Origin of the sequence: Pseudoalteromonas luteoviolacea S2607, assembly GCF_001625575.1 — a bacterium.
In the GTDB taxonomy this organism is placed as follows: domain Bacteria; phylum Pseudomonadota; class Gammaproteobacteria; order Enterobacterales; family Alteromonadaceae; genus Pseudoalteromonas; species Pseudoalteromonas luteoviolacea_E.
This window is the reverse complement of sequence record NZ_AUXV01000008.1, coordinates 115,343-173,013: the sequence shown is the minus strand read 5'-3', so window position 1 is coordinate 173,013 and position 57,671 is coordinate 115,343. Positions and strand designations below refer to the sequence as shown.

The 57,671-nt window shown below is 42.6% G+C and carries 43 protein-coding genes (1 of these 43 cut by a window edge); 4 read left to right on the top strand and 39 right to left on the bottom strand.

Features of this window, described 5'->3' with window-relative positions:
- Nucleotides 1–5: 5 nt before the first annotated feature.
- Complete coding sequence (fur, locus tag N480_RS07605) at nucleotides 6–449, top strand: ferric iron uptake transcriptional regulator (protein WP_063371919.1); 444 nt, start codon at nucleotides 6–8, stop codon at nucleotides 447–449.
- Nucleotides 450–518: 69 nt separating this feature from the next.
- Here fur and N480_RS07600 read toward each other — a convergent pair whose 3' ends face one another.
- From N480_RS07600 to glnS, 3 genes are all read right to left on the bottom strand, one after another.
- Nucleotides 519–824 carry a hypothetical protein gene (locus N480_RS07600; protein WP_063371918.1) on the bottom strand — a complete coding sequence of 102 codons (306 nt, stop codon included), beginning with the start codon at nucleotides 822–824 and terminating at the stop codon, nucleotides 519–521.
- A gap of 139 nt (nucleotides 825–963) precedes the next feature.
- A complete protein-coding gene (locus N480_RS07595; protein WP_063371917.1) occupies nucleotides 964–2,778 on the bottom strand; it encodes a protein kinase domain-containing protein in 1,815 nt (604 codons plus the stop codon).
- Nucleotides 2,779–2,877: 99 nt separating this feature from the next.
- Complete coding sequence (gene glnS, locus N480_RS07590; RefSeq protein WP_063371916.1) at nucleotides 2,878–4,539, bottom strand: glutamine--tRNA ligase; 1,662 nt, start codon at nucleotides 4,537–4,539, stop codon at nucleotides 2,878–2,880.
- Nucleotides 4,540–5,057: 518 nt separating this feature from the next.
- On the opposite strand from glnS, the gene N480_RS07585 reads away from it, so the two are divergent.
- Nucleotides 5,058–5,330: a hypothetical protein gene (locus N480_RS07585; RefSeq protein ID WP_063371915.1), complete on the top strand. Its 273-nt coding sequence runs from the start codon at nucleotides 5,058–5,060 to the stop codon at nucleotides 5,328–5,330.
- Between the two features lie 116 nt (nucleotides 5,331–5,446).
- Here the strand turns inward: N480_RS07585 and N480_RS07580 are convergent, their stop codons facing one another.
- The 20 genes from N480_RS07580 to N480_RS07485 all read right to left on the bottom strand — a co-directional run bounded on the left by N480_RS07580 (nucleotide 5,447) and on the right by N480_RS07485 (nucleotide 34,160).
- Nucleotides 5,447–6,052: a hypothetical protein gene (locus N480_RS07580; RefSeq protein ID WP_063371914.1), complete on the bottom strand. Its 606-nt coding sequence runs from the start codon at nucleotides 6,050–6,052 to the stop codon at nucleotides 5,447–5,449.
- Between the two features lie 53 nt (nucleotides 6,053–6,105).
- The gene (locus tag N480_RS07575) at nucleotides 6,106–6,597 is read right to left on the bottom strand and encodes a hypothetical protein (protein ID WP_063371913.1); all 492 of its coding nucleotides are present in this window, start codon (nucleotides 6,595–6,597) and stop codon (nucleotides 6,106–6,108) included.
- A gap of 78 nt (nucleotides 6,598–6,675) precedes the next feature.
- Nucleotides 6,676–7,251 (bottom strand): hypothetical protein, encoded by a 576-nt coding sequence (locus tag N480_RS07570; protein WP_063371912.1) that lies wholly within the window; start codon nucleotides 7,249–7,251, stop codon nucleotides 6,676–6,678.
- 225 nt (nucleotides 7,252–7,476) lie between these two features.
- The gene (locus N480_RS07565) at nucleotides 7,477–11,058 is read right to left on the bottom strand and encodes a contractile injection system tape measure protein (RefSeq protein ID WP_063371911.1); all 3,582 of its coding nucleotides are present in this window, start codon (nucleotides 11,056–11,058) and stop codon (nucleotides 7,477–7,479) included.
- Between the two features lie 2 nt (nucleotides 11,059–11,060).
- On the bottom strand, nucleotides 11,061–16,046 hold the full coding sequence (locus N480_RS07560; RefSeq protein ID WP_063371910.1) for a hypothetical protein: 4,986 nt from the start codon (nucleotides 16,044–16,046) through the stop codon (nucleotides 11,061–11,063).
- Nucleotides 16,043–18,715, bottom strand: coding sequence for a hypothetical protein (locus N480_RS07555; protein ID WP_063371909.1), 2,673 nt, complete (start codon nucleotides 18,713–18,715; stop codon nucleotides 16,043–16,045). The genes N480_RS07560 and N480_RS07555 overlap by 4 nt, the downstream gene beginning before the upstream one ends.
- Nucleotides 18,716–18,814: 99 nt before the next feature.
- Nucleotides 18,815–22,003, bottom strand: coding sequence for a hypothetical protein (locus tag N480_RS07550; RefSeq protein ID WP_063371908.1), 3,189 nt, complete (start codon nucleotides 22,001–22,003; stop codon nucleotides 18,815–18,817).
- A gap of 166 nt (nucleotides 22,004–22,169) precedes the next feature.
- Entirely contained in the window at nucleotides 22,170–22,571 is a 402-nt protein-coding gene (locus tag N480_RS07545) for a GPW/gp25 family protein (RefSeq protein ID WP_063371907.1), read from the bottom strand.
- Between the two features lie 13 nt (nucleotides 22,572–22,584).
- Nucleotides 22,585–24,174 (bottom strand): phage baseplate assembly protein V, encoded by a 1,590-nt coding sequence (locus N480_RS07540; protein WP_063371906.1) that lies wholly within the window; start codon nucleotides 24,172–24,174, stop codon nucleotides 22,585–22,587.
- Between the two features lies 1 nt (nucleotide 24,175).
- Nucleotides 24,176–24,913 carry a hypothetical protein gene (locus N480_RS07535; protein ID WP_063371905.1) on the bottom strand — a complete coding sequence of 246 codons (738 nt, stop codon included), beginning with the start codon at nucleotides 24,911–24,913 and terminating at the stop codon, nucleotides 24,176–24,178.
- 2 nt (nucleotides 24,914–24,915) lie between these two features.
- Nucleotides 24,916–25,149: a hypothetical protein gene (locus N480_RS07530; protein WP_063371904.1), complete on the bottom strand. Its 234-nt coding sequence runs from the start codon at nucleotides 25,147–25,149 to the stop codon at nucleotides 24,916–24,918.
- 17 nt (nucleotides 25,150–25,166) lie between these two features.
- Nucleotides 25,167–25,628 carry a phage tail protein gene (locus N480_RS07525; protein WP_063371903.1) on the bottom strand — a complete coding sequence of 154 codons (462 nt, stop codon included), beginning with the start codon at nucleotides 25,626–25,628 and terminating at the stop codon, nucleotides 25,167–25,169.
- 48 nt (nucleotides 25,629–25,676) lie between these two features.
- Nucleotides 25,677–26,123 (bottom strand): phage tail protein, encoded by a 447-nt coding sequence (locus tag N480_RS07520; RefSeq protein ID WP_039609825.1) that lies wholly within the window; start codon nucleotides 26,121–26,123, stop codon nucleotides 25,677–25,679.
- A gap of 120 nt (nucleotides 26,124–26,243) precedes the next feature.
- Nucleotides 26,244–27,944, bottom strand: coding sequence for a phage tail sheath family protein (locus N480_RS07515; RefSeq protein ID WP_063371902.1), 1,701 nt, complete (start codon nucleotides 27,942–27,944; stop codon nucleotides 26,244–26,246).
- Between the two features lie 347 nt (nucleotides 27,945–28,291).
- On the bottom strand, nucleotides 28,292–29,917 hold the full coding sequence (locus N480_RS07510) for a S1 family peptidase (RefSeq protein ID WP_063371901.1): 1,626 nt from the start codon (nucleotides 29,915–29,917) through the stop codon (nucleotides 28,292–28,294).
- A gap of 10 nt (nucleotides 29,918–29,927) precedes the next feature.
- A complete protein-coding gene (locus N480_RS07505) occupies nucleotides 29,928–30,797 on the bottom strand; it encodes a hypothetical protein (RefSeq protein ID WP_063371900.1) in 870 nt (289 codons plus the stop codon).
- Between the two features lie 6 nt (nucleotides 30,798–30,803).
- Nucleotides 30,804–31,745 (bottom strand): hypothetical protein, encoded by a 942-nt coding sequence (locus tag N480_RS07500; RefSeq protein ID WP_063371899.1) that lies wholly within the window; start codon nucleotides 31,743–31,745, stop codon nucleotides 30,804–30,806.
- Nucleotides 31,746–31,763: 18 nt separating this feature from the next.
- Complete coding sequence (locus N480_RS07495) at nucleotides 31,764–32,741, bottom strand: hypothetical protein (protein ID WP_063371898.1); 978 nt, start codon at nucleotides 32,739–32,741, stop codon at nucleotides 31,764–31,766.
- Between the two features lie 137 nt (nucleotides 32,742–32,878).
- Nucleotides 32,879–33,289: a hypothetical protein gene (locus N480_RS07490; RefSeq protein ID WP_155732782.1), complete on the bottom strand. Its 411-nt coding sequence runs from the start codon at nucleotides 33,287–33,289 to the stop codon at nucleotides 32,879–32,881.
- A 109-nt stretch (nucleotides 33,290–33,398) separates the two neighbouring features.
- Nucleotides 33,399–34,160, bottom strand: coding sequence for an enoyl-CoA hydratase-related protein (locus N480_RS07485; protein ID WP_155732781.1), 762 nt, complete (start codon nucleotides 34,158–34,160; stop codon nucleotides 33,399–33,401).
- Nucleotides 34,161–34,335: 175 nt separating this feature from the next.
- On the opposite strand from N480_RS07485, the gene N480_RS07480 reads away from it, so the two are divergent.
- Nucleotides 34,336–34,947 carry a FecR family protein gene (locus tag N480_RS07480; RefSeq protein WP_063371895.1) on the top strand — a complete coding sequence of 204 codons (612 nt, stop codon included), beginning with the start codon at nucleotides 34,336–34,338 and terminating at the stop codon, nucleotides 34,945–34,947.
- A gap of 440 nt (nucleotides 34,948–35,387) precedes the next feature.
- Nucleotides 35,388–36,176: a hypothetical protein gene (locus N480_RS07475; protein ID WP_063371894.1), complete on the top strand. Its 789-nt coding sequence runs from the start codon at nucleotides 35,388–35,390 to the stop codon at nucleotides 36,174–36,176.
- 50 nt (nucleotides 36,177–36,226) lie between these two features.
- Here N480_RS07475 and N480_RS07470 read toward each other — a convergent pair whose 3' ends face one another.
- The 16 genes from N480_RS07470 to N480_RS07395 all read right to left on the bottom strand — a co-directional run.
- Nucleotides 36,227–37,555 (bottom strand): hypothetical protein, encoded by a 1,329-nt coding sequence (locus tag N480_RS07470; RefSeq protein WP_155732780.1) that lies wholly within the window; start codon nucleotides 37,553–37,555, stop codon nucleotides 36,227–36,229.
- Nucleotides 37,556–37,998: 443 nt separating this feature from the next.
- Nucleotides 37,999–39,291, bottom strand: a complete 1,293-nt coding sequence (locus tag N480_RS07465) for a hypothetical protein (RefSeq protein ID WP_063371892.1) — start codon at nucleotides 39,289–39,291, stop codon at nucleotides 37,999–38,001.
- Between the two features lie 319 nt (nucleotides 39,292–39,610).
- The gene (locus N480_RS07460) at nucleotides 39,611–42,445 is read right to left on the bottom strand and encodes a hypothetical protein (RefSeq protein WP_063371891.1); all 2,835 of its coding nucleotides are present in this window, start codon (nucleotides 42,443–42,445) and stop codon (nucleotides 39,611–39,613) included.
- A gap of 373 nt (nucleotides 42,446–42,818) precedes the next feature.
- The gene (locus N480_RS07455; RefSeq protein WP_063371890.1) at nucleotides 42,819–44,858 is read right to left on the bottom strand and encodes a hypothetical protein; all 2,040 of its coding nucleotides are present in this window, start codon (nucleotides 44,856–44,858) and stop codon (nucleotides 42,819–42,821) included.
- Nucleotides 44,859–45,122: 264 nt separating this feature from the next.
- Nucleotides 45,123–45,680: a hypothetical protein gene (locus tag N480_RS07450; RefSeq protein WP_063371889.1), complete on the bottom strand. Its 558-nt coding sequence runs from the start codon at nucleotides 45,678–45,680 to the stop codon at nucleotides 45,123–45,125.
- Between the two features lie 19 nt (nucleotides 45,681–45,699).
- Nucleotides 45,700–47,922 (bottom strand): GNAT family N-acetyltransferase, encoded by a 2,223-nt coding sequence (locus N480_RS07445; RefSeq protein ID WP_063371888.1) that lies wholly within the window; start codon nucleotides 47,920–47,922, stop codon nucleotides 45,700–45,702.
- Nucleotides 47,923–47,963: 41 nt separating this feature from the next.
- Nucleotides 47,964–48,362 carry a hypothetical protein gene (locus N480_RS07440; protein WP_063371887.1) on the bottom strand — a complete coding sequence of 133 codons (399 nt, stop codon included), beginning with the start codon at nucleotides 48,360–48,362 and terminating at the stop codon, nucleotides 47,964–47,966.
- 51 nt (nucleotides 48,363–48,413) lie between these two features.
- On the bottom strand, nucleotides 48,414–48,770 hold the full coding sequence (locus tag N480_RS07435) for a hypothetical protein (protein WP_063371886.1): 357 nt from the start codon (nucleotides 48,768–48,770) through the stop codon (nucleotides 48,414–48,416).
- A gap of 54 nt (nucleotides 48,771–48,824) precedes the next feature.
- Nucleotides 48,825–49,244, bottom strand: a complete 420-nt coding sequence (locus N480_RS07430; protein ID WP_063371885.1) for a hypothetical protein — start codon at nucleotides 49,242–49,244, stop codon at nucleotides 48,825–48,827.
- A gap of 142 nt (nucleotides 49,245–49,386) precedes the next feature.
- The gene (locus N480_RS07425; RefSeq protein WP_063371884.1) at nucleotides 49,387–51,411 is read right to left on the bottom strand and encodes an Ig-like domain-containing protein; all 2,025 of its coding nucleotides are present in this window, start codon (nucleotides 51,409–51,411) and stop codon (nucleotides 49,387–49,389) included.
- A 15-nt stretch (nucleotides 51,412–51,426) separates the two neighbouring features.
- Nucleotides 51,427–53,490 (bottom strand): tail fiber domain-containing protein, encoded by a 2,064-nt coding sequence (locus N480_RS07420; protein WP_063371883.1) that lies wholly within the window; start codon nucleotides 53,488–53,490, stop codon nucleotides 51,427–51,429.
- A gap of 97 nt (nucleotides 53,491–53,587) precedes the next feature.
- Complete coding sequence (locus tag N480_RS07415) at nucleotides 53,588–54,223, bottom strand: DUF4255 domain-containing protein (protein ID WP_063371882.1); 636 nt, start codon at nucleotides 54,221–54,223, stop codon at nucleotides 53,588–53,590.
- A gap of 1 nt (nucleotide 54,224) precedes the next feature.
- Nucleotides 54,225–56,165: an ATP-binding protein gene (locus N480_RS07410; RefSeq protein ID WP_063371881.1), complete on the bottom strand. Its 1,941-nt coding sequence runs from the start codon at nucleotides 56,163–56,165 to the stop codon at nucleotides 54,225–54,227.
- A gap of 3 nt (nucleotides 56,166–56,168) precedes the next feature.
- Nucleotides 56,169–56,603, bottom strand: a complete 435-nt coding sequence (locus tag N480_RS07405; RefSeq protein ID WP_063371880.1) for a glycoside hydrolase family protein — start codon at nucleotides 56,601–56,603, stop codon at nucleotides 56,169–56,171.
- Nucleotides 56,600–57,115, bottom strand: a complete 516-nt coding sequence (gene nusG, locus N480_RS07400) for a transcription termination/antitermination protein NusG (protein ID WP_063371879.1) — start codon at nucleotides 57,113–57,115, stop codon at nucleotides 56,600–56,602. The genes N480_RS07405 and nusG overlap by 4 nt, the downstream gene beginning before the upstream one ends.
- A gap of 373 nt (nucleotides 57,116–57,488) precedes the next feature.
- Nucleotides 57,489–57,671 carry the 3' portion of an RNA polymerase sigma factor gene (locus N480_RS07395; protein ID WP_081231790.1) on the bottom strand. Its footprint extends 399 nt past the window's final position, so 183 of the gene's 582 nt are visible here — the last part of the coding sequence; the start codon falls outside the window, past its right edge; the stop codon is at nucleotides 57,489–57,491.

Genomic DNA, 57,671 nt, shown 5'->3' with positions numbered 1-57,671 from the left:
ATTAAATGACTGATCACAACTTAGAGCTTAAAAAGGCGGGCTTAAAAGTCACCTTACCGCGTATTAAAATTCTAGAGATTTTACAATCTCCAGAAAATCAACACATCAGCGCTGAAGACGTATACAAGATTTTATTAGACAAGGGCGAAGAAATTGGCCTTGCTACTGTATACCGTGTTTTAAACCAATTTGATGACGCTGGTATTGTGACTCGTCACCACTTCGAAGGCGGAAAATCTGTTTTTGAATTATCGGGCAGCACACACCATGATCACTTGGTATGCTTAAAGTGCGGTAAAGTTATTGAATTTGAAGATGACGTCATCGAAACTCGTCAGGTTGAAATTGCAACTAGCAATGGCATCAAGCTGACCAACCACTCTTTGTACTTGTACGGTGAGTGCGTTGATGAGGAAGCTTGCAGAAAGTTTACTGAGTCGGAAGAATAATAATAGCGTAAAAGCTATTACGATATTAAAGCCAGCACTAAGCTGGCTTTTTTTATGGGTAAATCATACCTAGGTTGTGGTTTTCTCTAGCCCGTACAAAGCGTCCGCAACGCGCTTTAAATCCACCTCAGTCACAAAATCGTCTGACAACGTTAGTATCGCATTTAGATTGTTTTTCAGCTTATCTTTACACATGGGCTCCGGCTTTAGCGCGGTTTGTAATAAGTGAAGGGACATGTCTGCTATTAGCAAACGCTGCTTTTCTGGCCATGAGTCGTCTCCTTGAACTGCTTTGTGACGTACTATTGCCTGCTCTACTTCGTCATGGATCCCCCAACTTAAGGTTAAGATCTCCTGCCTTTTCTCTTTGTCCATAATTCCTCCTTTAAACAAAGGGTGCTACAAGCAACTGAGAATTACAATTGACAATTCGTCATATACTATGAAGAAATTAACTACTCTAGTTTAGGCATATAGCGTTCGCCTCAACTCCCCTTATATGCACTGTGTCTATTCAGTTTCTTTTGGGGTTTTTGGGATAAAAGTGTTCAGGTTGCCGAGGGCACAGCGAAAACTCACGCGTATTTTTATAAGGTAGTTTCATAAACCCAGCTACACCATAATCTTGAATACTCACCGTGTACTGAATTATCTCACGTAACAAAGCTGAAAACTTCTCTTCTTGTGCTGCATCTAACAGTCGATAGTAATAGTGGATTTTCAATCGGTCACTCAGTGACTCAAATATAATACAACCCGTATGATGAATTTTATTTAATTCAAACACGCACTGGATGATTTGCTTGGGTAAGTTGAGTTGCTCATCGGGGTCTTTACCATCTTCAAAGTACGAGTGCGGGCGGGTCACTTCCGACGCGGCTACGTGGCTAACGCTGTATTGTAGCTCTGGTAAATTTTCAAATATATAGGCGCCAGTGTCATCTCGCTGTAATTGAATTGTTTGTCGAGCATCAAACAGACAACATTTAAATAGCCCCTTTTGCTCTATTCCCTGTGCCAGCATCACCGTAGCACTGACAGCATCAGAGAATGCCTCATTTAACGATTCGTCATTTAGCATCAAGCTCGACTCAACATATACAGACTCTTCTTGCCAATGAAAACTCAACCCCCCTACCACGGGGTATTTTGCCAATCGACTAATAGATGCTAAGAAAGCTTTTTCTGTATCTCCAGTATCAAACAAAAACTCTTTGTAATACCTATCTAATTGAGCATCATTAACATCTAACAATTGTTGATTGTGATCAGCCCTGCGTAAAAACTGTTTGCGTGAACTATATACTACGGTATCAGGTTGTTCCTGTAAGTGCGTTATCCAAAAGGGAATTGGCGCTTTGCTTTGCGGCATGTCTAGGTTGGGTAAATATACTTTTGCCATTGCCGGCATATTACGCATAAAGTAATCGCCTGCCTGATCTCTCACTTCTTTGTCTTTACTTAGCATTCCATCTATAACGCGAGCAAACTCCTTTGGCAACCCCAAGCTTGCAGCTGGGATCACACTAGCACCAAAGCGACATGACTGCGCACTTGCCAGCGCATAGATAGTCGAAGCAACGCCTTGTTCATCAAATCGAGGGGAAGAGCGCGCGCCGGACATTTGCTCATCTCCGATGAAGTAGACATCCCCCATTCGCGCATTGGTACTGGCAACGTCAGACGACATTAAATCCATAATATTGCTTGCAATTGGCTCTCCGTGTACATCCACTTGTGCATAAACGGAGCTTCCCCAGTCCACCAGCGAAAAAGCATCTGAGGCTTGATCCCAGACTATATTTGAAGGCTTGATATCACCATGAACAACAGGCTGAGGTGACATGCCATTTTTTCGCTCGCGCAGGTCCACTAACACGTTTCGAAGTTTTAGAGCCAGCTGTACAAGATCACGTGCGCTGAATCGACCTTGCTTAATTGAAATCTGTTCAAGGTCTTCGCCTTTAGCACGGGCCATCATTAAAATGCCCTGCTTTTTTACTCGCTCAAACGCAAAAAACTCTGGGACCATCGGGTTATCAATCTGAGATAACATGTAAGCTTCATCTTCAAGCCTGTCGCGAACGCTTTGTGCTAGGGTAATACGTGAGAACTTAAATACCCACTCTGCACCGCCTTCTTCAACGCCCGCAAATACAAAGCCAAAAGCCCCCGAGCCGATTAACTCAACGCCTTGGTAACCGAGCAAACTTAACTGCTTTTTGCATATATTCAGCCATTGGCGGTGCTTTTTAGCATCATGATGGGACAACAAATAAATAGATTGCTGCTCATTGATATAAAAATTATGAATTGACTGTTTACTCACGGTGAGTGCTTCTCAAACTAATATGATGAATATATTGAAAAAAAGGCCGACATTTGTCGACCTTTTTTATCAATTACTGCAAAGTATAATTGCTAAGCGTTATGCTTTTTCAATTTTTGCCCAAGAATCTCTTAACCCAACCGTCTGGTTAAAAGTTAACTTCTCTGCTTTATTATCGCGGCTATAATAACCAAGTCGCTCAAACTGGAAGCCTTGCTCAGCATCGGCTTTCGCTAAAGATGGCTCTAGCTTAGCATTGTTGATAATAAGCAATGAGTCAGGGTTTAACGTCGCTGTAAAGTCCTCTGCAGCCGCTGGGTTTGGAACACTGAATAAACGGTCGTATTGACGCACTTCCGCTTCAATACAGTGTGTCGCTGATACCCAGTGGATCACACCTTTTACTTTGCGACCATCAGTAGGGTTTTTACCTAAAGTTTCATCGTCGTAAGTACAGTAAATCGTTGTAATATTGCCAGCGTCATCTTCTTCAATACGCTCCGCTTTAATCACATAAGCGTTGCGTAGACGCACCTCTTTACCTAATACCAGTCGTTTAAACTTTTTGTTTGCTTCTACGCGGAAATCTTCACGTTCAATAAAGATTTCTTTGGTAAATGGCAGCTCACGTTCACCCATGTCTAGCGTTGGGTGGTTTGGTGCTGCAAGCATTTCAACTTTATCAGCATCATAGTTTTCGATAACGATCTTAACCGGGTCAAGTACAGCCATCGCACGTGGAGCATTTTCATTCAGGTCGTCACGGATACACGCTTCAAGCATTCCCATTTCGACCATATTATCTTGCTTAGTAATACCAATACGCTTACAAAACTCACGAATTGATGCAGGCGTGTAACCACGGCGGCGTAAACCAGCAATTGTTGGCATACGCGGGTCATCCCACCCTTCAACTTGACCGTTTTCAACCAGGTCATTCAGTTTACGCTTTGACATAACCGTATATTCAAGGTTTAAGCGTGAAAACTCAATTTGCTGAGGCTGACACTCAATACTGATATTCTCAAGCACCCAGTCATAAAGGCGACGATTATCTTGGAACTCTAGCGTACACAGTGAATGTGTAATGCCTTCAAGTGCGTCAGAGATACAGTGTGTGAAGTCGTACATAGGGTAAATGCACCACTTGTCACCCGTTTGATGGTGATGTGCAAAACGAATTCTGTAAATAATTGGATCGCGCAAAACCATGAATGAACTCGCCATATCAATTTTTGCACGTAATACACATTCGCCTTCTTTAAACTCACCGCTTCTCATTTTTTCGAACAGCGCTAAGTTTTCTTCAACAGATGTATCTCTATGTGGGCTATTTTTTCCAGGCTCAGTTAGCGTGCCGCGATACTCGCGAGCTTGCTCTGGAGATAGGAAACAAACATACGCTAAGCCTTTTTCAATAAGCTCAACCGCATAGCCGTATAAAGCGTCAAAATAGTTTGATGAGTAACAAACCTCACCATCCCAATCAAAGCCTAACCACTTCACATCTTCCTGAATAGAGTGCACATAATCGATGTCTTCTTTTTCTGGATTCGTATCATCGAAACGAAGATTACAAAGACCTTTATAATCTTGTGCTATCCCAAAGTTCAGGCAGATAGACTTAGCGTGGCCTATGTGCAAAAAACCATTAGGTTCTGGCGGGAAACGCGTATGGGTTGACGCGTGTTTACCGCTTGCCAGATCCCCGTCAATAATATTTCTAATGAAATTAGTTGGGCGATTCTCTGTATCCGCCATAGGAGGTCTTTCCTCTGAATATGTAGCTTGTTAACTGAGGCATTATTACAAAATAATTTGGTAACTTACAGCGCTTATCTACTGTTAAAGCCCATTTATTTAGTGTTTTTTAAACACTGAGCAAATTACAGACTATTTTGCAGCCAGTTTATTTGCTTAGGCTTTTGTTATGTGTCCTTGCAGCGAAGATTTCAAGTATTGCAACATAGCAAGAAGAGCATATAAGTTTGATGGAACTTAACCTACGTAGTGAGTTCATTTTGATGTGTGCGCAACTTTCAAAGTACCGGCAGGAAATACGTAAAAATAGAGCGATCTTCTTTATACAAAAGACAAAGCTCTTTAGAGCCATTTACGCAAATTAACCCATATAAGATAGCAACGCATTGTAACTTGAAAAGTTCCCATGTTGACGTTGTTCACTTTGTATTCAGTTTATGTTTTAGTTACAAGGTCTGACTAAGACGAAATGAAAAGATAGCCCTCCATATCTAGTAGATATTAATCAAGGAAATAAGATGAAAAAAAGTGTATTTATAAGCGCTGCGTTGGTTGCAGGTATCACCGCATTTAGCACAAGTGCAACAGCGACTGAAAACGTTAGTACAAGTGCAACGCAAAAAGTCTGTTATTATAAGCTAACCGCAGCACACAGCGACTCGACAGCACCACTTTGGGAAACAAAAACTGTGCGATCTTGGCAAAACTGTCCGCCAAGTTGGACAATTGCAGGCCCTGGTGGATGGGCGCCCGGCGGCGTGTATATTTATCAGTATCACATATTAAGATAATGGGTTATGGCGACTTGACGCTTTGATTCTTCGCTTGTGCCAAAAACCCAAAAGAGGTTTTGGGCACAAGCTGTCGATGCAGATCACCTCATCAATACCAGTCACAATGCGCAGTGTTAGCTTTCGAGTAAATAAGCGAGACGTTGTTTAAATCGCTCTCTTGGTACTTTATTCCAAAGCTCTTTATCCGACATTTCTTTACTAAAAGATGCTAAGTCATTTTGTGCGACATAACGTTGAATTCTTCGTCGTGTAGTTGGTGTGTAATCACCACGATATCTTAAGTCTATTAGGATATCTTTGATTTTTGGGTTTAAATTTTCCCAGTGCACCGCACCATAAGCTTCAACGCAATCTGCTTTATCGCAAATCCGCTTCACATCTCTTTCCATGTCCAAATAGGTCTTTTCAAATAAATTGATCTGTTCTTGATGGCTGACTTCAAACTCTTGAAGACCGTTTTTCTCAATGAACTTTCTAGCCGTGTCACCAAATAAACCAGCCGCAGTTGAAAGTAATTTAGCATCTTTTAAGCAAACACCGGCTTCAGAAAGTACAGAAAAAACTTCTTCGGGTTTACGATGTTTTAAATCAAAGCCGCGGCCAATAGTTAGGCCAGACCCATTGGTGGGTACATGCAGAATACGGCTATGGTAGCGCCCACCCTCTTGTCCTTCCTGTTCAAATGTGAATCGCCCTATATTTGGTAATTGTATAGCCATTTTAATCCCTAATTCACTGCTCTTTCAGCCCGCACGCAAGTCGAGCCAATGTTTTATACCGATAATATACCGATATTGGGAATTATTTCACCCTTCTCGGCATGCTCTATCCCTGTTTTTACTTTAATGAGCGCTTGTTTTTGCCTCACCAGTTCAAAGTATGCCACGCTAGCAAACAGCCATTGCTGTAACTTTGATGCTGACATTCTGTTGATATGTCCAATCGTTGTATCGCACATTTCACGACTTTGCTTGATACCTAAATAACATTGCATTTCAGCCAACAACTCACCTAACAGCCCTTTGGATGCAACGAGCAATAGCAATCCTGCGGTCTTTTGATCGTAAATTTTCGCCCCTTTTAACACTTGCCAAAGTTCAAACATGTAAAGGTCTTCGCACAGTGCTGATATCTCCTCGTGAGAAAATCCATGCATGCTAAGCGTTTGCCACAGGGCTAAGCTTTTTAACCCGAATAAGGTTTCATTTGGATCTGTTGATTCTAAGTTAAATGCATACTGAAATGCTTTTTGATAATTCGCCATGGAGCCACCTTTTGATTCAACTTAACTGCTGACGCATATCGGTGGCTTGTGTGAATGGTTTTTCACTCGGTTATATCACTAACTTAATTTGCCTCGAATTTGTAAAAATACCAGGCTCAAAAAATCTGATAGCATCGACTTAAACTCACTATGGTCTTCAAAGTTTGGCGGGCAAGGCCAATGAGGAAAATGAAGCTCTGGCGCAGGAACATTTTTGTAGTAAAACTCATCAGCAAAAAATAGTGGCTGAACCTGACTTGTGACCAGTTCCGTCAGGTACTTGGAGTAGATAAAAGAATGATTAGGTCGCGTAAAAATAAGTAACCGATTTAGTCCAATATCTGGCTCTGCTTGGTTACCTGAAAACAGCAAAGTGACCTGACTTATCACTTCGATGGCTGAATCCCCTTCGTGCAATGTTTGCTTTTCAATTTCAATTGAAGCTGTATACCCTTGCTCGACCAAGAGTGCTTTTGCTGTTTCTAAATGCGGCAGCACTCTGTTTTCAAATAGGCTATTCAAGTGCTGTAAAAGACTATGTCGATTATAGTCCAAGTAAGATTGTACTTTAGATTCAGCTACTTGATACTGCTGTTGACGCACCTGGTGCTCTTCAATCAGGGCGCGTAAGTTTGAATAATTATTTACAGGCATACACTTCTCCATTTTAAATTAAGGTTGGTTAAACTTGGGTGATACCAACCCGTTTGATACCTTGCCGTTGGTGGGTTGAAGGACCAAAATTTACTTCAGTCCGCTATTATTGTTTTTTTTAAAACGCGCGCAGGCGCAATTAGTGAATTTTTAAAAGACGAGAACATGCAAAAGATTCAGATTCTCTCTTGCATGCTCCAATTTTATAGAAGGGCCCGCCGCAAATTACACGCCGTACTGCCACTCGATGTTGACAAGATCATTTCCTAGCCAAGGCAATTGAGCGATACCTAAACCCCAAGGCAATTTCATCATTAAAATATCTTGAGGCTTAGTCTCTACAACAATGCTTACACCATTTGAAGTCAGGTTAACTTCACCGTTTCGATGCAAAAACATCTCCCTAAATACATTAACTGGCATTCCTTTGAGCGCTTCCCAACGAGTAATTGCAACGTATAACAATCTATCGAGTTCAGAAGACTCAGCTTCAGTTAATGGTTCGCTATACTCATAAAAGTGGTCTAGCGGTAAACCAAGCAACGCATTGATTGCATAGGTTTCATTGTCTTGCTGATCTGTACTCACCAAACTGCAGAGTAGTTGATGCGCCTTTTGCTGGCACTGTTCATTGCAAAATGTCACTTCGTCAGATTCATCTTCGTAAAGCAGTTCAAATTTGCGAAACAAGGTCTCTAAAAATGGCCACAATAATACAATGCCAGCATCTTCACTTATTAACCTTTGTGTGCTTGATTGATATGCATTTTTTGCACTTTCAAGTGCAAGTACAGTTTGTTTTTGTAGCTGAGAAAAACCTGCTGCATAAATACGAGCCTCATGTTTTTCTGCTTGTTTTTCCAGCCGCTTTATCAGCGCTTTGCTTTGCGCCACAATACGCTTTGCACTCGAATAGAATTGCTCCGTTTTGAAGAGCGAATGGTTACGAGACTCATAAGAGCTGTCTTCTCTTGTTAATTCAGCCCCTTGGGCAGCTGATTGAGCCTCGCCTAAATGCGTGGTTAAAGTGCTCAATTTAATCTTGCTTAGCCTCTCCTCAATACCATCAATAAACTGCGTCAGTGTTTGCTGCACCTCATGATATGAACTTGCGGACTGAATGCTAACCAAGTCTATCAACAAGTCTGCCGGAGCATAGTTTTGCGATGTGTCTGACTGAGCCTCAGATTCGATGTACTGTGATGAGCTCGACTCCATGATTACATCACGCTCGCTTGCAATGTTAACGTCCAAGTCCATAGCATACAGGTTTGTCAACGCGTCAACGCTGCGGTGTAAAAGCCCTCCCCACCAACTTGATGTTTTCTGGGTTAAGTTTTCGAGATAAGGATTTAAGACATGGATCCGTTTTTGCAAACGCTGCAGTTTGAGTAAGCCTTTGTCTATTGTTCGACTCACCTCCTCGGCTATTTCACTCACGTCATTCTCGTTCAATAGCGTTCGCCAGCTGATAAAGCAAAGTGATAACTCAACGGCTAGCTGGTGGATATCTCTGAGACTGACTGCCTGAGCGATGCTCTCCAGTTGCTGTTCAAGGGTGCTGAGATAGCGGCGTATTCGAGTCAAAACCTCAAATAGTTGCGCGTGTTTTAATTGCCCAATGGCCAAGTTGTTTTGAGCCATGGTTAACTGTACGTCGGTCAATGCGCTGTGATCTAACGACCTCAATGACTCCTCTTTGGCCCTTTGCGATGTAACACGCTTTTCCAATGCCATACATCCAGTATGGGTGGCAGTGCGTAGTGTTTTACAAAGTAAACTTAACTCTTTAACAGCCTCGCATTCAAATTGCTGATTAGCGTACGTATTGGTTTTAGCTACGTCGTCACTCTCTAAGTTTTGCGCTTTTAATTGCAAAGTGCCATATTTGCGTACCAAAAGAGCAAGTGCTTGTGTATTGGCTCCTAGAATTTGCGTCTCTAATAGTGCTTTGTCTGCTAAGTTTAGCCCTTGTTTAATAACACTAAGGGCCAAACGATACTGAGAAACCTGAGCTCGCTCAAAATATCTCGTTTGTTGCTTTGCAATCAGTTTAGAAAGCGGCCCTTGTAATTCTACAGCGCAAGCAAGCGTCGTTTGGGTCTGTGCCGCGGCTTCATCAGTTATAGATCCAAGCTCAACATAGGTTTCTGAGTCTAATTCATTATAAAGTTTAGGTACTTCTGATAACTCTACAAGCGCTTCACTTTGTAGCTGTGTGATACCACAGTCCTGAGTGACTTCATGTTTTTTCTCGACCAGCCAATAACTTAGTTCATTCAGTAACTCGGTATACCCCTTTAAATTGACATTTTGTTGTAGCGGAGCACCCAGTATTCGCACAGCACTGCAGTGATTTTGCAATTTCTGCAAAATGGCAGCTGGCGCACTGTCCAATGTACAAACTAAAGCTCTAATTCTATTTGCGTAAATATAATTAAGCAGCCGTTCTGGCGCTTTATCTATCGCTTGAAGTTCGCGTTTTACGAGCTTGAGTAAATAGTCGACCTTCCTTGACTGTTTTTCTGCTCTAGACTTCTGATAAATAACTGCTTTCTTAATGTGTTGAAGCAGCTTGCAAATAGGTTGCGGCAGCTCACTCAACGCATCCACTTCGGCAAAAAATGACAACCATTTTTTGCTATCAAATTGCAAAAGCTCCTGATGCTCACCGCGACCAATCAATAACTTATTGAGTTTTTGTAACGCAAAATAAGACGATCTAAACCCTTGCTTAAACTGTTGATAAAGCGGCATAAGCACCCGCTTTTCTTGAGACCCCAAAGACATCTCATCAACACCATTAAAGCCGGTATCACTGCTGAATGCTTGCAAGATATCTTTTAGTGATGTCTGGGTTAAGGCTCGTTGGATAATATAAGTTAAATCTTCCTCCACGCTCGAATTTGACAAAACGCCATTGGCAATCCGAGCCAAAGTGCGCCGGTCATTACTGGTCACTTGACTAGACGACTTTATCGCAAACCAGGTTTTCAACAACTTAAGTTCACTTTGTGGACGCTGTAGAACAGATACCACTCGATTTAATGTTGGGCGGTCAAATTCGTTATTATTAGCGAAGCAACTGTAAGCGCTCACCAATACTTTAAGGTGCGTTTGTTGTTGCGACTGGCTGTTTTTCATTGCGCAGTAAACTGACTCAATATCAAGCCAAAATAAATATCGCTCTTTTACAGATAGCTTTTTTACAATATCCATGATGTTTACAGTGGTAGATTCACCAATGAATACGTCGATAAAAGAAGCGATTTGCTGTGCCTCAACACTCATCGCTTTAATAAAACCACTTCGCACAGCGGGCCATTCAGCAGAGGCTATGAGGTTCAAAAACACCGATTTATTTTCAGCTATACATTTAAAAAAGGCAGCTTTTAAACAATCCATTACCTTTTCATCTAAATGGGTAAAGTCAATATCCACCACATTCGATATTAGTCCATTCGCTTCAAAGCTTGTTGCCGAGTTTTGTGCTTTTAGCTGTGCCTCAATAGAGTGTTTTAACACCCGTCTGATAATAGGGCTAAATACACGTTCAAAGTACCCTTTTGGATCTGCCTGTAAAGCTTTTAAATCAATATCTGGTAGTTCAATACTAATATCATCTAAACTGATTTCATCTCCTTTTAATAACGCAGCTTCAGATACATCCAGTTGCAACTGATTCATTGCATGATGCAGCCATTCTTTTAATAGGGACTCTAGGGCACTTACGCTGTATTGCCCTGAGTCAATGAGAGATGAAGGGGCTTCGATATCAGCCCCTATTTGCGCGATTGCTAGTTTCATAATTACACGTGGTCATTGCGCCAGAAGTAGCGAGAGTCATTCATTGGTCTGTCCAAGAACAATGCATGCCATAGGAAGTCGCCTTTATGCTCCTCTTGCTCTTCTTCTAGGTGATAACAACCAGCACTGTATATATGGTCGCCTTCACCTTTCTGAGCTGTATTACGGCGCCAGAAGCCTTTGCAAATTAAGTTCTGACACTTGTAAGCGCCACCACCATGTAATTGAGCGACATTGCTGATTGCCAATACTTCGCTTTCATCGCAGTGTGCTACCGCACCACCGCGCTCTGCTTGGCAATGCTGAGCTTCTATTTTGGCGTAACGTAGGCCATATGCAGCTCCACCTTGGCGCCCTGCTCGACAATTACGAATGTGCTTGGCCTCAATGTTGGTTGTATCTTCACCGTAAATTGCCCCACCATCACCACTAACACAGTGATTTTCAATAACACAGTTAAGTTCAATTTGGTCCGCGTAGCGAAGATTAAACGCGCCGCCATTGCCTTCATACATGCTCATCTCGCGAGATACTTCATGAATCGCGCCATCAAAAGTAAAACCATGCATGGATACATGTTTTACTGGCGCATCACGGTCACCGCGAACAATGAAACGACAGCCCACATGTGCTTTGACGATACGTGTTTCACGTTCATTAAACCCGATGATACTCAGGTTTGAACCTACCTGGACTGAGTTTTTAAGTTTATAGGCACGAGAGACTTGTCTGTGACCATTGTGAGGGAATAACAAAATAGTCATGTTATTTAAGTTTTCACGACTAAAGACCGCATCGAACTCGTCTTGGTTGTGGACAGCAACCACCTTTTTGCCGCGCCCAAATCGCCATGCATGTTCATCCACATACGCTTTAACAGCCGCTTGCGTTGCAATCACATGATCTGATGGCGCGTCGCCACCGAGTTCAATATCCGCAGATGTTGCTTCAATACACGGACCGGCAGGCATTTTCAATGTTGTCGGTGCCAATTCACCTTGTACAGAGCAATCGCCAACAATCTGCGCGCCTTGGTCTAAGTGCAGCTGGCTTTCAAGGATCAGTTCACCTTCGACCTTCAACTGCTCTGTTACACGCACATCGCCTTGTACGTCGAGCTTATGTTGCGGTTGAGCACACCCTAAACCTAGGTTTGCGTTACCATCTAAAATCAGTTCAGAATTACCTCTCACGCCAATATCAAGGGCATTCTCTCCTTCGCTAGTGTTGACAGCCAACATTGCGATTTCGGTATGCACATCACCCACAGAGACTTTATGCTGTACATCTAGCTTCTGCGCTCTGACCATATCGCTAAACTTAGCAGTGCCTTGAACAGAAAGCGTATTAAGCATATTTACGGCAGGCTTCAATGCAACCTGAGATTGGGGCTCTAAACCTTCAACGATTAGACTTCCACGAATTGTCGCATCTTTATCTAAATGAACAGCATCTTTGAAGTACGCATTGCCCAAGGCGGTCAATTCGCCTCCCAGATGCAGGCTTTTAGCAAACACAGCGTCACTCTCAAGTGTTAACTTGCGCTCAATAGTTGTTTGCCCTTCGATGGTGACCGTATCTTTGAACAAAGCATCGTCATACACAGTAAGGTCAGAGCGTAGTTCTACATCACCCAGAATTTTCGCACCGTCTAAGCATTCAAGTTGACCTGTTCCTCGCAGTACACCGTTAAGTTCTATATCACCCTCAACTTTTACGTCGCCTACGATATCCAGTTCGGCTTCAGGTTTATCGTTGCGGATCCCCACTCTACCATCTTGGAATACAATCGGATTTGCGCCTTTATGGTAAATTGCAAACGCGTGCTCAAAATGATTTTGTTCAAGGCTGAGCTGTGCGCTGCGAAGAATTTTCACTTCATCTTCGTCAGATGCATGCATCGCAACACCAATGCGCGTTTCACCGAGTAATTCTGATGTACCGTAGACATTAACGTTGCTTCTAAAGCTCGCGTATTCGTTTACATGCAGGCTGTCATCTATTTCGAGGCGACCTTGGATTGCCAAATCTTTTCTGAATCGTGCATCTTCGGCAACATCTAGCATAAACTCAGGTCTTTCCATACCAAGCCCTAAGTAACCGCGACTAACAACCATTTGTACATTGCCTGCAGGATCGTCGACACGTATCGCTTGTAAATCTTTTTCACTAATATGCAATCGTGCACTTGCCTGATAAGGTGCAAGCGACAAATTGCCTGCCACATCCAAATCGGCCCTAAAACTCACATCATTATTTACCGTCAGCGCATCTCTACCTTCTGTGCCCTGAATCTCAACGCTCCCAGCCGCATAATGCTCTCCGTGAACATTCAAATCTTCTTCAATAATTACTGAGCGTCCAACTTCTAAGTTTGAACTGATGGTCGTATTGCCTCGCACTAGCAAGTCATGTTCAAGCGTGGCTCTTTGCGTCACATTCAGTTCGCCATCCAGCACGGACTCACCAGACACCTGTAAAGCTGCACGCTGCGCATCACCGGTGTTATTTGTAACACTTACAGCTAAGCCATCTTTAAGCGTCGCATGGCCCATCAATTTGGTTCTGCCGTCAACGGTCAATGCATCACCGTTATGATTGACATTTAATTGACCAGTAACATCGGCACGACCTGTCACTGCCAAATTAACTTCATTGCTAGGCAGCATTTGGTTAATGGCGAGTTGACCTGGGGCCGCATTCAATTCGGCATCACCTGCGGTGTTCGTTACTTTAAGAATGGGCGTTTCTGCCTGCTGAGTAAGCGTCAACTGGCTCGCAGAGAAGTTAACCGCAATATGCTCGTTTTCTACAATTGAGAACGCGCCGTGTAAGTCTGTATTACCATATACACTGAAATCCGCTGACTTTTGTGATGTCCCCACCACAGTTTGCGAAAGCATTGCGCTGAATCCACCAAACTCGCTGTTTTCATCCGCAATGTGAACCCCAGTAAGTGAAGTTACATTTTTGTCAAATAGTGCGGCTTCTCCGACATGAAATTGCGCCTGAGGGTTTGCTTGAAAAAAGCCGATATTTTTCGCTTTAGCATGTATCAAAGAAGTCGTATTAAGACCATCAAAATAACTGATATCAACACTTTGGGATTGTTCATTGTGCGCTAAAACAGATAGCTTCGCATCCGTAGTCCAATCACTTTGTAAATTGTGCTTTGCAATAACCACATGTTCGCTGAAATCTGCTTGCTTGACCTTAGCATGTTCAGTCACCGTGAGTAATGGCGTAGTTACATCTCCTTTCACTGCAAGAGACAATGTGGCATCCGAGCTACCCATGACCGCTTCGCCACGTTTCACACGCACCAAGTGATTACCCTCTTTGTCTTTCACAAGGAGCGCAGGAGTTTCAGAAGCCGTGCCTTTTACGGTAAGCGTAGCATCATCTGAAATCGCATTTTCGCCAACGGTTAAAGCTTGTTTGGCAAGCGCTTCTGGCGAAACAACCTGTACGTCGGACTCTATGACGTCTGCTGCATGAATTGAGGTAAAATCGGCGTGAGCTCTAACGTCCAACGTTGTGTTAATAATTGCCCCTGCGTCACTTTGAACCGGCACATTTGGTTGCTCACCCACTTGTAATTGACGTGTGCGTGTCTGTCCAAGTACGGTTGTGTTTTCAGAGACATCCAATGAATTCAAGTGGGTATCACCGGCATTCAAAGTCATTTCAATCTCTGCGCGATTTGCAGTCACTTTTTCACCCACATTTAGGTTTTCAGAAACTTGCGTATTTGCCCAGATATTGACGGGGTGTTCACCTACTAAAGGTGCATTCGTTACTTTAACTAACGAATCATTGGTGTTGCCAAGGTTAAGAATATCTCCTTGATTACTTTGCACATCTAGCTTAGCCGTCGGCGCTTGAGCGCCCACAGAGAGCCCTGTTTCCACATGTACATTTGCGTTAAATACCGCACTGCCCGCGACATCTAAAGACTGCCCAATCTCCACTTCTCCAGCAAAGGAAGCGTTACCATTATTACCTAACAGAATGTGCGCTTCGTCTTTATTTTTACCAACCAACACTTTATTGGTTACATGGAAACTCTCATCAGGCGTCGCTGTACCCACACCCACTCGCCCTTCAGGGTTGATGATAAATGGTGTGGCATCTTGGTTGAGGTCATCAACTCGTAATAAGTCGCTTGTGTCCGTAGAGCGCTTACCGATATGTACCTTTGCAGCTGTGCTTTGCTCATCCAAGCCGACGCCCAACTTAGGCACTTCTACATGCGACTCAAAAATAGACTTCTTGGCCGCGAATAGCTCTCCCTGGAGCATCGTTTTTTCTGCAACAGTTAGCTGATGAGCAGTTGTAGCGCCACCCAGTTCAGCCTCACCTGAGACATTCAAAGACCCTGCCTGAACATCTTTTTCTGCAATGACCGACTCTTTTGCCCTTAGCGTGCCTGATGTCGTTACGTATGGCTGATTGTCTGCATCTAACCCTGCCTCTAGTGCCTTAGTCGCGCCTTTTCTCACGCTAATCTCACCCGCAGTCAAACGCTCACTCACATTGGCTGATTGTGATTTAAGTTCACCCGTTGACTTAACGTTACCACTAACTTGTAGCAAGTCGTTTGCATCGCTGTCGACCTTTACCTTGTCGTACATTGTCAATGTATCAGCTTCGACCTTTAATGCTTTTAGCTCGCCACCATCAGGTGACACATGTAGTTTATGGTCAACCGTAACTGCAGAATCATCGACTCTGAACTGCTCAGTTTCACCGTCAGGGCTCACTGATAAAGTAGACGTCACAGAGATTTCTTGCTCATCGCCATCTTGAGTGACAGCTATCGGATCGTCAATTTGATTAAACCCAGAGCGGATCAGGGATTCAAAATCATCGCCAGTTGGCGTTTTAAGATCGTCAAATTTATCAATCAATTCAGACCGGCTGCTTTTAGCAATCACTGATGTTGAGTCGCACTCGGCTACAATTTCTTGGTCACTGACTTTGTTCATTCTTCGTTTCCTTCAGGATCTATTCGATTTGGCACGCTGGTAGCGACGATGAATTTCGAAACTACCGCTGTATTTGAGTTAATTTGAGAAAAAGACACCGGCAAAATCGGCTTAAGGTAAGCCAACGGCGAATAGCCTACGGTGAATCGCGTGTTGCTATTTGGTTGTGTAAATGCATTCGGCGTACAGATATGATCGATACATAACTGTGTTGCTAGGTAGATAACCTGCTGTGCATTAAACCCTTGCGGATATAGTGCTGAGTGCGTTGAAATAACCTCAGTGATCTTATCCATAATGACTTGATATGAGTCGCCATTTAGATCTAAATCATCGGGTAACTCAGCCGATGCATAACCTTGTAATATTTGCAGTAGGTATGTTTCTAGTACTTCAGCACCTTGCGGTTTTGCTAAAACATACTCAATAATAAGCTCGATAATCATGCCACTGTTCAACAGTAGCGATTCCAACAATTCACCAATGTCTGTTGCTACGTTTGTAATGTGCTCTTGCCCTTCGCAAAACCGCTCTCTTTGTGCCTGTCCGTAGAAATTTAACCAGCCGTAGTACAGCCGCTCAAACAAGCTCATTTGTTCACGCTGCAGCCATACGCAATGCACTGTCATATGAAGTGGGACATGTTGCACAATTTGGCTTTCGACCAGGCGCTGGAAATTCTCATTGTTCAGTCGCGTTGTCCAATTAGGCAGCACAAAAAACAAGGTTTCACTTTGCTGCTCACTAATAAGATCTCCCTCAAGCAAATAAAAGCTTTCTCTATTGTGTGTTGCCAATGGCATTTGCCCTTGGTGAGAAAAGCCTAAGTTGCGCATAACAAGTTGGCTTAGACTGGACAGGTGTGCGGTTTTTGGAGTTTTGGATAGATAGTTAAAACCGCGGCATCGATTGTGACCTAGTGCACCTATCTCATTGAGAAGTCGGCATTTGTCGATATACTGGCGAAGCAACACCAAACGCGTTAATAGATCTTCTCCATGGCTTGGATCCAATTCGCATCCTGACAGTGCACTAATATAAAAACTAAATGCTTCGCGATATTTCAACAGATTGGCATTGGGCAGTTTAATTGCAAACCGCGCTAAAAGGTGTGCTGCGCTGTCGTTTAAACGGGTTAGTTGTGCAATTGAAAAATCAACTTCCAATTGCTGTTGTAAGCCTTGCTCAAGATAGTTGGGCATGGCGACCCTAATTAGGTGATTGATCCCACTTATACCTGTAACTGCTTGGCTTAACTGCGTATGAGGTAATGACACTGCGCGTTGCCAAAACTTGTGTAACATTTGCTCAGAAATGGCTTCACTGGCTAACATACAGTCTAAGACCGTGCCTAAGAATTCAAAGCTTTGCTGTTGAGGTAAGGCCAGCACATGCGGCAATATATCGATTTGTTTATGCTGATCCGCTAGCAGCTGGTCAAAAAGATGCAGATAACCCTTAAATTGTAATAATTGCGCTTTTTGTGCGGAGTCTATTTCACGGTTGAGCATTTGCTCAGTAACCGCATAGGTCTTAGGCAGCTCATGCTGCAAAGAGTCATAGTGGCTCAAATGTACATATTGCCCCTCACTTTGCGCAAAACTCTGCTCGATAACCATCGATTCTGCGCTCAACTTAGCAACAATGCCCGATTTTATTTGTGCGATTTCTTGCTCACTCAAATGATAGTCTTGACCTTCAATGACTAACGACAGCCCTTCAAAGAAAGCGTCATTTGAGAATCCGAGCTGTGGCGCCAAGTTGTTTTTGGTAGGGTCTAACTCAGCAACTTCAACTTGCCAATATTCATAACCAGGTTGAGCACCACCTTCGGTAATAAACCTAAACTCCTCAATTTGTTTGATGTTTTGGTGTTGGCGCAAGACATCGAGAATATCGGAACTATATAAGTACTTTTTAATGGGCGTATTTTCGAGGTCGCTATCTAAAATGTAACCATTATTTAGCCGAGGTCCTTGATAAACATCCTGCACATACATCCCCATATTAAACAACTCTGTCGCGCTATATCGTTTGACCGTGGGGGAGATTTCTAATGCAACTTTAGCCAAAATATCAACCAAAGCGTCAACGATGCTATTTGTATTTTCAAGCACCATTTTCATGCCAAGCTTAACATCAGCAGGGTTATAAAAAGCGATATCACCCAGTTGGTGAGTCACGCACCGCCCTTGCGAAAACACTTGATGAATGCGGTTTTGTACTTGTGCTATTTGCTCTGGTTCATAGTTATAAAGTTGCACCATTAAATCAAAGCAAGTTTCACCGTTTTTCGTCTTATCGCTAGTTTGAATATCTAAGTTTTTGATAAATGGAATATCCAAAAACAAGCGTCGATAGTCGGCAAGTGTTACACAGTGGCTGAACATCACCGCTTCAGACGTCAAAAACTGCTGAGGTTGGCAGTTGCTTTGGGGGTCGACTTCAAGAAGATCCGCCACAGGGTAGCTCAGTTTGTAACTTAAATCAGACAAGACATAGGCGAGTACTTCGAGCAAAGTAATGCCAGGATCAAAAAGGTTATGATCACTCCAAGTTTCAGGTGCCAACTTTTGCAGCTGCTCTACCCCTTGCTGGCGCAACCCCGTTAGGTCTTGCCCGGGATGCAACGAAGCATCTGAAGCAATTTTCAGTGCATTGGATTCCATGTTTTTCCTCTGGGAATTTGGTCAATATTTGAATAGACGGAGCGCGTTCATATCTGTGAACGCAGATGTGAGTGTTTAGAAACCGTGGTCAGTGGTGCACTATTGCACCACAAAATTATGTTGAATTTTCCATTTACCGATACCTTCAAAAACATCGCCGGCCACATTAGTCAGGGATATCTTGTGATTTCGACTCGGCACCAAAATTTCGTCCATGCTCTTAGGCGATACCTGTGCATATTGACGAATTTTGTCATCAAGACGCTTGCCTCGGATAACTTGTACCATTTTCACTGCCTGATGCATTTCTAGCGCTTGCGCAACGTCCGCCAAGTAAATGGTATGAGATAACTTCTCATCACTCTTATTCCAAGGTGTCAGCGTGTCGACAACAAGATCGTTCAGCTCTATCACAGTTGTTTGAATATCAAACCGCGGATCGATTTGAATAATGATCTCTAATTGAACTTCCACATAGATTGGATCAACAACCGTAATATCTAAGTTGGGCACTGAGCGTAATTCAACTTCATCCTGGATTTGACGCATCAAGTATCTGGGGACTTTAGGCTGTAACAGTTCAGTGTCATGGTTGAGCGGGATCACCATCATGTTTACACCGTCACTGGTTTTATAAGCACGCACCGTATGCAATTCAGGAAATGTTTGCAGTGTATGATGTTCAAAGTCCCAACCTGTTAACAGTCGGTCTCGATGCCTAAGACGCTCGCTCACACGCAAGTTAATACGGCTATCATCTTCTTTAACCCGCGCACCAAAGCTATCAAATGGTTGTTCAACGGATGAGATAAGCGGATCTGTGATTACCAGTTTTTTAATACTCTGTGCTGGAAGAGGCTTTAAATAATGAGACTCGGGATGGCTTGTCGAACCCAATGTGACTTTTATCGCTTGCGAATGAACACCTTTTAGTCTTGAGTAGATTGGGTGTGTGTAATCACTCGAGAGTACTGAAGAGTCAATTGCTGCACGGATCCAAACTTTGCCGTCATGATTAAATTGATCGGTTAAATCGAACTCTGGGAAAGAAAAAATAATGATACCAGAATCCAATAAATCATAGGTGTTGTCTTGCAAAATACGCCCTTCACCACCCGTACCCTGTGAGTCCTCCCGACTAAAATGATGCCATTTCCCTTGATTGTAGTATTCCCACTTGAACGTTGGCTGCTCAACAAAGTTATAGCCATCAACAGCTTCTACTTGAAATAACACGCTGCATTGACCAGGTGTCACCATAGCGCCTAGTGCAATGTACAAATAGCCTAAATCTTCAATCTGAGGTAATAGATGCAGGCTGTTTTGGTCTTCAAGTAACTGTAATTGCCTGCCGATTGGAGAAATATGTTCAATCCAAATTGAATTGCCAATAACATCTCGTTGCGCACGTGAAATACTCTGGCTGTAATAATTGAGTTTCATGGAATCAAGCAACGGGGTATAAGGTTCCGGCACTTGTACAGGCATAAAGTCCCCATCTGCGGGGTCCCACTTGGTTAGATTAATGCTGTTTTGATATGCATAATACTCAGCAACTTTTAAGTGGTATGGATGCCCAAAGTCCTGATTCGACAATTCAAATGTGTACCATTTAGGCCACTCTTTTGCTTGCGTTAAGTTGAAAGGCAACGTCAAGTAATCGCGGCTTCCGTTGTCGTCATCAAAAGTGAAAGCAAGCCGATTCGTCGCAATATTATTTTCGTTACTAGGTAAGCTCTTTGCTACTGAAACCGGTGCCTGTTCGCTGTCCCAAAGGTCGTCGTTGTAAAACAAGTCCGACTCAATTTTGTGATGGGTTTCACCATAAGTTTCGTCTGACTGAGAAATGAGGACTTGGTTTGTTGGCCATGAGGGCGTTGTTTGTGATTTTTTGGCCTCAGGAGAAGGTGAAATCGCACTTTGGTAGTCGAGATAAGTTTTGTAGTATGTGTCAAAATCATCTGGTCTTGCGACCCAATTTAGTTCGACACTTGCCCGCGTTATGCGTTTACACAGTAACTCTGGATGCGTAAATTCAAATTTATCAGCTAGTTGTGGTGCGAAACCGAAAGGCTCGAAAGGCTTCGTCATATCTAAAAAGCCAATGCCGTTGTTACCAATCAATCCATGTGCACCTATTACAAGTACGCTGATCCTCACTTCTTGCACTTCATTTAATGTAAGAGACTCTAGTAACTTTTCGCGTTTGTCTAAGTCGATGCTGTATAGCGCTTGGTACTTGGATTTTTTAAGTACAAACGCCAAATATGGCAGCACTTTATCTTGCCCAATATAGGTGTCTGTAACTGGCGCAATGGGTGCAAATAATTCGTCGATAGTGATGTTAATCTCACTCTTTTCAGAGTTCAGAGAGAGCTGTTCTGCTGACAACAATACAGGACCATCTTCAGTACTGACCCATACATCAAAGCTCTCTAACCAAGCGGTTAGATCTAACGGGCTCTCTCCAAATTCATCGCTGGAAAATCGCATTGAGATAATGCGTTTGCCACTCGATAAGAACAAGTCTTGAGACGCCACTTTGAAGCCAATTTCCACTTCAGGCTCTAACTCACTTGCCTTGTTATCGCCAAAGGTCATCACGCTCGATTCGAGCTCTATGCCCGCTTCGGTATCACTAAGTACGTGACGACATATGCCAAGACCAGACGCCAACGTGAACTTATTTACAGTGGTAACATTGTCAACTACAGCACGATTAATGGCACAGGGTTCAGTGGAAAGATAAGTAAGGTCATTACCCTCTTCATCTTTGCCGCCATCGAACTCGGTCCCTGGCTGTAAAGTCATAGAGTCCACATCATTGAGCGCAATCAATATGTGCGCAGCATCTGGTTCCGCAGCCAATGGCTCAAAACCAAGAACATCTCGGTAATAATGGTTTAAGTGACGTTCAATAAACTCGTTAAATTGACTTTGAGTATGAGAGAGTAAATCAACAAAAGACAATAACAGCGCCAAGTCTGGACGTTCAGCAATTTTGGCCGTTAACTCATCGGCTTTGCCAGTCAATACAAATGCACTTAACGCTGCGAACTTTTCTGCATCAGGTAGTATCTTGTACCACGTTTGCACTGGACGCCATGTATCTGTGCCAATAAAGTTAGTTTGTTCAGCTATTTTAGCTAAATAGCCCAGCCACTGCTCAATTGAGCGCGGCTCTATGTTGTAAAACCCACTTGAGAGTTCAGGTATTAGACGCCCAGTTTGACTCAACCCGGTTTGGTAATGGGTAATATGTGAAAGACTACGAGACTTAGAAGTCATGTGATTACCTTATAATTTCGAAAAACGAACGCATAAACGTAACCACACGTACCAACCTAAGTTGGCAAGCTATAGTGCATTACGGCGTTCATGCAGATTGCAACAGTGCAAAGATAAAATAAGTAAAGGTGTCGCTCAGAGTGCTCTGAGTCGCGAGCAAAAGTAGCTAGACAGACTGCTCAGACAGATAGAATGGAAATACCATATTGCTGCGGCTATTTGTTTTGCGAATCAAATAGGTCAGCTCAATCAGTAACACTCCGTCATAGAGCTCTTGAGGGTCAAAGGAAATATCTTCTAATATTATCCTAGGTTCGTGATTAAGCAGAACGGCTGAAATCTCTTGCTTTAAGGTGACGAGCGCCGCTTCACTGGCATCTTCAAACACAAAATTTGATAGCCCAGAGCCAAGTTCAGACCAAAATGGTCGCTCACCTTTTAGTGTATTTAAAGCCGTGGCAATCGCCTGCTTTACAAGCGTTTCTCCTTCAGCCATTTCAGGCCCTGAGTCTGGACTTGCAAATTGAGGTGGAAAACCCCATCCCCGTCCAAGAAATGATTGGTCCATACATAATTCCTCTTTATCCAATTTCCATTTTGTCTGTCACTACAGCCACTTTTTTACTTTCAATGGTGATGGATTTATCCATCTTGATTTGACTGTCATCTGGCGTTTTAATCACCACATCAGTTTTTGCAGTCATGCCCGCTTTGTCTTTTTGCGATAAGCTATAGCCTGAGCTTTCCCCCAAAGAAATTGAGTGCTCTTTACTGCCTTCCATAATGATGTGTGGTTTTTTGAAGGTAAATTTCAGCCCCATGGCCTGCTCTTTAAACACTAATCCTCGAACGTCATATTCCTTTTTATAGCCACCAAGTGGAGGCTTAGCGACAGGATTGTGAACAGCGCCCACAATGACCGGAAACCTTGCATCCCCCCCAATAAAATCGACTATGACTTCTGTATCTTGGTCTGGCGGTAAAAACAGCCCTTCTTCGACCCCCACATAAGGTGTCAGTAACCGAGCCCAAATAGGTTCCGTAGTCAAACTATGTAAAGTAAGTGGGATCCGATGAAGCTTTTCTTTGTCTTCTTTGAATTCAGCGACTTTGCCAACTACAACGGGGGTTGGCGCTAACGTTTCCCATTGTGACCAACCACTGTTTACTAAAGACAAGCCCAGAGTAAACTCGCAAAACCACCCCTGATTAGACAAATGATGGTGAATTTCACTGATCATGTAATCAGCTTTATTGCTTTCACCAGCTCCAGATACGGTAATTGCTTCTAACAGCTTTACGTTATGCAGTGACTCAGCTACAGACATATCAACTTGAATGCGCCCTTGCTGGGTGTCCCAAAGCCGGTAAGTTTGCTCAGCTTTTGCTTTTGCCGCTAACTCGACTTTGTCTATTGGCGCTTGAGACTTGATAATAATGTCGGCGGTCGCACCGTCTTTTTTTTCACCTGAGTCATGATCTTCAACAAGCATAGCCTGAGTTTTAATATCCCAAGCACTGTGATCGACTTTCTTCGCATAGGAGCTGTTATCTAAACAGAGCTCAAACTCAGTACACCCGTCCATGGCGACATTAAACTCTGTGGCACTTGGAGTATGCTTAGTCAAATCGACAATATTAATGCCGCCTGCTTCTTCGTAAAAAACAAAACCATTGGTCAAGATTCGATTCATCAACACTTCCCATGGCTTTTTCTCTACCATGAGGTATTGATAATGTTTGATTTTACTGTCGGCGACCGTCTTTTTACCTGCACAGGGCGCCAGTAAATCATTCAGGATATCGGTGTCCGTGGAGTCTGGTTTGTATAATTTACTGATCCTCGATTGGCAAAGCTTATTAGCCTCTCCTTTTGCAATGACCTGTACAAAAGGCTCGCAACAATAGCCAATTTTACCGCCAGTGATCACGCCAGAAAAAACGGTTATTTGCGCAGCATCACCAAAGCCAGCTTTCACTTCAATTGATTTACCAGGCGGAAAGTCTTTAGATAACGACAGCGAGAAAGTTTCTTCTGCCATGTCTCCGTCAGCAAACACAATTGATAATTCAGGGATCTGATTGACGCCTCTGCGAGCAACTATCTCCTTAACACCGACTTCCAATTTTTTTTCACTGCCGTCGACTAAAATGGTGTAACGTATATCCATATCAGCGCTCCAAAGGCGGGTAAATAATTTCAGCTCCCACGTCAGCGCTGCGAATTGAAGCCAATTTATTCGCGCTTGCCACCTGATGCACATAGCCGGGTTCACCGTAAATTGAAGTCACTTGAGCTATCACACTATCTCCAGCTTTATGTTGGAGTACATGGGTTAAGTCTGGTGAACTTTTACCGGTTCTAAGTTTAATTTCTTTGTTCGACAGACACTCTGATACGTTACAAACAACCTGTGCTTTGACACGGTTGCCTTTGCCATTGACCAGTTCACTGATCACATTGATGTCATTGAGCATACCGTGAAAACCACCATCTGCACCGTGATTTAACACCATATTCAAAGGCATGATGGTCACAAAAGCAGGCAAATGAGTTTCGCCTTGTACGGCTAGACCGAACTTTAACAATTGTTGAATGCTGTCTTCGGTCTCTGTTTCACCACTCTCTCCCATTGCAAGCTGACCAGGCGTTTCAATGATGGTATCGTCTAATAAGAATTTTATAGTAAGAATCGATGTTGGTGACTTCTGGTATCGAGCAGATCCACTCTCCGAGCCAATGATCTTTGACTCCACCAAGTGATTCTGATGCGTCACGTTTAGAGATTTGGGATCATAAGGCAATGTGAGTTCCCCTAATTTATTACCATCTCCTCGTTCAATTTTCTTATAGAATGTCACTTTGCACAGTGGCAACCCACTTGCGTTAATTCCACTTGATTTATTCATAGTCAGGGCCTTTTTTCTTTACCAAACTTTGCAAACCTAAATTCAATGTGGCGCTTTAAATCCGCTTCCAATTGGCAAAGCAACTCTTGCACTTCGTAGCGACCAAGCGCATTACTATGTTTTTCTGGTGCTGGTGCCTGATGAGACGGCTCGGCTGAACTTTCAGCGGCAGCATCACTTGGTTGGTCCGCTCGAATACGTGCTTTGACATGCACTTGATTACACTTTATTTCCATACGGTGCTTACTCCTTGTTATGAAGGTAAGCCTGGAATTGGCACAGCAATGAGGTCTCGATAGCTAAAGCTAAGTGACTCGATTAAAACGTCATTTCTGCCAGCGTCAACGCCTTCCCACTCCCAACTTTCCAAAAATGCATTTTGAACGAGCCATGCTTGAGCTGGCAAAAAGTTGTCGTCTAGAATTGTGACTAAGATATCGTTTTTCACCAAATAGGTGCTCCATGCATCGCCAAATACCAAGTTTTGTAGCATTAATAAGCTACCTCCTTGGAAAACGCCTCTTTTTAGAGTCAAGGCTCTGGCCTGCTTTGCATTCGCAACACTTACTCGGTTGTTGGTATATTCGATGCTCCTAGCCATTTTCAGCCCACTGACTTCTTTAAATAGAATATCAACGGGGTTGGGGATGCCAGCCGTAACAATGCTGACAAGAAAACGATACCCAACCATTGGTGTTCTAGGATCTTGAAACATATTTCACACCTAAATGGGCACTCTCGTGCCCCAAAAAAGAGAATAAAATTAATGGAATTCGATCTTAATATCGTCAGCCATCATTTCTAGTGACTCAACACTCGCTTCATTTGAACCACCATTGATGCTCGGTGCGGTCAACTTCTTAGGAAATGCATTAATTACTTTCCAAGTAACAAGAGGCTGAGAACGATCTTCATTAGTGAGTGAAATTGTGATGTCCTTTTTATCAACAAGGTTTAAGCTGATAGAAGAAATCCAATCGTAGAATTGGCTCTTTTGCTTAACTAGACCACGCTTCAACGTAATGTTCACGTCGGTTGGTTGCCCAGGCATATGCTTTTTGCCATAACCATCTTTGTAAGTGATAGTTTCAACACCAATATCTAGGCCAGAGACTTCTGAAAAAGGAATGCTTTCTTCGCCAAAACTGACAACAAATCGATAGACCGGAATTGGATATTCTGCTGCGATATCTGCTTTAGTAGTAGCCATTTATTAACTCCAAAAAATACTGTAATTACAGCTATGCTGTAGTGAAAAATAGGTGTCTATTTGGCGCTTCAAATGAGCCAAATAGACGTTGTGATTCGCTGAAAATCAAAAGCGCTAAGGTTAGCCCTCTAAGCTTTTGTGAGAGAAAGTTAGTACGATGAATTCCGCTGGACGAACTGCTGCAAGACCAATTTCAATGTTCATTAGGCCATTGTTAATATCATCTTCAGTCATTGTTTGGCCTAAGCCGACGTTAACGAAAAACGCTTGCTCTGGCGTTTCACCAAAGAATGCACCAGATCGCCATAAGCTCTCTAAATAACTTTCAATCATGGTTTTTAGTTTCAACCATGTGAATGGTGTGTTTGGCTCAAATACTGCAAAGTGAGTTGCTTTTTGAACAGACTCTTCAACCATGTTGAACAAACGGCGAACCGAGACGTAGCGCCACTCATTGTCATTACCAGCAAGCGTACGTGCACCCCATACCAGTGTGCCTTTACCTACAAATGTGCGGATAGCATTGATTGACTTACCTGATGTTGCATCAACGTTCAGACCTTCTTGGTCAGCATTGTCGATGGTGAGTTTTGGCATGAGTACTTGTGCAAGCGCAGCATTCGCTGGCGCTTTCCACACACCACGGTCTTTGTCCGTTTTAGCCATAACGCCAGCAATTGCAGGTGAAGGAGGAAGGTCTAGGTAGTTTTTACCAAGCTCTGCTTTAACTTGGTTATACACATCTGCTGAAGAGAATGGGTAAGCTGGGTCGCCAATTGCTGCAAGTTGAAGTGAGTTCAGTGTAACTGGTGTCAGTTCGAATTCGTTTTCGATTACTAATGGCGTGCCGCCTGTTTCAACGATTGCACCGTTTTCAAGCTTAACTTCTACCCCATCGGTTAAACGGTAATAACTTGTACCATCCGTCGCGAACACAGTTTCAGGCACTAAATAGCGCTTGCCTGATGGATCGTACTCTTCACCATCAATATCATCCGTGTTGTCACCTTTTGGTAATAAGTAATCTTCACCAATATCGGCCCAATCAGCACCATCTAGGCAAACCAATTTGTGTGAAACGTCTTTTGGCCACCAGACTTGTGCAGTCAATGGCGCATCCACAATGACTTTAGTCGCGTCATATGCACGTGCAATCGTCGTTGTAAGGTATGGATAGTATGCAGCACCATACTTAAGGCCAAGTGTCGCTCCTGCACGAAGTGCCGTTGCATCTTCAGAGATAGGATCGATACTGCTCGCATCTGCTTGCATTTGGACATCGACAAGTGCAAAGCGGTCCATTCTTTTTTCAGCATGAACGAGTGCTTTATTTTGTACTTCGTAGTGCTTTGTTGTATCTAAGCCAATTGACTCAGGGCTAGAGATTAACGTTACTTCGTCAACTTTATTAAGTAAATCAATTGCTTTTGTGAAGCCTTCAGCCGCTAACATTTCGCCAGCAGTACCAATGCTCACGATGTAACATGCACCGCCGCCATTGGCAAAGTAATGACTCACAGCTTGATGCAAGAAGTATTGTGCATCTTCTAGCTCGCCTTCTGGAGACATCACTGCAAAGCCGCCCGCTGACTTGGGTTTAAGCTTAAAGCTCTCTTGATAAGCGCCACCAAATACCGCTTCAAATTCAACCATGCTCGTAATACGAACTGGTGTATTCTTGTATGCTGGTGCATCACCTGCTTCATTCAGCTTGGTTGTGTAACCAATGAAAGCCGGAATGGCCGTTGCAACTTCTGCCACTGAAGGTGGCAGTGTTGATTTCTCTTGGACATAGACGTCTGGGGTTTTATATTGAGGCATAATATTTCCTTACGTTGATAATTACATTCTAATGAGCCAGTACGGCAAGAATTGGGTAAACGAGGCGCAAACCCGGCTAACTGAAAAACCGGTTGAGCGGCAAATCAATGGGAATAAATCCACTCAAACAAGTTTGCGCCTCTTAAGACAAAGAGCCTTTACCACGGCTCCGCCACATCAGTCCCAACCGATGTGTCTTGTAAATTATTTTGTATGGCTAAGACGCCTCTTATTTAGCGCTGTGAAAAATAACTGTGACTTTTTTGGAGATAGGCATGTGCCACTTATCATTGGGCATAAAAGCGGACAGTAAAGGCACTTAAAACAAGAGAGGTGTGTTTGCTTGGTTATAGATTATTGAAACGATTAGAAAAGCCTGTGAGGTGAACACTGGCAAGTAATGAAAACGCAGTCTCCAGAGAAAGGCACAGGGAAATTTGCTCACTGGTTAATGAAACTAGCTTACAGTTTAATTTCGAATTTTTTAGGAGTTGACTCATGTAGTCATCGTTGAACTGGCCGTTGATCGCTTGTGCTTGCAACCAGCTTTCTCTATTGGTTGCGATTGAAACATAATTCACTTCATGACGTAAAGTTATGGGCTCATTAAAGTTTGCGAATAAACCATTGGCCACATATCGCCTACCTCCAAACTCTAATAGCTGCCTAAAGTCTTTATATTCTTCATAGACGCCCTCCTCGTTTAATTCATGCCAATGCTCGTCTAATTTGTGAAATAAGAACGTCATCGCGTCTTGCTCAATATGTTGCTTTTGTGTTTTATTTAAATCCCTTGCATGATACTGAAGTTCGAAAAAGCACAACTGACACAACTGCTCGCTTTTTGCTAGCAAGTAGCCATCATCATCTGTGTACAGCTCTGTACCTGTTGGAATAACAATATTAAGACCGTAATAGGCATCCGAGTAGACATCAAAGGCTTGTGTCGCGAAATCCAACTCAATGTCTCCGAAAATAGATCTAAAGAGCGTTACCACCTGCATAATCTCTTCGGGGTTGGCACTGCTATGTTTGAATTGCTCTAAGCTGCGAGTCTTTACCTTAACAAATTGAAAGTTATGGTAGTTTACGCGAGTCGGTAAAGGGATAGTGGGTACAAATGTGGTGTTTTCTACTGACTTGGTAATTGCCACTGCGCTGTTAATTACCCCCTGCCAAGGTGCTTGCCAGCCTGTTTTTTGACGAGCTTTGGCCTGAGCGTTGATCTTATCGAGCGTAAACAAACTTGAGGACTCTCGCAAAGCAGCAGGAATGGTTTTGTGTTCTGATGCAATAAGAGAGTCTAAATGGTTTGCTGGTATCACCCAACTTACATTTGCTGCGCCATTTTCTAAACCGCCATTACCAATGCCTATCAAGGCCCCTTCACTATCGAAAATGGGGGCGCCAGAAAAACCAGGTAACAAGCTGCCATCAAGATAGTAAATTGGCAACTCAATATGAGGGGATTTCGTTTTTGATAGCATTTTTACCGCATAAGGCGGAAGAAACTGTTTTAATATTTCTGGCTTAGCATACCCTTTAAGTAACTCTCGAGTACTCATTGCAAGCGCCCCATGATGAAACCCGAGTGCAGTGACACTTGCTCTGTATTTAGGTTTATTCGATTTAAACTGCTTGATAGGTTGCCACCCTATGACCGGCCTTGATACTTCAAGTAACACCAGATCTGCCTTAGGTAGTACCCGATAAACTTTAGCAAGGCGCTTTTTCTTGCCGTAATCGATAATCACTTTGCTTTTTGGCTCTGGGTCCAGCACATGTAAGGCGGTGACGACCCAGTCAGGCTTAAGCCAAATAAACCCAGTCGCGACACTCATTTCTCCATGTGGCTTTTTGACAATCACTCTCACAGTGCTGCTACTTAGCACTTCCGGATCTATCGAAGCCTTGCTTGTGCTCACTTTCCCTGCCACTAACAACAACGTGATAAGTATAATGCGCGAAACCATGCATCACCGCCTACAGTGCTGTACACAAAGTGTGATGTGTCAGTTTCAAGATGGAAAATTTTTGTTCATCAGTTATTTTTGCTTCCGAAATACTATCAAAAACAGGTTGCCAATTTGGACCAAGTTTTGTTTGCGCTGAAGACAAACTAGAAAACTGAGACCATGTCACACCATCAGGGCAGTGCTCAACTGAATCTTGTGACATACATAATGCATCTCGCGTAGCAAGTAGGACACCTTTTTGCTCATTTTTTGTATAGACGGATGATACATTCTCGGCTAATTGCGCCCAAACGCCCCCAGTCAATTCAAAGTTGTTGAGTACCTCGTCGAGCGCAAGGGTTTCATCAGTATATGCAAGCTCATCACACCCGCTTACCTCAACAGCTGCACTGAATAGCAGGCTGCTGTGCTGGTTGTTCATTCGAGCCACTTGAGCGTCGTGTACCAATGGTATTTCATTGCCCTGTAACAGCTCTGCGTCTGTTTTCTGCGGGTAACTTTCCGGACTGACTTGGCTAAGATTTAGGCCAAACTCTTTTAGAGTTAACAGCTGCAAAGCTTGCTGTTCAGTGTACCCAACTGCCATATATTGGCCTTTCAAATCCGTAAGTGATGGCGCCAGCAAGTTGTGAGATCTCACGTAAATACCTAAGTATGCACCCAGTACGCACGCTACCCCGAAAGCACCTATCCTGACGGCTTTAGCATCATTAAAGTGACGATCATTCAATCCGAGTATTGCGGCCAAAATCGTTGTTAAGGCACCTAACAGCATGGTTACCGTTGGCGTAACAGAAGTCCCCATAACAACCCCAAACAGCAAGCCTATTCCCGCCCCGCCAAATAATGCTATTTTAAGGTTCACCGCTGTTTGCATGTTCAATTACCTTATCAATAAGTTAGGTACTTTATAGTTCCTTTTCCGCCTTTTGGTTTTGTAGCTACCAAAGCGATACTCAAACTTCATTGCAATAGTGAGTGTAGAACGATTATTTGAAAGCCAAAGTTTTTCTAGTTGCAGGGCAAGCAGTGAATTATTGCGAAAGCGATAAGCAAGCTCTGAAGAAAGTGCATATTGGCCTTGGCTACCCCAATACCCAAGCGGGTTATGGTTGGGGAACCAAGTCACGCGTGCGCCGATTAAACCTCTCAATCGGCCCGTCCACGGATATGCGTATTCCGTCAAAATACTATGATAAACCTGCCCTCGCGCAGTGCTCTCCCGATTGCCGGGTAACAATCTTCGGTAACTGGCTACATAGTCAAAGTCTAATTCAGCAACTCCCAGCTTAATGAGCTTACTGGCAATAAATGCACCACCCAGCTCTTTATCTGTGATGCTGCTGTCTTTTTGTCGATAACGCTCTGAACCACCATAAAGATCAATGCCAACACTCACCCCATACTCGAAGGCATGCTCATAAAAAACTTCAAGCCTAGACTTATACCTACGGTAATCAACAAAATCTGAAAATCGCGCAGCTCCAATGCGACTAATTTCCCCCTCAAGCTCTGTTTGATCTAACGTCAACTCGGTATATATCGAACCTGCTGGGAATAATTTACCGCCTATTGAGAGATTGGCTTCAATTGTAGTCGCATCACCTTCAAAGTTATCTGACTCAATCACTGGGTTTACAGGCTGACGGCCAAGGGATAATGATTGCCTTTGAGTAGATAAACCACCAAAGTAATTTAATTTTTCTTGCCAATTACGTGTTTCTACTTTTGCATTTTTTTGGCTGAAAATAGGCGCTGAAACCGCTGTAAAGCTCGCTCCCAAAACACACAGCAGTATGCCGTAATAAATAACTTTCAAGCTCATATCTCACCAATCCTGTGCTTAATTGCTTCCGCCACTGGCCCCTGAAATACGACTTTGCGCATTGACCACTTCGATTTGCGCAGATAAGGCTTCAATTGCCGCGCTCAAAATTTCAAATTTTATTTCAGAGTTCTTTGCAAGCTCTACATTTGTGGCCACGGATAAAGGTAAGTTTGACACTTCGCCACTATCAATTAGCCTTTTGGCACTCCCCATTAAGTCCGTTTTTAGATTTGATAAGTTCACACGAGCCACGTCACTATTTGGATTGTTATTAAAGTCAGAAATTGCTTGAGAAATATTTGAAAGTTTAGATAGATCAGCCGCCATGGCAGCATTGATAATTGCTAAGGTGGTTGCCTGGTTATTTTGCTTCTGTTGTTCGCTTGCTTGGTCTAAATAAAGTACGTGTATATCTAGCAAGTTGGTTTCTTCTATGTCTAAGTTGAGGGCAGTCAAAATCACTTTACTGGCATCACGAGCAACTCGCTGCAGTCCGCTGTTTGAAATGCCATCCTCTAACCGCCCCTCTATCTGATCATAAACTAGCGTTGTTAGTGCATTAATTTGAAATGAAGTGTTGGTTGTATTCGAAGAGCCTAATGATTTTAATTGAATATCGCCCAGTTCAGAGAGTAAAACCTCTTCTGCATAACTGGCAATGAGGTTGCCACTGTCATCAAAACATTCTAACGCGTCGCAAATCATCTCGGTGCTTTTCTCAACTCCCATAGTTACATTGAATAAGCTATCTTCAACAAGGCTAAAACGGCTACTAAAATTACCATGCCGGTCGCTAACACCTTGCCAAATAGCTTTATTTTCGTAATTAGTAATGGTGATCGTCGCACCGCTTACAGGCCCTTTTAACAAGCTGCCATTTAAAATCAGTTCGTTACTCCCACGAATAAAACCCTCCTTGTAACATCCACTGAGAACCCCAAAAAAGACAGAGGCGCAAATTATCATTCGCGCTGTTTTCTTTGAATAGAACATGTAACTCCCTTTTATCGCCTTCTTTCATGGCTGCTTAACTTGTAATTAAATTGAAAACGGACTGCAAGTAAAATGAAAATATCTCTTCTTTACACTTTGTCGTAATTAACCACGCGCATACTGCGCCAGTTTTAAAGTTATTTAGATATGGTAATTGGCTGAGTCGGCACGAACTTTACTGTTAATTCGGTAGGCGGAGACGGATCTGGGATCCCTTTGTCATTTAAAGCTGGTATAACGCTTAGTGAACATTTTATATCACCATGCAGCACAATTGGCGCACCACCTTTGAATGTGATATCGGACAATACGATATCGGTAATTGCACTAAAAGTTACAGAGCCACCAGCAACGTGTGCTCCCTGAATGTATGGAGACATATTTACTTTTTGTTGTAGAAACTTTTCTATATCGTCTTGTACAGCGATTTCACCTTGGCATATCAGTCCCTTAGAAGCGACGTCTAAAGGTCCAGCTGTCGGTACAATCAGTACACCTTTGTCCAAAAGTAAGTTAAATATCGTGCTTGCGTTGAGTATTTTTATCATCTGTCTAATCTCATCTAATAGGCGGGCTAAAAGTACTATTCCCAAAGTGAAAAAAGGCAAACTGTGCCCCCTCCTTGCGCGCAATACAGTTTGCCAACTCACACTACTCTCATTCGCTTTGCAATCGCCCTAATCTGCGTAAATACTGCACAAAACGCGCATCACCACCACTGATATTTGAAACCCACTTATCCACCAATATCTTGGTTGTTTTATGGGTTAGGCCATTGCTGTTTTTTCGATAATTTTGTAAAGCAATACGGCCGTAATGAGAGTGCGTCGCGCGAGCCACAACATCATAGACTTGCCGCTCGGCATCCCCTTTTTCACACACCACATCTATCATTCCCAATTCAAATAGCGCTTGTGCGCTATACCGTTTTCCTGAGCAAAGTACTTCCATAATCACGTCACGAGAGGCACTGTTGTGTAACTTATTCGCAAGCACTGCACATGGGTAATCGTCGAATAAAATACTTGGGTTCATAAATTCAGCTTGAGACTCAACAACCACAATGTCCGCTGCAAGCGCAACCAACATACCAGCACCAAAAGCTCGCCCCTGCACCACTGCAACACTTGTAAAGTTTTCTTTCGAGCCACAAAGCAAACGATTGACAAGCTCTAAATAGCTTGTTGCATAACTTTGTAAGCCGCTTTTGTCTCTTCGCTCAACGAGCTCTGCTAACAATGTTAAATCACCACCTAAACAAAAATCACCGTCCATATTACTGCTAAGTACTTTAAAAACAGGAGTGTGATGCATTGGTTCAGGCCTGAAGAAATGATTCAGTTGACCCAAAATCGAGTCATTTAGGCAAGACTTAGTATGCAGTTGCATACGCGCCCACTGCATTGCACTTGTTTTCATTACAGCCAAAGGCTCACTTGTATTCACACGCACAAAAAATCGCTACCGTTTTTGTTTCTTTCATCTTGACGACGTAGCCGTCTTGAATTTGTGATTGATTATTTGCGCAAAATTTACAAAAGGGCTAAAACCTTAGTTACAAATAAAAATTGTCGATACTAGGTTTGAGAATAGGATGAAGCTAATTACAACATTATGTTTTTGTTTTCTTTCATTTTCAGTAAGCGCAGAGCAAGTTGCAAAAGCCATGTTAGCGAAACACTTTGTGGTCGCAGAGCAAAATAAAAATCAACGAAAGTTAAAGCGCAAATCTGCGATATATAATAACGACCTCATCGTTACAGGGGACAAAGCTCGCGCGCAAATAAAGTTTAGTGAAGGTACTATCCTTACATTGGGCGCGGACACACAGTTTTCAGTCTTAGAGTTTAATCATGGAACACAACATCAAACACCCAATGCCACACTCGAATTTGTAACGGGTGCGTTTAGAGTTGTAACGGGCGAAATAACTAAAGTTGCACGGCCTAATTTCAAAATTAAAACACCAATGGGGTCAATCGGGATTAGAGGCACTGACTTTTGGGGCGGTAACCTTTATAGCCAAGAAACCATTGATGTAATCTTGCTCGATAGCGAACACCCTATCATCATTGAAAACCAGTTTGGCCGCGTCGTCATTACCGAGCCTGGAACTGGGTCTACTTTGCGCCAAGGAGAAGCGCCTTCACAACCAGAGAAATGGTCAGAACAAAAACTACAAGACGCTGTAAAAACAATTCAATAGCGCCATTAAAGTTTGACTTTTATCTCTCCAATTCTTGTTCACCGAGCTAGGTAAAAAGAGCAACAAATACGTGCTTGTATCTCTCGTTCACCTACCTCCCTAAATGCATATTCAATAAAGTACATTTGTGAACATATAATTCATTACCTTAGTAAAATGAGTTACGCAGAATCCATGAGGGTTTATTATGAATTATTTCATTTGCCTTAACTCAGATTACGCCCGCCACTTACAAAAAATCTATCTCACTGTTTTTTAAACATATAAATATTTTTATATACAAAAATTGAAAAAGATTCTCCAGATTTGCCGGCATTATTTTTGTTTGCTACTTTGGCTCCGCGTTACCGCTTTGGGCCCAAGTGATAACTAACTAAAACTGACAAGTGAAAGGCCAGCCCAATAAGGCTGGCTTTATAAAACTATCCAAAGGATTAAAAATGAAAATGTTTAAATTAGGTACGTTCGCTGCTGCAATGTTAACTTCTGTAAGTGCAGTTGCTGCGCCTATCAATATCGCTGATACTAACGGTTATGATCGCCACACTGTATATGCTGATGGCCCTGTTAGCCGTGTAGTGATCACGAGTGAATTTGCTCATAACTTCTCAGCTGACATTGAGCTGCGTGACGGTGCACGTTGTGAATACGGCAACCTATATTCAAACGTTGATGGCAGTCACATCGTTAATGCCGCTGTTCAACCAGATGCTAACATCGTAGGCCAAGCAACTATCGGTGTTAATAACGGTATTCCTGAAGCGCGCCTAACAGATTCTAAATTACTTAAACTTGGCTGTTATGATGCCGACAACACTTGGTACCACGTACTTGTAAATGTGCCTGGTGCGCCAATTGTTGATTGGGATATCACAGTTGAGCCGGCTGGTGAATTCGTAAACCAACCATACTCTTTTGGTTACCATTCTGCATACCGTGTGAAGAGCACACTTAATGTTGATAACCAAAACCGTTCTCAGTCATACTGCCACACAGTTGCAAACCGTGGTGTTTCGCTAGGTTTATTCCACGGTAAAGATACATCAAATGTTTTCCACGCTGATGTATTCACTCAGGACAAAGTATACACAAATGACACAGCACAGCCTGTGCTTTATCAAATCATTGAGTGTGAGAATGCTGCGGGTAAAACAATGGCTGTTAAAGTATTCAACTTGACAGACCCTAACGGCATCTACACATACGAAGATCAGCTTATCATCAAGTAATTGACTTCTAAGTTTAGATAGAAAAATGGCAGCTAAATAGCTGCCATTTTTTAATTCAGATTAAGCCTTTGGCTGGTACTAATAAATACCTTATCTCCTAATGAAGGCTTACCGAGGTGTTTTTGAACATATTGTCTATAATCAACGACGTTCATTGGTGCACCATCGTAACCTGATAAATGAAGGGATGCCCTTCGGGTGACACTTCTTTTGAAAACCTCAAACTCCTCCCCAAAGGTTAACTTTGGTATTGCAGAATTTAATCCACCTGCAACGAACCATTTTAAATTTTTGTATGGTGAGCCGAGTAATTCAAAATTCAAAACCACTGTTGCGTGTTGCAAGCGTGCATCAATGCCCGTGAAGTTATAGGTATATACATCCCCTTGTTCTTGCATTAGCACAGCCTTAGTTAGCTCACCTGCAAGTTCAAACTGCGCTTCTGGTAGCGCGAATTCGTTTGTTTTTCCCTCATTGTCAAGGTGTGCAATGACTCCCCAAGAGTGGATAACGGGTAATTCTTCAGGATAAGTTAATACACTTTTATAATTCAGTAGCTCATTAATGCTAGAAAGTGAGGGGTAGATTTTTAAATTAGAATACTCGCTAGCATAATCGTAATTCAGTAAAATCTTCTCACCAACACTATCAAGGCCATTTACATGAACTCTCGACTTCTCAGCAAAATGTACGGTCGGGACATTCACGCTGTCATGGGCAAAATCACTCCCTGTGACTACCACGCTCGATGACGCTTTTGGTACATCAATGACCGCTAATTTGCCCATATCGTAGCCAGGTTGGCTGATGGAATAATATAATTTTGGATTGTGTCCACATGCGCTGGTGGAGTCTTGATAACCCTCGATAACCCCACTGCCAAACTTCGAAATAATGTAGTCACTATGCGTAACTGCGAGTTCACTAAAATCGACCGTTACATCTTGACATGGGCACGAACCAGTGACATCAAAAAACTCAATTGTTTCTAATTGTGCGCCTTCAGAGATTTCCAATGCGGTATGTATTTTGCGCACCTTACCTGTGTCGCCTGTCCCCATTCGATTGTTGCCATAATCTTCGACACCTAACACTGAAGCGTGCTCGGCACCAGCAGGTACATCTTGACTAAAAAAGCCGACGCTATCAGTCATATATGCTGCCATGGCGTTACCATCTGCGTCATGGAATACCACACTTGCGTTGGGATAAGGAGTGGTACCGCAGTCCGTACGAGTCTTAACATGGAATGTCAGTTTTGGCTTCTCTTGAACAACAGGTAAATTCGGCTTATTGTCTGTGGAACTTTCAGATGATCCGCCACACCCAGCGAGCATCAAAAAACCAGCCATTAGCGCTGGTTTATATATTTTATTCACTATATTACTTCTCAAACTTATGGTTTCTGAGATTGTACTATAAAACACTATCTATATCTTTCATGGCTACCCAAGTCGCTCGCGAAACAGTTAAAATAGAATAAAATTCAAACAAAACACAATAAAAACGCGCTCAGATTTAGTATAGAGTGCGAATAAAACATGCATAAATTTGAATAATTCAAAATAGCAACCCTCCATTCGCTTTTTATGACGCTATTAATTTTAATATACTTAACTCAAGTGTTAGAGGGAAATACACTGTATTTATTCATTCAGGGAGGATGTAACTATAAATGGACCCATACTGTCTAATTATAACTCTTAACTATTTTTAAATGCTTAGGTCCTTTTTATGCACCTAAAATAAACAGGTCGTGATTACGAAACGAAAATGTGTAAATTTGAGTTGCAGTCGTAACTGACTGCAACTCTGACATTTCCTAATGCGTCACCACATTTGTCGCTTCAATCCTGACAAAATGATATTTGTCTGAGTGAGTAAAATCCGTATTACCGTTAATGGATGCTCTATACTCTTTTAAGTCAAGCGGCGCACCTTCATGTCCACTTATTACAACTTTTACCGATTCCGTGTGTCGATCTTCCGGCACAGTTAAAATATCTCCAAATGACAGCTTAGGAATTGCAGCGTGTAGCGCTCCTTGCACCTCCCAATCCACTCTATTGACATCACTGTCAATCCATTGATATTCAAACCGCCAATGCGCGACCCTAAGACGGCTATCCAATTTGGAAAAGTCATACTCCAATGTGCCGCGCCCGAAAATATTTGAAACTGTTTCGAGCATGCCCATAGATTGATTTGGTAGTGAAATGTCTGTCACGATGCCTGTTTCATCAACTTTAGCAACACTGCCGCTCACCACGTAAAAAGATAAATTGTCAAGCTCCTCTATACCTGATTTTGCAATCGTTATATAGTTTTCGTTCGTGATCGAAGGGAATGTGTATACTTGTTCGTCAGATGCGGAGACGCTACTACTTTGAGAGTAAATTATTTGGTCAGATTCTCCAAGCCCTCTGACAGTGTATCGAGAATCCAAAGGTAATGCGTTTATATCCAGTTTCACTCCCTCATGGCTAAAATCACTGCCACTAAAAATAATTTCATTATCATCTGTAGAGACATCACTAACTGTGGCTAATACATCTTCATACCCAGGTAGTTTTATCGCATAAAATGCACTGCGCTTATTTTGACAAGCTTTAAGTTCATCATGGTAATCACTTAAAGGATTCAAGTTCGAATCAAAAATATAGAAATCACTGTGCGTTGCTTTCAAAGCAGTAAAGTCCGCAGTCACACTACGGCACTCACAAGAGTCAGTCAGGTCATAAAACATCACATTTGAAAGCTTTGCACCTTTGGAAATATCTAAAGCGGTAATAACCCCTGTAATTTTCTCAGTCTCAAATACAGCGTTTTCACCTAGAATTGAGACATGTTTCGCACCCGTTGGGATCTCTTGAGTAAACTGTGCCGTGTTATGCGCTTCAAACGTAGCTATGGCCTGCCCCGTTTCGTCATGAAATATGACTGTCGTTCCTGCATAATCCTTGATACCGCATCGAGTAAATTGCTGAGCAGTAAAAGAAAGCGTTGGTTTTTCTGCTATTCGAACTTGTGGCTTATTATCATTTGACGAGTCGCCGCAACCACTCAGAAATATGGCCAGACCAGCAAACACTGGCGAGTAAAAGAACTGCTTCATAGGTTTGTCCCTAAAATTACTAATCACTTGCCATTGTACATATTAACTTAATGATTTTAATTATAAAAAAAAGCAGCTCTTGGCTGCTTTGCATTTTGACTCATGTTTAAAATACTAAAAGTGTGTAGATTGAGTCACGAAGTGTTGGGTCCAATAAGATTAGACATACCAATGTTCCTTTTACATGTTATACCCCAGTAGCTGAGCCCCGCCCAGATAAGGACGATAACTCAACTTGCCAAAACCATAACTCTAAAATTAAACACTAGGTATTACACTCTCCTTACACCTATTGTGATAATGTCAACAGAGCGTGGTGCTACATCAAAATTAACCTTTCTTTATCTATGCTGTCTAAGAACTCTTGCGCAGCGGCCTTATTTTCCTCGTTCTTAGAGCGATTTGTCCGATAGTCAGTGGCTATTTCTTCAAGCTTTTGTAAGATCACTCTTCGGTCTAAAATAGACTTCGCCTTGTGATACTCATCAAGTTTGTCAGCAACTTTTGCTTTGCTCCAACTCAACTCAATGAACCAGAAGTTCTTACGCTGCACAGCTTCACTCCATACCTTTGAAGTCCAAATATATGTGCCACTGTTTGGCAGCTTTTCTCGCTCAGCCTTAAATTTCTGATAAATTTTTCCAAACTTCAATTGTTGAGGCATCAACTTAAGCAAGTTTGTATACCTTTCTTTAATATCCTCTTTTTGATCTCGACTTAGAGGACTATAAACAGTTTTTCTTGCAACTTCAGGTAACTTCCTTTTAGCTTCTTCATCTGTGTACTCTATGTGGCTGCCATCTTTCTCCAACTGCGTGACCCACTTATCAACGCCTAAGTTTTCTTTTGTAACTTTCACCGGCTCTGGCTTTTTATTAGCAAACTCCCCACTGGAGCGTTCAATATGATAGCCTTTTCCATCAGGGTTCTTTTTAATAGTACCATCCAAGGTATATTCACCTAATGTCCAGTCACCAATAGAAATTGAAGCAATTTCCTTTTCAAATGTCAGTACCTTGGCTTTAATAGATGCACCCACTTCAGCTTCGAGAGAACCAGTTAAACTAAAGTCGCCTTGCATTGGCCAGTCTTTATCAATGCCAAAATGGCCGAAACTATCTCCTCCTTTACCACGTGTGTACTTCAGTCTCCCAGAGGCCAGAACTTTACCTTCTACCCCTCCCCTAATTTCGCCAAATAGGCCACCCTGCACTTTTGCAAGGTACGGTACTCCAACGAAAGCGCCGGCTTCTATTCTTGCTTTTGCCTTTGCACTTGCTGATGCCTCACCAATAACGTTAAATATCATCTCAGTTTCGGTGTTTTCTTCTTCTTTATTGTTTAAGGTTGCGCCAATTCCCGCACCAAACTCAAACCCACCACTAACGTCGATAGCCACCCCAGCAAAGCCAGCGCCAACCGGGAAGTCTAATGAAAATGCTGGAAAATCAATGCCTTTTTTCCATTCACCTTTAATGCCACCTTCTCGCTTGTCATTATCATAATAAGCCTCAAGACCTAAGATTCGGGCACGCAGTAGTTGTAGCCCATTGTTTTCATCTTTTTCATAAGTAAATTTCCCTCCTTCAAACTTGATGGAAGATAACCCTTGATGCACTTTCAATTGCTTGAGTTCAAACACTTTGCCAAAGTCAAAATTACCGGAGAAAAAACTAGAATCCACAATCGCCTTATCATTGGCTATCTTTGAGTTATCGTGGTCCAGATCCATGTACGCATTTTCTGCTTCAATTTTATCTTTCGTGAATTTTGCTTTACTCAGAGCCAACGTCATCGTGGTGTGCTTGCTGACGGGTATTTCAACTTCAGCTTCCTCTATTTCGCCCCCGAGCTGCTCGTCGTGATACATAACCTTTGCCTGTGTTACTGAAGCTTTAACTCCGGCAGGCAAGCCATATAAGGAGACATCTGTTCCCACCTCGAATTCAGGCGCAGTGTCCTTAGCAACTTCAACTTCACCAGAAAGGTTACTTACTGACAAATGATTTGGGATCACTTCAAACGTATCGGATGACGCGATTTTTGCGCGTGAAGATTTAAATTTACCAGCTGTATCAAGCTTTAGGTTAAAGTCGCCATCAAGCTTTTTCTTATCCCACAGAGGCACATGGGCATCACCAGAAAAATGTACTTCTTTTTGCTGTTTGTTGTAATGCAATGACAATAGATCTGAATAAACACGTTTATCGGCAATATCTAATCCAACAATACTGGCTTTAAAGCTAGATAACCCTTCTTCATTTATTACGAGTTCATCACCTAACACTTGATGCGCACTGATAATTCCACTAAAGCCGACTCCCTGTTGACTGGCAAATACAGGTGCAACTGACACCTCCCAGCCTGAGCCAAATGGCAATTTAATATCTATGTCACCGCCAAACTGCTGACCGAGCAAATTTACCTTCGCCACGCCTGTGCCATGTAGCCCAGCTCGCTTCGGTCGATTTGCACCGTCTTCCCACTCCATTAAGTCCGGTTGATTAATACCAAGCGAAATAAACTTATTGTCTACAATGTTTGGCGATGACTCCGAGTCTGAGTCGGTATCAGATACCTGCTCATCTGAGGGATCGCTATCCGCGCTCACGCCTATTAAGCCCGCCACTCTGCTCGATAACTTATCTTGAATGTACTTAACCCACGCTTCTAAGTTTTCTACTAATGCACTTAATGCTGCGTGGGCATCTTTACCCTTTTTGAGCCATTGATAGATATACGCTTCATCGATATCTCCCCAGGCCATGGCTACCCAGCCTCCATTGTAAAATTTATTGGCTACCCACAACCACATTTTACCGATAGCCCATAAAACGGCAGACACAACCCCCGCGGGTACTTTAGCCAGAAAAACCAACGCCTGAGCAATGGCTGTCACCCATGGGTTTAAAGACTTAAGTGACGTCATTGCGTAGTTAAAAACACTGGCAATGATTAACTTTGCGGTTTGGTCTCCATTAAAGTGATCCCAAACGACTTGAGATGCATAACGTTTTGCTACGTCGACGCCAGAAGACAACAAATCGACACTTACCGAATCTGCATCAAGTGCTTTGCTGACCGATAGCGCCGTTTTGGTGGGATAAAGTTGCGAAACAGGGTTTATTTCCTGTTCTTGCTGTTGCTTTTGCATTTCAAAAGTTTCCTTTTGTTGAGACGAGAATTCTTTGATGGGGTGTTTGCGGTGAAATTAATTTACATAGGAATGTATGTGAGCACATATAAAAATAACGCGTTACCAACTCTCAATTGATGATGTTGTTTATCAATGTGTTATGGCAGGTTTACCGCTGTATGAGCATGAGCTATTCGAAACTTAGGGCCTAACCTTATGAAGGAAGTCACTCATGCTTGTATTCGTTCATTTTTTTTGCACGTGTAAGCTGAATCTAATAATGATAAAAGTAAGCTAAATACGCATAAAGCATGCAGGTTTAGGTATATTGAATTATAAACAACCGCGCTTTGGGGTTATATGTGGCTAGTGCTGCGTGATTAGGTGCGATTTATGATATGTGTGCACGTATTTGGCTTTCCAAGCCACGTAAGCCGTTTAAAGCAAGAGTCCCTCTTTCATAGTTGTCAACAATGTCTTGTAACTGCTGCACAGCCTGATTAACAACGTCGCTTTTGTATTTCATAATCTTTTGTATATCCTGGAGCTTTTCAATTTCGGGGGAGATATAATCTACTCGGGTACGGTGGTGTTTAGACATGATTAACACATGAACCTGCACCCAAGTTGCCGCTTCCTGATACTGTTGCTGGGAATAATGGACGTGCCTAATAGAAAAATTGTCGTATTTATTATGTGCCTCTTGTGCATCTTTTAAATCTAGGTCCTGATCTAGTTTATCACCCTTTTGTATTTTACTACTTAGCGCCAATGCCGTTTGTGACAGCGTTTCAAACGCTTTGGTATCCTGCTCTTCCGATTGCCACGTACTAACCTGGTTATCAATTGCAGCATATATATCACCTTGGGTCTCATGTGCTTTTGCTATTGCAAACCAAAGGTTTCTCGGCCGTTCACGTATTAGCTCAATAGCTAGGTTCCTTTCCGTACTATTTTTTGATGATGTACGTTTCATCATTTGAATAGTTGAGGTTGCCACGAGCGACTCCTTAATGTTACTCAAAGGCTTCATGACGCCATTATCTTTAAACCCAGCCTGATTCAAATGATTGGTTTCAACCACCGAAGCCTTTACTCGGCCTGGTACATCCGTTGTAACTGCCGCACTACTAACCAGCATTTGAAGATTGTTATTAATGGTCCTGACATTGCTTTGTAGTTTTCGACCTTCAGCATCACCTAGGCCAAACAAAGTTGGCTCTCCAGATGGACCCTTACCACTGAAGCCATGCGATTTATCTATGTCCAACAACAGACTACTACGCTGAATAAACTTTTTGGCTTGATATAAGTTCTGTGTGCCATCATTGCTTTTCAGCTTTAGCATAAAGTTGCGTTCAGCCGGATAATTTATCCCTTGCGTGTCAAAAATTTTAGGACGCAGCAACGCATCCATTTGCGATCCTGCTTTTGCAATCACTTTCACCGCTCTGTCAATCACATCATCACCTTGAGCAGCGGCGGAGTCATAGACGTAGGCACCCAAGACCAAATCGGCATTTTTTGCTTCAGCTTCGAGTGCCATTTGTTGCGATACGTGATTTTTACTATATGGGTCTACCCATGTCGAAGCATCCGGGTCGGTAATATGAGTAAATACTGGTGAGTGACTTTCCCCCCAATGGCTATTCATGATCTTGGTGACAAAGGTGTTATCTAACGCAATATTTCGCCACATGCCATAAGGAAAGGTTTTTAATACTTTGGCATGCTTCAAAGACCCTACAAATGCTTTACGCTGTTCAGGCGAAGTCGCTACAGCTTTGTAGTTTTGCACAAATGTAGAGTCATCCGTCCACACTGATTTTGAATCGTTTACGTCCTGTATCTGCTGGTCCCAATAAAACCCGACTTTAATACCTCGAGTCCCTTTTAGCTCTTTGCGCGCTAAGGCATTTTCAACAGGCTTATCTCCTTGCAGCAAACCATGAGCATTATAAGCGACGATAAATGAATAATTCTCTCTTTTATCACCAGCCCCTATTAGATAGCGCTCTGGAAATTCCTTGATACCGGCGTACAAAGGGCTGCTCACCATCACACCAGTTTGCAGCTCCGCTTCGTCAGTTGACGGAGCTTGACCGCCCTCTTCGAGATTAACCTCTTCAACACTTTTAATTTTGTATTTATACGATGATTTGTCGGATGATGTATCAACCTTATATTTATTGCGAAAAGTGTTTAGAGCGCTCGTTGGATCAGAACCTGCTAGGCTTGGCGATTGACTGTATGCGTCTTCTGTATCCTGCGCAAACCACGTCTCCCTGCGTTGTTTCGCCTCTGATTTAGAGTATAAACGTAAAGTCGAGACGGCTTTTAGTAACTCACTATCTTCACTCAGGTGCTCATCAACCCACTGCCTAATATATGCACCTTGACTCCCGGCAGGCTTTTTAGTTTGTTTATTCATAGTTTACTCTCTACTAATCTATATATTTATTAACATCACAAAAGCAAGGTTGTTATTTTCCTCCTAACACCTTGCTATAGTTATTAAAATATTTTGCTTGTTTTAAATACAGCTTTGCGCTGTATAAAAATAATAAATTCTAAAACTACGAAAACACCCAATTCCTTATAACAAATAGTTTAAATCGCCTCTAAAATCAGTTGGTATTTAAATATGAATTCACGTATTGTTTTCATTGACGGGTATATAAATAATCTTAAATTGCTAATAATCCCAGGCAAATCCCTGCGTCCCAACTCTACCGGGCCCCCAAAGCTGTGCAATTTTCTGCCTTGCCTCTTGCGAGTTTAGGCCCGCAGTTTTGTAGTGACCAGAGCCACGGGTCATTACAATGGTGGTTTTATTTTGTTGATTAAGATCTGATTTGTTTTTTGCATCGTCGCCATCCAGAAAAGTAATTGTGCCAGCAAACTTAACCATTTTTCTTTCAGATAGATTGGTGTGCCCCACTGTATCTTTTTCCCCGATGACCATATTGTTAGCTTGCGTGATAACAAAGTCGAACTGCCGATCGCCATGATAGGCTGCGCCTCGCCTTCCGCCTATTGACCACTCTTTATTGTCATATCGACTAAAATGTCCGACTTCTCTTCTATTACCGGGGTGTTCAGCACTCGGCGCAGCGACCATCGCGTAATATTTTCCGTCATAAACCACGGCATGTCCTTCATTGCGAAATTTGTGAATGGGCTTGTCTTGTTCATTCGCTCCAAGCCAGAAGTCATGTGTATTTTCAGTTTCTTTTTTTTGTGCTGCTTGCATAAGCTGTCCACCTTTTTAGTTAAGTATTGTTTAAATCTAATAAGTAAAATACTTCCTGATGAATACCCTCTCCTTTGGTTTTTTCTAGTTGTTCAAAACCCAAGAATGTAAGTATTTGGCGAGATGCTGAGTTATGCGTCCATGCAGATGTAGTAATATGTGAAATCCCAAGTTCATTTGCGAGCACCGTGATCATCTTAATCGCTTGCGCTGTTGCCTCCTTTCCATATCCTTGGCCCTGATAATCACTTCCTATCCAGAAGGATAAATGAACAACACCCTGCTCTTCGATGTCAAAATCAAACACAATACCACCAACTAATCCGTGTTCATTATGAACCACTGCTAAGTGAGATTTCTTGCAACTATCTCCCTCTGCTGCCCACACAGGCCAAAGGGATTCAAGGTCCTCGAACTTATTTAATTGCATTCCCCGTAAACGCTGTGCAATGTCTGAGCGACTATACTGTAAGAAAAACTCACCGAGTTGATGCTGGCCAAGAGGTAAAAGCTGTAACTCCCCTTCGTCTATTTGCTCATCTTTTGTTGAAGGGTCAAACCAAGCTAGCTGTGTGCAACGTTTTCGATAGGCCAAAATATCAGATTGTAGTCCCTGCACTTGAGCATCTTCAGGGTTCAAATCAAGTGCCAAAGTGATGCTTTGCTCCGCGATATCGAGCTCGCCCGTAGCCCAAGCCGATAACGCTAAATTGTGTAAACAAGCAGTGCTTGGACCACTGATTTCCATGCGCATTAGCATGCAGGATTTTGCAAGCGCCCAATGACTCAAATCTATAGCTAAAAGGCCCAACTCAAATGCAAAGGTCTCATACTCCATGTCTACAACATGGTTTTGCCAAACAGTATCGAGCATTTCACACCAAGATAAGCGCGATAAGACAGACACTCCTTTTTTCAATAAGCGAGGTAGAAATATGGCCAGTACTTTTGGATCATACCCACTTTCAACAAGATGCGCTTGGATCTGGTTCTCGTTTAAGACATCAGCAATATTACTTAAGCCGTCAGTGATATGCGCACTTGTTTCAGGAGAGCTCGACTTACATATACGCTCAAAAGCATGCCGCGTGTAATCGAAAGTGTTGCTCAACCTATGATTCATAGATATGCTCACTTTCTCATCACTAACTGGAAGCGTAGAGATCTGCGCATTGCATTCATTTAGCAGCAATTGGTTAAGTACTGAGAAATCAATGGGAAGAGTTATTTCACGATTGCCTATATTCGCAGGTATAGCAACCCCTTGTGATTGCTGCGCTTCATCACAAATTAACTGCATCCCTCCTTTGGGAAATGCCAACTCAATTGCACGTATCACTTTGGCGGCCGTATACGGAATAGCAATACTTCTGCTCATCCCAGCTAAAGTATGATGCTCAAGTGCCGTTTTTAACCATTTACCGAGTACGCCATTGTCATCGTTAACTTCCTCGTCAATAGATGTCTGTAGCCAGCGTAATGCAAGCGTTGAGTTATGTTGTTCTGCCCTGTTTAATGCCTGCTGTTTTTGCATCTCCCAAAGCAATGGCATCTCACCTTGCACGTGTTGGGCATTAGACACCGAGCTTGAAAGAGGAGCCAACTCAGCTCGGAAAATTTGATTGTAATGAATATGATAAATGGCTTGAGATAGCTGAGAAAATACTTTATGACTAATCAATACAACTGGGTTTGCATCGACCATTAAGGCACTGCCATCTAACGCGTGCGTCGGTATGGGGTTCGAAGATGACGCTTCCCAGTTAACAATCTGAGCTTGCTGCCGTTCATAAAAATAGCCGAAATCTGGGTGATTAAACAAAAGCGTTTGCATTTTTTCATCATCGACTGTAAATATCATGCATAGCTTAATTTTTATTAGCCCCTGTGGTGCGAGTGCTTGCGCCAAGCTATGAAGCAACGCCAACCCAAGGCGATAATTTGCAGCACCTAGCTGCATTAAATAAACAGGTTTAGATAGTTCAAAAATCTGACTGTCATTGGCTTCATGTAGCCAGGCTAATATGGACTCTACATACAGTTCAACCCAAGCTTGATTGTATCCGAGGTCTTGTATTGTAACTGGCCAAACCTTTGCACTTAGAGCTGGCTCAAACGGGCTATCTAGCCTTTGCTCGTTAGTTATCTTTGTGGATTCTGGCTTAGCCCTAAGAGTGGCGTACTCAACACCATTGAATACTTCGTCTAATGTATTCGAGCTTGCTTTATTATGTTTTGTCATTGTGGTTTTCTATTCTGATTCTTCTAGGGCAATAACTTGCGCTACTCGGTCAGTCTAATGATGTAATTCAACCTACCCGATTCATGATTTGGCGCGGTGATAAGTGGCCGCCCTTCCTTACCATCACAAACACCGAACCCGCGAGGCAATTCTTCACCAAACCATAAGTAAATAGCGCCCATTGGAGCCTGATCGAGGTTGGGAGCTTCACTAGGCTTATTTGCTGATTTTGGCTGTGCGGCTAACCAGAATGTACCGTCTACAATCAAGCTGCCCTTGACGATGAGGTTTTCGGTTATTTCAATACCCGAGTCTCGTTTGCAAATGCCGTCTTCTTCATGCAGCACACAGGCATCGATCAGCTTCGCAAATTGGGATTCTGTAGGCTTAGCGCCTCGACGGAAAAATGACTTTAGCGTTTTTCTCAAAAGCCCTGCCATATTAAATTCTCAATTAATTTATACTCTGGATAATGATCGGGAACAGGTGAACTATGGGAGATTGAATGCTTGCCACCTTTGTTTATTCGCATTCAAGTCAACCAGTTTAAAAAACTGACCTGACTCGCCTTGTAACGCAAGGACGTTGCCTACCTCAAACTCCCTCTGTTCACGCCGCCAAAGCCCCATTTCGGTAATTTCATACAATCCATTTTGAGTTTCGTCTTGTTGACCAATTAAAAGCACTGTTGTCTGCCAATACCTCGGCGGTAGGGGTTCATCCAGTAATTGGGCACTTTCAAATACGGTGTCGACTGTGCCAAGGAAACCAATGTAGCGTTCAAGGTGTTTTTGATGGGTACCAAAGCAATCAAGTAATACGTTAACGTTTAGATAGTCAAAAGCCATGTTTCAGGGCCTCTCAAGATCAAATAGGCCAAGCTTTTCACTTGGCCGACTCGGTTACACGACAACCGCACCATCAGTTATTAGGACTTTCCCCCACTGGTCGCCTTCCATAAGTTTGTAGAACTCGGTGGATGATGTTGGCGGCGTGCCCAGCAGCTCAACAAGGTTGCCAAGCTCAATATTTGGATAGGTAATCTTATTCAGGGTATCCGATATTCTTTGATAAACGCCGTTTTGAGAAGGTGTAGACTGCTTAGTTAGTAGTATCTTCTCTCCGTCTGCAAGGTTTAAAGTGTTGGTTAAAAAGTTATCATTGTTGGCTGTAGACAAATCAACATTCGCATCTGCTTTAACTACATTAACGCGGTCAACGATACCTGTGTATCTATAAAGTGATTTTGTTGCAGTCATATTTACTGCGATTTGCTCAGCATCAATGGCTGCGAGAATACCAGAAAGTGTTTTCTGTGCCATTATGGCCTCCTTGGTTTAGGTAGCTAAACTTTTTAAATAGCTACACGTTAAAAATTAAAGTGAAAAAAAGCGAACTACTACCCATGGCTTCATACCAAAATTCGCTTTGCACAGTGATAACAGAGAATAAAAAGTGAGGGTCTTAGCTTCTATCGAAAAGGCGATAGCCTGTCACTTGGTAGTGGATAAACGCACTTGTGCCATTGTCGTTACCAATGCTGGTAATGCGTCCAACAATGCCCCCTTCGAACGCGACTGTACCTTGAGTAAAGTCGGTGATGTTGAGATCAATACCGTTATCAGCAAACCAATTTTTGCCACCGATATTGTTGAACCCTGGGCTTGAGGCATTGTGGCTATGCGCGGAGGTTGTAGATACACTCGCCTTTCCATTTAGATAGTTCTTTTCCTCTTTACCAGCGGTATAAAGCGCCACAACTCGTCGGCTTGCAGGTGCACCATTTTGTGCAACATCTTGGTCATACAGCACATTTTGGCGCTCATCTAGCAACTTGCTGTTGTCCCATTGGTTATTTTCGACCAGCTTACCCAAATATGTGACCAAGTTTTGTGCGATTAAGAACCGTTCTTTACTCGATGGGTTGAACACTTTTCGAATAAAGCCTAAGTGACTTTGCAAACTGCCAGATATCTGCTGCCAATTACCGTTAATATATTCCCAAACAGTGTTATTTTGCGCATCATAAATTTTAGAGACATCTAATCCGCCGCGCAGATCTGTGTCAAGATACGTAGAATTTGGCTGTGAATATGTAATGTAACCATATGACTGCTTGCCTTTAAAGCGATGCAGTGCAGAGTCTGAATTCAAGTCCACAACAATTTCACTGGCGGATTGAAAGTCATTTAATTGGTTCCAAGGGGTCACATAAAACTTGAAAATATCCCCTTGCCTTTGCACTTTGACGCGGACTTTTTTGCTATTCCACCCACCACCGGTGCCAATATTATATTGGCCGAGCAATTTATCTGACCCACTGCCTACACCTACATAGCCAAAGTACACGCCACACCCTGTGGAGCCTGGCGGCGTACCGCCAGTATTCAATACCAAAGTCAGTACATAGTTGACGCTCCCTTCTCGAACAAAAGCTGCCACAACCCCAATCGTATCGTTGTCGCTATTATCCGAAGACAGTGTGGCCTCTAAGGTGTAGTTATCGACTTTTTCTGATGACACGAACCCGTTAGGTGGCGAGACATTAAGTGGCATAACAACACTGTCAGAAGATGCGTTGTAGTACCAAGCTGTCGCATTTGAGCTGCCTCGGGATTCCGCATCTTGTTTGTTTGTAAAGTACTCATTGCCATTGAATCGTGCCCAATTGTTGAATATGTCCTGCATCGTCGGAGGGCTATAGCTTTGACGAGCTTGCTCAGCCTGTTGCTGGGTCCTATATACAAACGATTCTAACTCTGGCAGAGGAGTAACATTAATGTATGCAATGCCCGTTTGCTCAACGCCGTGGCCATTGCGCACGTGATAGTTAAATTGTGCAGGCTGTTCAGCGAGCCCTGTTGAGGTAAAGGTAATTGTATTACCGCTCAACGACACCGTACCACCTTGCGCGTTACTTACTGAAGTTAATGTCAGCCCAGTACCCGAGCCATCTTCATCATTGTGGGTAAGTTGCTGCTTGCTGATCAGTAATGCTTCACCTTGTTGTAAACTAAAGGTATCTGGATTACACACAATTGGCGGAACCGCGATGACAGACATAGTTACAAAATGCGTTTTCCTAATGCCACTACTGTTCTCAACCGTATAATCAAAACGAGCGGCACTGCCTACAATATTCGTCGACGTAAACTCCACGTTCGCACCATCAATCCTGACTGTGCCAAATTGGGCATTTTGCACTGTAATGAGGTTGACTGGGTCATTACCATTACTGTATTCATCGAAGCTACCGGCAAGAATATTCGCAATTGGGATAATCGCTTTACGTTGAGTGTAAACTTCAAACGTTTTGTCCAGCAGTCGAATCGTCATGGCGGACCTGCCGTAAAATTCACTGATGGCAATGGTTTCTCCAGGCGACTTTTCCACGTGCTCGCTATAAAAGCCTAACTCATAAGGTAAAGTATCGCGGTACTCATCACCAATATCCTCTAAAGAGATCGGTCCATTACTTTGTAAAGTCATAGTGCTTCACCCCTGCTATTTGGAATCAAGCGTAACTAGCTTACTTTGTAGGCTAGCAACTTTACCGTTGAGCTCTTTTATACTTTCAATCAGTAGCCCAACCAAATTGCCGTAAGCAACCGAGTAATACTCTCCATCTTGATGAACAGCTTCAGGAAAAACCCCCTTAACTTGCTGTGCAACTAAGCCGGTATAACGCCTGCTATCGTCGAAATCCACACGCTCAAAAGTCACCCCATCGAGTTTATTGACAATATCCAGTGCATTTTCGATATTTTTAATATCCGACTTTAAGCGCTCATCTGAAAATGCAGTAACATCGTTAGTTGCAGTGATTGCACCGGTTACATTCATATCGCCATTAAAAGTCGCTTCAGTAATATCTACTTGGCCAACGAGTTTAGTGTTGAGTGATTTTAAGAATCGCTGGTCTGACTCCGCTTTAGTATAGCGATTGGCTGATTCAGCAGTACGAGTAGAGACCTCTAGCTGAATACTAGACTGCAACCCTGCAACCTGTTGCTGCCTTGTCGTAATTTCCCCGTCTAGATCTTCTTCTATTTTTTGGCTTCGGGCGTCATTTTCGAGTACATAAGTTGCAAATGCGGCATCCGATTCCGTATCTATTGAGTTAATTAAGTCCACTATCTCTTTAAAAGAATCTGCATCCGCATCACTGGCATGTAAAATACTGTCAATACGATCCTTTTGTTCATTTATCTTAGTGGTGTAGTCAGCCGTTATCCCTTGCTCAGACGCAGTAAGTTTTTGTTTAAACAGCGCTGCATCAAGCAGTTTATAAGCCCGTTCGGATTCGACATCCGCGGAAGATGCAATATCGGCCGCATGTTGATTGTTAGTAACTTGAATCCCCATGCCCGCAAGCGTTATCTGCGCACTGGGCTGCCACCCGTTGTCTATTTCGCCATCAGCATTTTCAAATCGCGAGAGCAATACAAACACTTTATGCTGGTGCCTTGCGCCTTTTTGTATCTCCACTGCATAACCGTGACGTAATAAAATCGCATGAGCAGAATCCGGTTCAACGAGCTTAGCATTGGCATCATATTGCCAAATACGATTTTCAGCCGAATTTGATTGCGCGGTTAACAACACCAAATCGCCGGGTTGTAATGTCACACCATCTATTTGATTGGGTGCAGATGACAGGTTAATATCAGCCTCTGTCTCTACACATACGACATTAACAGGGCTTAGTAGCGGGTTAGCAACTCTATCCACCTTTTGGTTTAACCATTGGCCGTGATCGGCATTGAGTACTTTCTCTGAACTGCCATCGCGAATATCTGTTATTTGCGCAAAATCCAACATATCTGAAGGTACTTGCCCACCCTTCAATTCATTGGCATTCAGAGAAGTCAGTAAACTCCCGCTACCTTCAAAGTATTTCGCTTTTACTTTCGAATCATCGGCAATCACCGTTAAATCCACTTGGGAAGGTAAACTGGCATTATTTAAATTAGTGATGTCATAGCCATTACCAACAATGCGACTCGCGGTTAAAACAGAGTTTGTTGACATGCCTCCTTGGGTCAAGTCAACCGATTCAGGAAAACGGGCATTTCTAAAGCTCGACGCGTAATAATCTGGGACATCAAAATTTTCAACTTTTTCCCACTGCAAGTTTTGTCCAGCTTCATTACTGACATAATGATAAAAACTTGCGTCATTATCTTTCGAACGATTAGCTTTAACTAACATGCCATCAAACTCATCGATCGCTTGCTTGGTCAAAGTCGCAATAACCCCGCTATCCTCTTGACGATAACCGAACTTGTATACGCCATTTTCTGACTGGTTATCCTGTAGGTATAAAAGCACGGATTCGCCGACAGCCAGCTGATATTGCGCCAGCACTTCGGCCAGATCTCCGTTCAAATCTGCTAGCGGCTCTGTAACAGCACAATCTACGATCATGCCAAAGATGTGCGCCACTAAACTGAATGTGGTTCGATTATCTGTCGCTGCGTCGATGAGTTTGCGAAATTCGTCCTCAGTCGGGATGTCCCCGTTTTCAAAATAGCCTCTAAGCTCCGTATTAAGCTCTGAATGTTTCATATTTTACCTTTGGTGATTAATCGTTTATGTGAAGAAGCGCAACTACTCATAATGACTATGAATAGCTGTTTTGATTGGCGTACAATCGTATGGAAACTTAAGTTGATTTATTTTCCATATCTGTTTCGATTTCTTGAATAACTGGCAATATATCCGGGGTAAATACAGGAACTGGAACAGATAGAGAAAGCAACAGTGTAGGTTTTGGTGTTGAACCCAGCGCCTGCCAAACCTGTCCACTTACCTTTTCACTATGCTCATTGCCGAAGAGTTGCGTTCTAATACCGTATGGTTTGTCTTCTACACCATAGCTATTTAAAATCTCTTCAGGTAAAAAGTCGTAAGCACCAAGGCCACAAAGCAAATAGCTGAGCACCAAATGCTCTAATTCAGCGCTTCCCGCCTCTGCTTTACTCCATACAGTGAGCATATAGGTAAGGGAAACAAACCTCGGCTCTTTTTGGTAAACTCGGTGTGTTTGCGCGGTATTTAAGTAAGTTCTAGGTGGTTCACTTTGCCGCCTCGTAACATCTTCAGCTATACCAATCAGGTAGCAATTTACGGTAGGCTCATCACTGACAGTCTTATCATAAAAATTCTTATCTGGTGCCACAAAACTCAATGCAATCTCTGTGTTTTGAACACTTTCAATATCGAGATCCACAGCCAAGATCCGTTCGTTTATGAAAGTTTTAAGCGCCTGTTGCACTTTAAAAACAATTTTGGGGTCCATGTTAGTTTCCTTCTAGCCAAGCTTTAATTTCGTGTTGCGCCATAAAGCCCTCATGCTGTTTCGACAACTCTCTAAGTAGGGCTTTAGCAATATTTTCCCTTTTTATGCTCGTTTGATTCAGCATTAGGCTTTGCAGTAACGCGGTTTCAGTAATATTAATGATTTGTGCAGCACTGAGTTCAAATCGTTTAGCCAGCCCCTCAATACCTGTTAGGAGCTCTTCACTTGCATTGCTTCCAATCACACGCTTCCATATCGAAAGCCGCTGGCTTGGATCAGGCAAAGTAAACTCAACGACACTGTGAAAACGACGGAGAAATGCGTCGTCTAAATTTGCTTTGAGGTTCGTACTCAACAGCAGTAAACCGGAATACCTCTCCATTCTTTGTAAAAGATAACTGACGCCCATATTGGCGTTTTTATCGTGACTAGACTCAACCTCACTTCGCTTGGCAAATACCGCATCCGCCTCATCAAACATCAATACCGCATTGTATCGCTCAGCTTCGTCAAATAACTTAGCCAGGTGTTTTTCTGTTTCTCCAATCCATTTGCTGGCGATATTTGCTAGATTGACTACATAAATGGGAAGCTGTAACTCTCCTGCTATCGCCTCCGCCGCCATAGACTTTCCGGTGCCCGGACGCCCCCAAAAAAGCGCCTTACAGCCTTCTGTAAATCTCGGTAGCCTGCTTTTTAATTCGGATTGATAATTAATGCGTGACACTAACTCATGAAGCTGTTGATTAACGGCTTCGGATAGCACCATATCCTTGAGTTTAAACCTAGACTCTGTCAGAGTTGCTAGCCCTTCGGGCCCTTTTTGTTGTTCTTTTAGACACGCACTTTTTAACACTTGCCAAAACTGTGAACTCGGCTGTTCAAGCGCTTCAAATGCAATATCTGACATCTTGTATATGGGGACTGGGTATCTAATAGCCACTTGCCTAGCATTATTTCTATCTTCGGTGCTCGGCGCATGCCTGTTAGATAACGCTAACCATATTTGTGCTAGCGCATCGATAGTTGGCGCTTTGGGAATAAAAGCGCATACCTTTGACAATGCCGAAGCCTGTGCCTCATTTGAAAAGAAAAAGTACAAATTTCCCTGTGCTTTTAACAATTCAAATTGCTCGCTGTCCGCTACTAAGTAACGGCTAACCCATTTGGGTAAAACAACAAATACTTTTTTGCCCGCTGATGCCAAAAGCAGCGCCGATAGGCTTTTGATTATAGTGGTCTTAGCTACCTCACTTGGCATATCAAATGGCATACAACTCACTAGTGCTGATTGCGCGTTAGCGAGTTGCTCAACATACCAACGAATGAAATTGACATCGCCATTATCTATGACACAAAAACGATTGCTGTCTATTAGGCTTTGTTGACCTTTAAACCATGAAAAAGCACAATCTACCGAAGTATTGTAAGGATATGAGGCCACACAGCCCTCTGAAAATAAAACCTCTTTAGCCTGAAGAAAAGACAGGAGCTCAGGTAACAAACGAACACTTTGAGTCAGCCCAAGTTGCTCTTGCAACTGAAAAAGCCCCCATTTAAATGCATGCTTGTGACAAATACCTGAATTTAACATGGTGCGCTTTTGCGGTGAAGGGTTAGACAAAAGCAGTAATTTATCGAGGCTCAAATAAGGGCCATGTTCATACCAGGTCAGCCCCAAGTATGGCGTTAAACAATCTGGTTCAATCTCTTGGATAAAAACCAGTGCTATGAGCTTTAGTTCACTGCAACTTAGACCAAAGCAAGCCTTAACAAAGCGAAACTTATCTAAGGCAATGACCCTATCCAAAACATCATTCAGTTTTGACAAACTATCGCCAAGATTTTCCTCATTATTTTGCAGTGCAACACCCATTTGATAAAAGCTTCTTGCAAGCACTTTCTCTAATTCGAGTTGTGCTTCATCGGATTGAACAACCATGGCTCACCCCGCCTTCATCATCATAGATAACTCGGCTTTTCTATCTGTCCCTCCGGGTATCGTGTGACAGTGTAAAATTTCATTTGCCGCCAGTGTGAAATCTCCTATGCACAATGCAGCAAGTAATTTTTTAAGCGCCTTTAATCCATCGATTTTGAGCGAAAACGCAATATTCATCAAAACCAGTTTACGCACTTCACTTAGTTGCCGAAAGACGGGCAGTTCTCCCTCAATATTTTTAAGCAACTCTGCAAGATCATGCTCTAACATTTGCTCAGCTTCAGTTTCGCTTATGCCTGTTTGGGATAAATTTCTACCAACGCCAATGGTAAGCTCGCCAGCGTCATTCTCCATTGGTACACATGTAAGGCCTTCATGACAAATTAGTTGGACTTTCAGAGCTTCCATGTTTTTATTAGAAATGCTTATGCCAGTCATATCTCCTCCGCAAAACTTAACAACGAAGCAGGAACTGACATCAACAAACTTTGTTCTATTCCCTGAACTTCTATCGCAAATACGGCCTCGTTTTTAATATCAACTAACTTACCTTGATACCCCCTTAAGCTACCTGATTTAATCTCGACAGATTGACCAAGCTTAAACTTACGAGTCGTAGGCTCACATGGGAAACCAGATGCAACAACTGTTTTTATTTTTTCGACTTCAAGTGAATTGATTACACTCGGTTTGCCGTTAAACTTAATATAATCAACAAAGCCACTTAGACGCTTAATATAGTGATATTCGTCTTCATTTAAATATACGAAAACATAGGATTTAAAAAGTGGACTTGAAACTGACTTTACTCTATCACTCCACTGCCTATTTTCAGTTATGAGTGGTAAATAAACATCGCATCCGCTGGTGAAATTACTAACTTGTTCGGCGAATTTTTTTTCAGCATTTGGTCTAGTATAAACCACATACCACTTTCTATTTATTGTCATTATTAATTCCAAGTACGCTCCGCCGCATCGCCCACATGGTGAGCCAAGTAAATTTGGAGCCAATTTTTATTGAATAGCCAACTATTGAATAAACCAACTTTGGCCGTCTTAGTAATCAACTGACGCAGAGTCACATGATTCGTGAACACAGATTGAAAATAAATTTAGTAGTGAAATGAAATCTGTAAAATTATGGAGAGTAAATAAGAAAGCGATGACTGGCTGTCAGCCATCGCTTTAAAGGTTGGGCTATAGTTCAAAAACCTAGCTTTTGTATGACGCGGCTAATTTAATTTTGTGATTTTCCTTTTTATAATTAAATAACTTGCCAATAATATTAAAGTTTTAATGATAGTACCAAGCTAATAAAAGTTCAGCTCAACACTCTATATTCATCCTTTATTACAGATAAGCGCTTGCGAGCCAGTTGAACTCTTTTTCTTACATTTTCAGGTGAAAGTTGTAATCGGCTTGCTATTTCATTGTATTCCATCTCATACATGAATTTATATTGCATAACCAGTCTTAGTTCTTTTGGTAAAACATCGATTTCTTT

Bases quoted from the DNA above. Each gene is read 5' to 3' on its own strand.
- N480_RS07425 (WP_063371884.1), bottom strand. From the start codon at position 51,411: ATGACTTTACAAAGTAATGGACCGATCTCTTTAGAGGATATTGGTGAT.
- fur (WP_063371919.1), top strand. From the start codon at position 6: ATGACTGATCACAACTTAGAGCTTAAAAAGGCGGGCTTAAAAGTCACC.
- N480_RS07415 (WP_063371882.1), bottom strand. From the start codon at position 54,223: ATGGACCCCAAAATTGTTTTTAAAGTGCAACAGGCGCTTAAAACTTTC.
- N480_RS07540 (WP_063371906.1), bottom strand. From the start codon at position 24,174: ATGGATATACGTTACACCATTTTAGTCGACGGCAGTGAAAAAAAATTG.
- N480_RS07555 (WP_063371909.1), bottom strand. From the start codon at position 18,715: ATGGAATCCAATGCACTGAAAATTGCTTCAGATGCTTCGTTGCATCCC.
- N480_RS07455 (WP_063371890.1), bottom strand. From the start codon at position 44,858: ATGAATAAACAAACTAAAAAGCCTGCCGGGAGTCAAGGTGCATATATT.
- N480_RS07505 (WP_063371900.1), bottom strand. From the start codon at position 30,797: ATGCAAACAGCGGTGAACCTTAAAATAGCATTATTTGGCGGGGCGGGA.
- nusG (WP_063371879.1), bottom strand. From the start codon at position 57,115: ATGACAATAAATAGAAAGTGGTATGTGGTTTATACTAGACCAAATGCT.
- N480_RS07465 (WP_063371892.1), bottom strand. From the start codon at position 39,291: ATGAAGCAGTTCTTTTACTCGCCAGTGTTTGCTGGTCTGGCCATATTT.
- N480_RS07515 (WP_063371902.1), bottom strand. From the start codon at position 27,944: ATGCCTCAATATAAAACCCCAGACGTCTATGTCCAAGAGAAATCAACA.
- N480_RS07460 (WP_063371891.1), bottom strand. From the start codon at position 42,445: ATGCAAAAGCAACAGCAAGAACAGGAAATAAACCCTGTTTCGCAACTT.
- N480_RS07585 (WP_063371915.1), top strand. From the start codon at position 5,058: ATGAAAAAAAGTGTATTTATAAGCGCTGCGTTGGTTGCAGGTATCACC.
- N480_RS07495 (WP_063371898.1), bottom strand. From the start codon at position 32,741: ATGTTCTATTCAAAGAAAACAGCGCGAATGATAATTTGCGCCTCTGTC.
- N480_RS07410 (WP_063371881.1), bottom strand. From the start codon at position 56,165: ATGGTTGTTCAATCCGATGAAGCACAACTCGAATTAGAGAAAGTGCTT.
- N480_RS07490 (WP_155732782.1), bottom strand. From the start codon at position 33,289: ATGATAAAAATACTCAACGCAAGCACGATATTTAACTTACTTTTGGAC.
- N480_RS07480 (WP_063371895.1), top strand. From the start codon at position 34,336: ATGAAGCTAATTACAACATTATGTTTTTGTTTTCTTTCATTTTCAGTA.
- N480_RS07525 (WP_063371903.1), bottom strand. From the start codon at position 25,628: ATGTTTCAAGATCCTAGAACACCAATGGTTGGGTATCGTTTTCTTGTC.
- N480_RS07570 (WP_063371912.1), bottom strand. From the start codon at position 7,251: ATGCCTGTAAATAATTATTCAAACTTACGCGCCCTGATTGAAGAGCAC.
- N480_RS07550 (WP_063371908.1), bottom strand. From the start codon at position 22,003: ATGACTTCTAAGTCTCGTAGTCTTTCACATATTACCCATTACCAAACC.
- N480_RS07405 (WP_063371880.1), bottom strand. From the start codon at position 56,603: ATGACTGGCATAAGCATTTCTAATAAAAACATGGAAGCTCTGAAAGTC.
- N480_RS07600 (WP_063371918.1), bottom strand. From the start codon at position 824: ATGGACAAAGAGAAAAGGCAGGAGATCTTAACCTTAAGTTGGGGGATC.
- N480_RS07545 (WP_063371907.1), bottom strand. From the start codon at position 22,571: ATGGACCAATCATTTCTTGGACGGGGATGGGGTTTTCCACCTCAATTT.
- N480_RS07440 (WP_063371887.1), bottom strand. From the start codon at position 48,362: ATGGCAGGGCTTTTGAGAAAAACGCTAAAGTCATTTTTCCGTCGAGGC.
- N480_RS07530 (WP_063371904.1), bottom strand. From the start codon at position 25,149: ATGGAAATAAAGTGTAATCAAGTGCATGTCAAAGCACGTATTCGAGCG.
- N480_RS07445 (WP_063371888.1), bottom strand. From the start codon at position 47,922: ATGACAAAACATAATAAAGCAAGCTCGAATACATTAGACGAAGTATTC.
- N480_RS07435 (WP_063371886.1), bottom strand. From the start codon at position 48,770: ATGGCTTTTGACTATCTAAACGTTAACGTATTACTTGATTGCTTTGGT.
- N480_RS07560 (WP_063371910.1), bottom strand. From the start codon at position 16,046: ATGAACAAAGTCAGTGACCAAGAAATTGTAGCCGAGTGCGACTCAACA.
- N480_RS07510 (WP_063371901.1), bottom strand. From the start codon at position 29,917: ATGGTTTCGCGCATTATACTTATCACGTTGTTGTTAGTGGCAGGGAAA.
- N480_RS07450 (WP_063371889.1), bottom strand. From the start codon at position 45,680: ATGCAAGCAGCACAAAAAAAAGAAACTGAAAATACACATGACTTCTGG.
- N480_RS07535 (WP_063371905.1), bottom strand. From the start codon at position 24,913: ATGAATAAATCAAGTGGAATTAACGCAAGTGGGTTGCCACTGTGCAAA.
- N480_RS07500 (WP_063371899.1), bottom strand. From the start codon at position 31,745: ATGAGCTTGAAAGTTATTTATTACGGCATACTGCTGTGTGTTTTGGGA.
- N480_RS07430 (WP_063371885.1), bottom strand. From the start codon at position 49,244: ATGGCACAGAAAACACTTTCTGGTATTCTCGCAGCCATTGATGCTGAG.
- N480_RS07475 (WP_063371894.1), top strand. From the start codon at position 35,388: ATGAAAATGTTTAAATTAGGTACGTTCGCTGCTGCAATGTTAACTTCT.
- N480_RS07520 (WP_039609825.1), bottom strand. From the start codon at position 26,123: ATGGCTACTACTAAAGCAGATATCGCAGCAGAATATCCAATTCCGGTC.
- glnS (WP_063371916.1), bottom strand. From the start codon at position 4,539: ATGGCGGATACAGAGAATCGCCCAACTAATTTCATTAGAAATATTATT.
- N480_RS07580 (WP_063371914.1), bottom strand. From the start codon at position 6,052: ATGGCTATACAATTACCAAATATAGGGCGATTCACATTTGAACAGGAA.
- N480_RS07420 (WP_063371883.1), bottom strand. From the start codon at position 53,490: ATGAAACATTCAGAGCTTAATACGGAGCTTAGAGGCTATTTTGAAAAC.
- N480_RS07485 (WP_155732781.1), bottom strand. From the start codon at position 34,160: ATGAAAACAAGTGCAATGCAGTGGGCGCGTATGCAACTGCATACTAAG.
- N480_RS07565 (WP_063371911.1), bottom strand. From the start codon at position 11,058: ATGAAACTAGCAATCGCGCAAATAGGGGCTGATATCGAAGCCCCTTCA.
- N480_RS07575 (WP_063371913.1), bottom strand. From the start codon at position 6,597: ATGGCGAATTATCAAAAAGCATTTCAGTATGCATTTAACTTAGAATCA.